Consider the following 51253-nt stretch of genomic DNA (forward strand, 5'->3'; position numbering starts at 1 on the left):
CGCCAAGGAAGGCGCTGAAGCGGCGGATGGCGCGGATGTAAGCATCCTGGGTGCGTGGGGCGAAATGGCGGATCGTCATGTCGTCGATCAGGCGCTGACGGAGAGGGCTGACGGACGCGTGGGTCATCGGAGGCTCCTGTCCTGAGGGTGGAGGAAACCTCTCCATTCTCAAGCCGGACACGTCCCGGCGTGACCTCTATGATCGTTCCAGACGCCGACAGAGCCGGCAGAGCCTACCGCGGTAGCGGTTTAGTCCTTTGGCACGAGGCGGAAGTACGCAAAATGACAGCTCTGGCAGGGAGCAGCGGACGTTCCTGAAGGGTAGGGGATCGTCGCTGCCTGACCCACTCCGGACCTTCCCGGATCAGTTCTCCCGTCCGAGTCCGTGTTCCATGGCGTACCGCTGCCCGAAAATGCAGTTGCAGGTTACAGTTCTGGATTAGGTTCAGAGGACCCATTAAACGGCTGCCATCCTGGTGCCTTGGTGCTCCCCAATGGTAGCCGATTCCGGGCAAGAGGAGATCTGTCATGTCGAGATTAGCAATCGCGGTTGTGCTGGCACTGGCCGCGACCACCGCCAGCGCTCAAAATGCTCCGTCCGGACAATCGCAGGCTCCGGCTGCGCCGAGCACGAATGGAACAATGCCATTCCTGTTTGATGGACGGATGAAAGGTGATGGTGACCGGCAGGAAAAGCAGGTGGAAAATCGACACCCCGACGCTGGTGCCACCATCGTGCCGCCGAAAGTGAGCCAGCCTGAGCGCAAATGATGCGTGAGATCCTGTCCACTCCTCGGCTCATTCTCAGAGAGATCACCCCGGCTGACCTCCCTGACCTCCATCGCATCTATGGTGACCGGGAGTGCATGCAGTTCTATCCCGCGCCAAAGTCATATCCTGAAACGGAGGCATGGTTTCAGGAGCTTGCCTTCGACAGCTATGCCAACCATCGGTTCGGCCTCTGGGCTGTCATCGGCAGGGATTCAGGCGATCTGATCGGCGATTGTGGGATTACCCTCCAGACTACGCCGGCCGTTCAGGAGCCAGAGGTAGGCTATCATCTCTGGCGCGAGTTCTGGCACCAGGGTCTGGCCACGGAAGCCGCCCGCGCATGTGTGCGCTACGGGCTAGATATGCTCCAGATGCCTCGGGTGGTGAGCATCACCAGTCCCGAAAACCTGTCTTCCCAAAGGATAGCCGAAAAGGTTCATCAGAGACGGGAGGTGTTCACCAGGGTCAGCCGAACCACTGGGCAAGAGGTTCTTCGGTATCTCTATATCACTGACGTTGAGACCTAATTCCATAAAGCGTCTTCTCGGAAATTCTCCTCGAGCTTGGTACAAGGTCGAGCCACTCAATGGGGAGCCTTATGCACATTGTCGGAATGGACCACGTCCAGTTAGCCATGCCTGCTGGCCGCGAGGATGATGCCCGAGCCTTCTATGACCACCTCCTGGGCATCCCGGAGGTCGCAAAGCCGCCGCACTTGGCCGCTCGCGGAGGCTGCTGGTTCGAAAGCGGGAGCGTGAAGGTTCACCTGGGAGTGGAAGAGCCCTTTGCCCCGGCGAAGAAGGCTCATCCAGCGTTCATCGTCCGGGACTTAGCCGCCCTATCGCGACGTCTCGAAGGTGCCGGGTACGAGTTGAAAGAGGATCAACCTCTGGAGGGGTTTGAACGCAGGTATGTGAGCGACCCGTTCGGCAACCGGATCGAGCTGATGCAGCCAACCCGCTGAACCCACCCAGGTTGGGCGGCTTTTAGGTGCATTTCACACAGGGCCTTATCGGAAAATCACTTCCTGCCCTTTGGGAGTGGTGCATGACCCTTGCACCGTGAACCGGAGCTGTTTGACATCACCATCCGAGGTTCATAGTTGAACCATGGTCATGTTCATCGATGGTGTCGGAGCCGCATCCTATGTCCTAGTTGCGGTGGTCGCATTCGTAGCATCGTTGCTCGGCGGTTTCACAGGCTACGGGACAGGCCTCCTGTTACCCCCCGTTCTCATCCCCATTGTCGGCCCGGAACTTGTGGTCCCGATCATCAGTCTGTCTGCTCTGATGACGAATGCGAGCAGGGTGACGGCCTTCCGCACGGAGTTTGACAGGCGGACGGCGATCCTGATTGCCGCTGTCGCCCTGCCGACATGCTTCATAGGGGCCTATTTCTACACCCGCCTGTCTGGACCAGCCGTGACCTTGCTGATCGGCATCATGCTGGTGCTTCTCGTGCCGCTGCGTCGGGTCCTCAAACGGGTGCAAGGGCACCTGAGCCGATCACAGGTTGCCGCTGCGGGAATAGGGTATGGGTTCATCACGGGGAGCACATCAGGTGCGGGGGTTTTGCTGCTGTCGATCCTTCTGGCGGCGGGGCTGCAAGGGGCATCGGTTATTGCAACGGATGCCGGCATATCGCTCGTCCTTGGCCTTGCAAAGGTCCTGGTCTTTCAATCAGCCGGATCGCTGCCACCCTCCGCATGGATTATGGCACTGCTGATCGGCGTGAGCGCGCTACCGGGAGCGTTTTTGGCAAAGCGCATTACCCGAGGGCTATCACATACAGCTCATGCAAGGATCCTAGATGGGGTGGTCGTCTTTGGCGGTCTGCTCTTGATTAGGCAGGGGAGCCAAGCCCTTCTCTAGCTCAGGTTCTGCCTCGTTCCATAAACGGCCTTACCCGAAATTTTCGTCGTAAGCCATTGATGGATAAAGCACGCAATGGTCTCCATTCTCGGAAGGTCTCGAAATGGTACGGGGGTGACCTTAGCCATATTTCCGCAATGGGACTGCGAACCGACCTTCAACGCAGCCAAGATATCATGTTCCTCAAGCAGACTGGGATCGACCGGGGCGCTTCCAGAAAGGGTGTTCTGCGCATTGCCTGAGCCGCTGTCTCACAGCAGATAGGTTCACGGTTTCTCGGCCGCGGCCACGATCGCCGGCATCGGCAATGCGAATGCACCGTTCTGTGCGTAAGTGGTGACGCCCTGGCGCACCGCATCCCGGATGGCCGCCAGTGCCTCTGGCGTCTGCGCCCGGAGCAGGGCGGCCGCCCGAACGGTGCCTTTGAGGATTATGTCGAGGGGCGCGTCCGGCGACACCACCCGCCAGATCTGCGGCACCTTGGCAATGGTCACGGACCCGAAGCCGGCCGCCTGGAGACTGCGCTCGCACTGGGCCGGATCGCCGAACAGGAAGAAGTCGGGGCCCGGCGGCAGGGGAACGTCCATCTGCCCGTGTGCTTGCACGGCGCTGTAGATCAAGCCGAAGCCGGTGCACTCCTGCGGGGAGGCCCAGGTACTGAAGGCCACTCGGCCGGTGTGGCGGAGGACGCGGAACGCCTCGCACAGAAAAGCGTCCGGATCGGGAAAATGCGGCATGCCAAAGTTGCTGATCACGGCATCGAAGCTGTCGTCGGGCAGCGGGAGGGCACCTGCATCGCCGTGGCGGAACTCGATGTCAGGATAGAGCTGCCGCGCTCGGGTGAGCTGGGTTGAGGAGAAGTCGACGCCCACGACCTCGGCCCGCGCTCGGCCGCCGCCGCTGCGACATAGCCGGGCCCCGTGGCGACGTCCGCGACCCACATCCCAGGTCTGACCCCGGTGGCATCGAGGAGTGCCTCAACGGCTTGCGTCGTGAGGGGTGAGAAGAAATCATGGTAGGCGGTGGCAACCTCCTGGTCCGACCAGCCCTGATGCTCGAAGTCACGAAACGAGGTCTTCGGCTCGGTCATCGCAGCCTCCCTCGGCTCAGGATTCTCGAGCGTCTATCTTACCCCAGTGCTGGCAGGTGTGACGAGGATGTCCCGTAGACCGTCTTCTCGGATTTACGCGCCGTACCCGGGCGTCAAGCCAGATCACGGCATTGGCACCGGGATCGGCAGAATGCTCGAGATCTTCCAGCCCTCGGGCGTCCTGACCAGGACCTGGTTCATGAGGAAGCGGGAGGGCTGCGCAGTCTGGCCGGCCGGAGCAATCATGAAGGTGGCAGGGACGTAGAGCTGGGCCACGCCTGGCTGGATCTCGATGACCTTGAGTTCGTCCGCCTTTGGATCGAGCGACCATGTGCCTTGATAGAGCGCCTCGAACCGCTTGAGAGCCGCCTCACGGCCCCAGATCGGGGCCCCTCGGGTGATCCAGAGAAACTGGGGACTGTCGAGCAGCATGTCGCCGACAGCCTTCAAGTCATGGGCATTCTGGGCGGCGACGAACTTGCTGAACTGCGCCTTCACCTCGTCCTCGGTTCCGGCCTGAGCCGAACCCGCGAAGATCATGAGAAATGTCGCGAGTGTGGCGCGTGAGCCTGTCCGCATGGGAGTTTTCTCCGGTGCCAGCCCCAGGACGCATTTTACACCCGATCGAAGACATGCATCAGACCATGACGGGGTACCTTGGCATCATACGCCAGAGACGCCCTGACCCGGACCAGTTGGGCTCTACAGATGGCCTTTCGCGAGAGCGGGAGGAAACCCGTTAGGTCCGAAACTGGCACATCTGAGAAGTTAGGCAGAAAGGAGCTAACTCAGCCAGAGCAGACGGTCGTGAAGGGCAGGGGATTGGCAGAAGATAACCGAGGCCGAGTGAAAATGCGGTTGCCGGCGTGCAGATGACGGGCGCTGTTTCGCGGCGGCCGCGATAGTGCGCATGGGCTGGTGTGTGGCGTCAGGCTTCGAGGGTCCGGCAGATACTTAGTTTGACATCAAATATTTTTAGGGCAGACTACCTATTTCTATAAGGCAGCGCATCGGAAAGCACCTCGGCCGCAATGGGGGCGCCGCACCTAGGGAGGATGAGCGATGCTCGAGAATACCCGCCTCGCAGGGTGGATGCCGGAGGACATCGTCTCTTCATGTCGCCATGAGTGGTCGATGCAGCTTGCTGGTGTGGCGTGAGGACTAAGTTCCACACGGTCGACCAGATGCGGGCAGAGGCCCAGCGCCGGCTGCCACGCTTGGCGTTCGATTTCATGGATGGCGGCTCCGGCGGCGAGCTTGCTCTCAGGCGCAACCGTGATGCCTTCGCGCGTGTCGAGCTTGTGCCGAGGGCCTTGATCGACTGCGAGCGGCGGGGCGCCTCCGTCACGATTCTAGGGCAGCGTTTCGAGTGGCCGTTCGGGATTGCGCCTATCGGCCTCGCGAACCTTGTCTGGCCGGGCGCCGACGAGGCGCTCGCCCGCTGCGCGGCGAAAGCCGGCATTCCTTACGTCCTGTCGACCGCCGGGACGACCTCCATCGAGACGATTGCGTCGATTGCTCCGCAATCCTGGTTCCAGCTCTATGTCGGCCGTGATCAACCCATCGTCGACAGTCTTGTGGCCCGTGCGGATGCAGCAGGCCTGCCCGTGCTGGTCGTGACCGTAGACGTGCCTGCGCCGGGCAAACGGGTTCGGGATCTCGCAAATCGATTTTCCCTCCCGCTCCGTCCCGACGCCAGAATGGCGCTTGATCTCGTTCGACATCCGTCCTGGGCCGTCGCGACCCTACGAGCCGGAGCACCTCGCTTCGCCAACTTGGAACGGTATGGCGACAGGAATGCCAGCCCGCAATCCCTAGCCGCGCTCATGGCCGGCCAGACGTCGGCGCGTCTCGATTGGCGGCTCCTCGGCGAGATCCGCGAACGCTGGCCACGAAAGCTCGTCGTGAAGGGGCTGATGCATCCGGATGATGCGCAGCGGGCTAAGACCCTCGGCATGGACGGCATCGTCGTCTCGAACCATGGCGGACGCCAACTCGAGAGCGCACCGGCACCGCTCGCCGCGCTGCGCGGGATCAGGGCTGCCGTCGGAGACGACATGCCCGTTCTTCTAGACGGCGGCATTCGCTGCGGCGAGGATGTCGCGAAGGCTCTCGCGACCGGTGCCGACCTCGTCCTTTTGGGCCGGGCCTTTCTCTATGGCATTGGGGCTCTCGGGCCGGATCGGGGAGCCGGAGAGATCATCCGGATCCTGAGTGACGAGCTCGACCGGGCTCAAGCCCAGCTGGGCTGTCGCAACCATTCGGAACTGAGACAAGTGCAGATCTGGCGGACCGACGGCAACGGGGCGCATTAGGAGGAAACGATGAACATTCAGACCAATACCCGGATGCTGATCAACGACCTGGATCGGGACGCGTCAGGTGGCCAGACCTTCGAGCGCCTTGACCCGATCACCGGCAAGGTCGCCACCCGCGCCGCAGCCGCGACGGTCGCGGATGCGCAAGCCGCCTGCGATGCCGCGCGCGACGCTTTTCCGGCCTGGTCGGAACTCGGCCCGAACGCCCGCCGTACCTTTCTGCTGAAGGCGGCCGATCTCATGGACCAGAAGGTCGGCGAGTTCACGCAGCTCATGATGAGCGAGACTGGCGCGACGGCCGGCTGGGCCGGGTTCAACGTGAAGCTCGCCGCCAGCATGCTCCGTGAGGCCGCAGCCATGACGACGCAGATCACCGGAGAGGTGATCCCCTCCGACAAGCCGGGCTGCATCGCCATGGCCGTGCGCCAGCCGGCCGGCGTCGTAGTCGGCATCGCGCCCTGGAATGCGCCAGTGATCCTCGGTGTGCGCGCGGTCGCGCTACCGCTCGCCTGCGGCAACACGGTGGTGCTGAAGGCCTCCGAGACCTGCCCCGGCACGCACCGCTTGATCGGCGACGTGCTGCGGGAGGCGGGCCTGCCGGCGGGCGTCGTGAACGTGGTCACCAATGCGCCCGCGGATGCCGCCAAGGTCGTGGAGGCGCTGATCGCGCACCCGGCTGTGAAGCGCGTCAACTTCACCGGCTCGACCCGCGTCGGGCGCATCATCGCGGAAGTGGCGGGTCGGCATCTCAAGCCTGTCCTGCTCGAGCTCGGCGGCAAGGCCCCGCTGATCGTTCTGGACGATGCGGACCTCGACGCCGCAGTGAGCGCAGCCGCGTTCGGAGCCTTCATGAACCAGGGCCAGATCTGCATGTCGACGGAGCGCATCATTGTTGATGAGAGCATCGCGGACGAGTTCGTCAGCCGCTTCGCCGCAAAGGCGAAATCTCTTCCTGCGGGCGATCCCCGGTCGGGCAACGTGGTGCTTGGCTCTGTGGTGAGCCGCGACGCCGTGCAGTGCATCCACGGTCTCGTCGAGAACGCCGTCGACAAGGGTGCCGTCCTGGTGGCGGGCGGGTCTGTCGAGGGGACCGTGATGACGGCGACCGTGCTCGACCGGGTCACGCCCGATCATCGGATCTACACGGAGGAGTCCTTCGGACCCGTCGTCTGCGTCATCCGCGTGAAGGGCGAGGAGGAGGCGATCCGGGTCGCCAACAACACCGAGTATGGCCTGTCCGCGGCCGTGTTCAGCCGCGACATCGCCCGCGCTCTCCGAGTGGCGAAGCGGATCGAGTCCGGCATCTGCCATGTCAACGGCCCGACCGTGCACGACGAGGCGCAGATGCCCTTCGGCGGTGTGAAGGGCAGCGGCTACGGCCGGTTCGGCGGCAGGGCCGGGGTCGCCGAATTCACGGATCTGCGCTGGATCACGATCGAGACCGGCCCGCAGCACTATCCGTTCTAACGACCTAAGCTGGATCGGAAGATGGTACGGGGCAGAACATCGCAGGCGGCGCTGGCGCAGGATGATGTGCCCGCGCAGGAAAACGAGCGCCATCCGCCGGCGGCGCTGACGGATGCCATCGCCTATCACCTGCGGCTTGCGCAGGAGGCATCCTTTCAGGCCTTCAAGCAGCGGGTCGGCAATGCCGACCTGCAGCCGGGGCGCTACACGATCCTGAGCATCATCGCGAACAATCCTGGGCTGACCCCGACCGAGCTCAGCCGCGCCTGCGGCCGGGACAAGTCGACCCTGACGCCGACCCTCAAGGACCTCGCGAAACGCGGCATGGTGGAGCGCCGGCGCCGGGAGACGGACGAGCGCAGCTACACGGTGCATCTCACGCCCGCGGGTGGAGAGTTGCTCAAGACCCTGCGCCGCCATGCCCTGGCTCACGACCGCGTTCTCGACCGCATCGTCGGTCCCGAGAAGCGCGAGGAATTCCTCGAGATCCTCCGCCGGATCACCGACGCATTGTCGGATCCGGAGGCGCCCCGGGTCCAGCGGCCGAGCCCCGTCGCCACCCGCAAGACAGGAGGAGATCAGGCTTCCTCGTGAGCCACGCAACAGGCACGCGTTCTGCTCGGAACGGCCATATCTACGACCGACAAGCTCCCGGCGAAGAGGGGCGGTCCGGGCCTTCCGGCCGTAAGACACGACAATCGAACAGGAGAGGAAACTTCCATGACGCCAACGACCGATCGCCGACGCTCTTCCCTCATCGCCAAGGCGGCGCACTGCGCCGCCTCGCTCAGCGCGCTCGCGCTGGCAGGTGTTTGGCTCGCCGGGGCTGCGGCTCAGGCCCAGGACAAGCCGGTCGACCTCAAGATCTCCCTGTGGGTTCCGCCGGCCCATCCCCTCGTCGCCGCTACCAAGGAATGGGCCGCCTCCATGGAGAAGGCCTCCGGCGGAACGATCAAGACGACGATCTTCCCGGCCGAGCAGCTCGGGAAGGCTTTCGACCACTATGACATGGCCCGCGACGGCATCGCCGACATCACGTATGTCAGCCCGGGGTATCAGCCGGGCCGCTTCCCGATCATCAATGCAGCGCAGCTTCCATTCATGATCGCGAACGGCCGCGAGGGCTCGGCGGCGGTCGACGAGTGGTACCGCAAATACGCTGCCCGCGAGATGAAAGACGTGAAGGTGTGCCTCGCCTTCGTGCACGATCCGGGCTCGCTCCACTCGCGCAAGAAGGTTGTCGCGCCGGAGGATGTGAAAGGCCTCAAGGTGCGTCCTGCCCAGGGGACGGTCGGCGAGATGGTGACGCTTCTCGGCGGCGCGAACGTGCAGGCTTCCGCACCGGAGTCGCGCGAGATCCTCGAGCGCGGCGTGGCCGACGCAATCACCTTCCCATGGAACTCGATCTTCCTGTTCGGCATCGATAAGGTCGTTCAGTACCACATCGATGCGCCGCTCTACACCACGGCCTATGTGTGGGCGATGAACAAGGACAAGTACGAGGACATGTCCACCGCGCAGAAGAAGGTGATCGACGACCACTGCACCACCGACTGGGCCGTGAAGCTCGCAGGGCCTTGGGCCGACTACGAGGCAGCCGGACGAGACAAGATGAGAAGTGCCTCAGGGCACGAGGTCTACCCCCTCACGCCGGATCAGCTCGCGCAGTGGAAGAAAGCCGTGGAGCCCATGACCAAGAGCTGGGCGGAGTCCGTGCGCAAGGCGGGCGCCAATCCGGATGAGGCCATGTCCGGACTCAAGGCGAGCCTCGAGAAGCACAAGGCCGGTCTTTGATCGGCTGAAGCCGGAGAAACAGCCATGCGCAGCCTCGACATCCTCGTCGACTGCATCGAGCGGGTGGCGGCGATCTTTCTCGCCGCCATCACCGCTCTGATGTTCGTCTCGGTCTTCCTGAGATATCTGTTCTCCTGGTCGATTCCGGACAGCTACGACTTCGTGCGCCTCGTGCTCGGCATCGTGATCCTCTGGGGGCTCGCGAGCGTGAGCTATCGCGGCGAGCACATCACGGTGGACCTCGTCTGGAGCTTCCTCCCGAGGAAGGCTCGGAAGGCCCTCGACCTGTTTGCGACCACGGTCACGCTGCTGGCCATGGGCTTCTTTGCCTGGATGATGGGTTCCAAGGTCCTGAGCACACGTGCCGACAACGTCCTCACCTACGATCTGCGGCTCCCAGTGTGGGTCTACTACTTCATCGCCTGGATCGGGCTCGCGGCGGCGGTGCTGCTGCTCGTGGTACGGGTCATCCGGATCGCCACACGGCAGGACGTCGACGAGGACATTCATCCAACCCGGACTGCGGAGTAGGGCAGCCAGCATGACGACCAACACCGTTGCCCTCCTTGGTTTTGCAGCCCTTTTCCTGATGATGTTCCTGCGCGTCCCCGTCGGCATCGCCATGGGCGTCGTCGGGATCACGGGCTTCGGTTACCTCAACGGCTTCACGCCGGCCATGCGGCTCCTGGCGCAGTCTCCGATCAGGACCGTCACGGATGCGAACTTCGCCGTGATCCCGCTGTTTTTGCTTATGGGCGCCTTCGCGTCCACCTCCGGCATGAGCCGTGAGCTATTCCGCGCCGCCAACACGTTTCTAGGACATCTCAGGGGCGGGCTTGGCATTGCGACGATTGCAGCCTGCGGCGGGTTCGCGGCGATCTGCGGCTCGTCCGTAGCCACCGCCGCGACATTCTCCTCCGTAGCCTATCCGGAGATGCGCCGCTACGGCTATCCCCAGAGCTTCGCCACAGGTGTGATCGCAGCCGGCGGCACCCTCGGAATCATGATCCCACCCTCGACCGTGCTGGCAGTCTACGGCCTCATCACCCAGCAGGATATCGGCAAGCTGTTCATCGCCGGCGTGATCCCCGGCATCCTTGCCGTCAGCATGTACATGGCGACGATCACCCTCATCGGATTGGCGCGTCCCGGCTTCCTGCCGGAGGGCCATCGAAGCTCCTGGTCCGACCGCCTGTCAGCCCTGAGGGACGTCTGGGCGGTCTCGCTGCTGTTCCTGTTCGTGATCTTGGGACTCTATGGTGGCCTGTTCACGGCTACCGAGGCCGCCGGCATGGGAGCAGGCGGCGCCTTTCTCATCGCCGTCTTCCGCCGCAAGCTGTCACGGGATGATTTCTGGCGCGGCCTCGTGGAATCCGTCCGGACAACAGCTTCCGTGTTCACGATCCTGATCGGCGCACTCCTCTTCGGCTACTTCCTCACGATCACGCAGACTCCCCAGAAGGTGACTGAATTTCTCACCGGGCTCGGCCTCGGTCCTTACGGCGTGCTGGTCATCATCCTGCTGATCTATCTGGTGCTCGGCTGCGTCATGGACGCCATGGCGATGATCATCCTGACGATCCCGATCGTCTTTCCGGTGATCACGGCACTCGGGTTCGATCCGATCTGGTTCGGCGTGATCATCGTGATGACGGTGGAGCTCGGCCTGATTCATCCGCCGGTCGGCATGAACGTCTTCGTCATCAAGAGCGTGGTGAAGGACGTGGACATCTCGACCATCTTCGTCGGCGTCCTACCCTTCGTCGTCACGGACCTAATCCGGCTCGCGATCCTGGTCGCCTTTCCGATCCTCGCCACGTGGCTGCCGAGCCTCATGTAGGTGTCGGCACCTGAACCCTACAAGCAAGCGGACACGTGGCATTGCCCGCAGCGCCGTCCGAACGACAAGGAAATACCAATGGCCGACCCCTTGAACAATCAAACCATCACGGCCGGTGGCGCACTTCTCACCCGCCTCAAGGCGATCGGGGTGGACTACATCTTCGCCAATTCGGGGACAGATTTCCCGCCCATCATCGAGGGACTCGCGGAAGCTGCCGCCAGGGACCTGCAACTCCCGAAGGCCATCGTGATTCCGCACGAGAACGCCGCGATGGGCATGGCCCACGGTTATTTTCTGGCGACCGGCCGCGCACAGGCTGTGATGGCCCACACCAATGTGGGCCTCGCGAACTGCGCCATCGGAGCCATCAACGCGGCGACGGAGCATGTGCCCGTTCTGCTGTTCTCCGGCCGGACGCCGGTGACGGAACACGGGCGTTTCGGAGCAAGGACGGTTCCCATCGGCTGGGGCCAGGAAATGCGCGATCAGGCTGCGCTCGTGCGGGAGGCCACCAAGTGGGAGTATGAGCTCAAGTTCCCGGAGCAGGCGCTCGAAATCGTTGACCGGGCCTATGCGGTCTCGATGTCCACTCCGAAGGGACCCGTATATCTCAGCCTGCCGCGCGAGGTGCTGTGCGAGCCATGCCCGTCCGAAGGGTTGAGCGACCCGCTCCGCATCAAGCCGGCCGAGGCCTCGCCGCCTGCCACGCGGCTCAAGGATGCAGCGGAGATCCTCGCACGGGCCGAGCGCCCACTCATCGTGGCGCAGCGTGGAGCAGGAGGCGAAGAGGGATTCCGGATCCTGTCCCAGCTCGCGGAGGAATGGGGTATCCCGGTCTGCCACTACTGGGCCATTCAGCTTGCAATCCCCACCGATCATCCGATGTGCATCGGTTCGGAGCCCATGCCGTGGATCCAGGAGGCCGACGCGATCCTCGTGCTCGACTCCTTGGCGCCATGGTCGCCGGCAATCCATGAGCATCCTGAGGATTGCCGCGTCATTCATGCGGGACAGGATCCTCTCTACAGCCGCTTTCCCATCCGCAACTTCCGCTCCGACGTTTCGCTGATGGGCGAGACAGGCGAGATCATCGCGGCGCTGGCGTCTGCAATGCAGCCGTTGCATCCTGGGCGGGCAGAGGCGTGTGCCCGCCGCCGCAAGGACGTAGCGAAGCGAAGCAGGCTCGTCCGGCAGAAAACTCTCGCCGCGGCGGAGGCGAGCGGAACGGAGCGGATGTCGAAGGCCTGGGTGAGCCTCTGCTTGTCGGAAGCCATCAGAGCACATCGCGCGACGGTTCTGAGTGAGCTCGGCTGCCCGCTCGATCCGCTGACCCTCGATGGGCATGGGACTTGGTACCAGGAGCCGCATTCGGGTGGCCTTGGCTGGTCGTTTCCGACCGCCCTTGGCATTCAGCTTGCGGATCCCGGCAGGCTCGTCATTGCAACCATGGGTGACGGCTCGTACATGTTCGCGAATCCGGTAGCCTGCCACCAGATCGCGGAGGCGCTTGAGCTTCCCGTGCTGGTTCTCATCCTCAACAATGCGGAATGGGGCGCCGTGAGGCAATCGGTACTGGGGGTCTACCCAAACGGCTATGCGGCACGCGCTAACGCCATGCCTTTGACCTCCCTGGCGCCATCGCCGGATTTCACCAAGGTGGCGGAGGCAAGCCGTGCATGGACCGCACGGGTGGAGCGGGCGGCCGACCTGATGGGCGTGCTCAAAGCTGCCATCGAGCACGTCACGACGAGGCGGACCCAGGCTCTCGTGGACATCAGCATTGCCCCGTGATTGCTGGTTCCCGACCGTTGGCCCTTCGAAACGGCGCCTGCAACCCGGACTACGCCCAGGGTTCCCATCGAGATCCCCAGCCAAGTTGGGATGAGCCAAGAGGGCGGGATCAATATTTTGCAGCGTCGGGGACGCGCCGATGAACAAGAGACATCCTGTTACGCCACTACCTTTCCGGTTCGAGAACCCCCGCAGCGACGAAGAGATGTTGACCCAGCTTGCGGCCTATCTGCCGGTGATGGTCATGCAGCATAAGACCGAGAAAAAGCGGTGGCGGGCCTTGAAGAAGCTCGAGGAAGAGGAACTACCTGCGGCTCTGGTTGCAATCCACAAGCCGGCCTTTCTCGCCAAGCCGATCCTGGGCCAAGCTATGAACCTTTTCGCTGCCTTCGCAACCGAGGAACTCGGCGCGGAGCCTCCTCCGTGGTGGGGCGAGCCGTAGGGTTCAAGAGCCGAGCGCGTAAAGGACGACCTCCGATCCCCGATCAAGCACCACCTGGTCCTGCACCGGATCGACCCTGAGCAGGGGATCCGGCGCTTCTACAGCCTCATGATCGAGCGGCATCTGTTCGGGACCATGCGCCTGGTTCTCAACTGGGGCCGGATTGGGACGAACGGGCAGGAGCTGGTCGAGATCTTCCTCGACGATCTCGCGGCCGGGGAGGCCCTGGAGGGTGCTGTCAAGTTGGCGTAGGTCCGTTCCTATGGCAGGGTCTCGGGCATGAGCACCACGTCCAACCCGTACCGCGGCTTCCGCTTTCCGGCTGAAATCATCAACCAGGCGGTGTGGTTGTATCACTGCTTCAGCTTGAGCCTCCGTGAGGTCGAGTTGATCCTGGCAGCGCGGGGGATTGTGGTCAGCTACGAGACTATCCGCGAGTGGAGCCTGCGCTTCGGACGGACCTTCGCCAACAGGCTCAAGCGGCGCCGTCCGCGGCCCGGCGACAAGTGGTTTTTAGATGAGGTGTTCGTCCGCATCCGGGGCAAACTGCACTACCTCTGGCGAGCCGTTGATCAGCACGGAAACGTGCTCGACGTCTTGGTCCAGAGCCGTCGCAACAAGAAGGCGGCCAAGCGCTTCTTTCGCAAGCTGCTGAAGGGTTTGTGCTACGTGCCCAGAGTGATCGTGACGGATAAACTCGGGTCCTATGGTGCCGCTAAACGCGAGATCCTGCCGGATGTGGAACATCGGCAGGGCCGATACCTGAACAATCGCTGCGAGGTGTCGCACCAACCGGCCCGACGACGGGAACACCACATGAGGCGGTTCAAGTCAGTCCGGCATGCGCAGCAGTTTCTCACGATCCACACCCCGATCCACAACCACTTCCAACTCCGCCGCCATCGCGTTTCCGCCAGTGAGTACCGAGCCGCCCGCGATCGCGCCTTCCTCAGCTGGCGCGATGTGACCGGTGCTGCCTTGGTTGACTGATTTGAACTGGCCTGGAGGATACGTAGCGACAACTTTGGCGATCCGGCATCAAGTTGACAGTACCCTTCAGTCGCCTGAAGCGAGTAATCGGCACGAGCTTGCGCTCGCGGACGGATCGGCGTCGCAGGACCGAGGTCGCTATCGCCGTTCCTGCCTTGAACTGGATGCTCGCGCTTGGACGCCCGAAGTCCGTCCGTATCGCCTGAATGCGGGCTCGTGGGCCTCAATGCGTGCAGAAGCTGATCCGTGCATCACGGTCGAGCGAGAGGGCTGACCTGCATCGCACCATGTAACATGGACGAATGTCACAGATCCCATTGTCGCTCTCATCCTCGTTTGTACGATGGCCGGCGTCCTGTCGGCCGTCGTCCTGGCCACGCGCATGCAGCGCGATGTTGATCAGATGGAAGCCATCTGGGCCTTGGCCCATCTCGACCCGAGGGTTGGCAGCATCATGGGCGTTGGCGGGGCCGTGCCGCAAGGCGGATCCGTTGCAGCGGCGATGAACGTGGCTTCGATAGCGCAGGCAAGGCGGGAGCCCTGATTGCCTCGGCGAAGTGCGTGCATGCGTTCGCGACATCTGGATGATCACGAGCATAGATTCCACAGGTTATTGCCCTCGACCCATCAGCACAATCGCACCCTGAAGCCTCCGGCGCTCAATCGGCTGCATGTCTTGGACCTTGAGGCGACGCCGAAACTCCTGGGGCTCGGACAGGGTGCAAACACCGTCGAGGGTGCGCCGGTGCGCATCAATGACTTGAGCCTCAGCTCGAAGGTTTCCCACACCACAACCAGTGCGGGCGCACGCGAGGCGATTAGCGACTCTTCAGCTCGGAAGATCGAATACCAGGATCCCGTCCAGCCCACCCTCGGCAGCCGCCACCAGCTTGGCGCCCATCCGGCGATGGTCCTCGTTGGCCTGGTAGGCCTCCAAGGCGGCTGGGCCATCAAACTCAACGATGAAGCCGTGCCGGAACCCTTTTTCGAGCCTCTCGAGTTCCAGGCTTCGCCCTGAGACCACCCGAAGCATTCCGGGGAGGCGCGGCTGGAGAGATTCGATCTCCGCGAACAGCGCCTCGATCTGCGGCTCATCGATTTCATCGCGGAAGCGGACAAGGACGATGTGCCGGATCATCAGATACCCTCCTGCTCAACGGTCTCTCCGATTTGGCTCATCGTAAGCCCGGTGATCGTCGCCCGGACCGCTTCGGTCACCAAACGGTGGTCCTCAAGTTGAGGAAGACCGCTGACAACGACGGCGCCCACACAACCCGTGTCCTTCACGAATATGGGGAAACCACCCCCGGCCGCCGCATAATCCTGCTCGGAAAGCCCGTAACGCTGCAGGAACGGGCGCCCCTTCTGCTCCGCCTCGACGGACATGTAGAGAGAGCTGTGGTGAAACCGTTGCACAAGGGCCCGCTTGCGGCGTATCCACTCGGCATTGTCAGGCGTGGCCCCGAGGAGCGCCGCGAAGAACAGCTGCTGTCCGCTCCTGGAGATCTCAATCGCGATCGGAGAGGAGGCGATCCTAGCGCGCTCGCGGATATGGTTGCCGAGCACCCAAGCAACGTCGGCGTTGAAGGATGGGAACTGGAGCTCCTGTTCCTCTGCCAGGAGCGCATCAAGACTTGGGTTGTCATTCATCGTAGGTCTCCAAGCGGCTGAACCCAATCGTGCTCGCCTTATCGTTCATTTACCTGATCAGGATGGCACGGAAGTCATTGACGTTGGTCAGCGTTGGTCCGGTCATGACAAGCTGGCCCAGTCTCGAAAAGTACCCGTAGGCATCGTTGTTCGCCAGATACGCCGAGGCGTCCAGGGCAGGGACAGCGGCAGGGCTGCCATGGCCGAACCAGGCGCCTGCGTTGTCCTCGATCCCGTCGATGCCATCCGTATCGCAGGCGATGGCGGCAACGTTAGGGAGATCCGACAGTGCGAGGTGCAGGGCCAGGAGAAACTCGGCATTCCGGCCGCCACGACCGTTTCCACGAACCGTGACCGTGGTTTCCCCGCCCGACAGCAGGACGCATGGTTTGATCGCTGGCATGTTGTAAACACTCACCGACCGCGCGATGCCGGCAAGCACTTTGGCTACTTCTCGGGCTTCGCCTTCGATCGCGTCGCCAAGGATCAGCGGATCGAGTCCCAGCTCCCGGGCCTTCGATCCCGCCGCCTTGAGGGCCATCATCGGCGTTGCCAGGACACGCACGTCGCTTGCAGCGACCTGGCGGGTCGCTGAGCAATTCTCAAGGATCACGCCCTTCAACGAGGAGGAGATCTCGATTCCATAGCGTCCAAGGATGGCGAGGACCTCGTCGGGATCCTGTGGCTCGGGGATGCTGGGGCCCGAACCGATACTGGCCGGATTGTCGCCGGGGACATCGGAGATGACGTAGGTCACGACCCGGGCAGGCGCGGCCGCCAAGGCCAACCGGCCCCCCTTGATGCGGGAGAGCGACTTGCGCACCTGGTTCATCTCGTGGATGGGTGCCCCTGACTTGAGGAGGGCCCTCGTGATGCTCTGCTTGTCCGCCAGCGTGATCCCCTCCGCCGGCAGTGAGAGCAGGGCCGATGCGCCGCCGGAGATCAGGCAGACAACCAAGTCGTCATTGCCCGCGTCTGAGGCCAGTTCCAGGATCCTTTCCGCAGCATCCATGCCCGCCTGATCCGGAACGGGGTGCGAGGCCTCGACGACCTCGATCCGCTGCGTGGGAGCCGAGTGACCGTACCGTGTCACCACGACGCCCTCGCACGGATGGGGCCAGGCAGCCTCAAACGCCTGGGCCATCCTGGCGGACGCCTTGCCCGCGCCGAGAACGATCGTGCGCCCCTTGGGGCAGTCCGGCAGGTTGGCGGCGAACTTGCCGTCGGGCAGGGCTGCCGCCAAGGCAGCCTCGAACAGGGAGCGAAGCATCCTGATATCATCAACCATCGGCATGGCCTTTCCGGTCCGGCATGCCGTCGGGATAGGGAGGCCGGCCTCCCGGCGACGCAAACGGCATCACGATTGTCGTTTCATCCCTGATGGTCGCACAGACGCTAGATGCCGTTAATGGCATTGAGCTGACGCATCCGCGTGACCGCGAGGTCAGGGTCGACGAGCAGGCGGGCCCGGTCCGCGAGCCGGAAGATCTCCGAGTAATGGAGGATGCCTCGGGCCGACTCCATGCCGCCGAGCATCCGGAAATGATCCTGGTAGCCGTTCAGCCAGGCGAGGAAAACCACCCCTGCCTTGTAGTGCTGTGTCGGCGCCTCGAAAATGCGGCGCGAGAGCGCCACGGTCGGATCGAGGATCGCATGGTAGCCGGCACTGTCGCCCTTCGCCAGGCAGTCCATCGCGGCGGCCGCAGCAGGCGCGATCGGGTCGAAGATGCCGAGAAGCGCGTGCGAATGGTGGGTGCCGTCACCCTCGATCAGGTCGGCGTAATTGAAGTCGTCACCCGTGTACATCTTGACGTCGGCCGGGAGGAGGGCGCGCATCTTCTCCTCGTAGGAGCGTTCGAGCAGGGAAATCTTAATTCCCTCGACCTTCCCCGGATGGGCATTGATGAGCTCGAGGCAGTTGCTCATGGCGACATCGACATCGCTGCTCGCCCAGTAGCCCTCGAGCTGTGGGTCGAACATCTCCCCGAGCCAGTGGAGGATGACCTTGTCGGAGGCCTGGCGAATGATCCGGTCGTAGACGTAGAGATAATCGTCCTTCGATCGTGCGACCTTGCAGAGAGCGCGGCTCGCCATGAGGATCGCGCGCCCGCCGTAGGCCTCGATGTGGGCCAACTGCTCCTCGTACGCCGCGACCACGTCGTCCAGCGTCCGCACGTCGGCGGGGCTCAGGTGATCGGTGCCCGCGCCGCAGGCCAGGTCGGCCCCGGGGGCCGTCTTGGCTTCTAGCAGTGAGCGCTTGATCAACTCCTTCGCCCCCGGCCAGTCGAGGCCCATGCCACGCTGGGAGGTGTCCATCGCCTCGGCGATCTTGAGACCAAGGCCCCACAGATGGTGGCGGAACTTGAGTGTGGTGTCCCAGTCGACGTCCGACGACTGCCAGGGATTCCTGAGGGCAAAGGGGTCGGCCACGACGTGGGCAGCCGCATACACCGTGCGGGGCGACTGGCCCGTGTGGGTGAGTGGATAAGGCGAAGCCTCACCGACCCGGTGCGATTCGACCGAGCCATCCAGACGAAGCAGATCAATCTGAGCCATCGCGTTCCAACCTCCCGTCCGGGCCGCCGTCACGGGCCCTTCTCCAGGGCCACGTTTTAGAACGTTCCAATACAAAAGCGCAAGTGCACATTGCCGCTTGGCCGCGGGATATTCGCAATTGTCTTCGGAGAAATAGATATTTACAGAAATCGAACTGGCGTGCTATGGAACGTTCCAATAGATTTAGGGATGGAAAGGCGGACCCAATGTCCGGCAAGCGACGGGCCTCGGCGAGCGTCACGATCATCGACATCGCCCGCGAGGCGGGTGTCTCCAAATCGACGGTGTCACTGGTACTCAAGGGCAGTTCCCTCGTGGCCGACGACACCCGCGACCGCGTCTCGAAGGCAATGGCCAAGCTCGGCTACGTCTACAACCGCGGAGCGGCCAACCTGCGCGGCGCACAGTCGAGCATTGTCGGCATGGTCATCAACGACCTGTCGAACCCATTTTTCGCCGAGCTCGCCATCGGGATCGAGCGCGTCCTGCGCACCTCGGGCTACATCCCCTTCATTTCCAACACGGCCGAGAGCGTCGTCCGCCAGGCTGAGGTCGTGCGTTCGATGCGCGAGCACGGCGCCTCGGGGATCATCCTCTGTCCGGCACTGGAAACAGAGGGACGGGAGGTCAACGACCTGCTCGATCTCGGCATGCCGCTCATCCTGGCGATCCGGCGCGTACCGGGTGCCCGGTCCTCGCTCGTGGCATCCGACAACACGACAGGAGCCGCCCGCATCACCGCTCACCTGATCTCCCTTGGGCACCGCAGGATCGCCTTCCTCGGCGGCATGGAGCCTATGGCCGTGCGCAAGGACCGGGTCGCCGGCTTCACCCGCGCGCTCGAGGAGGCGGGAATGCACCTGGATCCCGCTCTGATGCTGGAGTCGATGCCGAGCAAAGACGGCGGGTTCACCGCGATGTCCAACCTGCTGGCCCGTCGCGAGTGGCCGACCGCGGTCGTGTGCTTCAACGACGTCGTGGCGATCGGGGCCATGCTGGCGATGGGCCGCAAGGGCGTCGTCGCGGGGCGGGACATGGCCATCACCGGCTTCGACGACACGGCCGAAGCCCGACAGGTCTCTCCGCCTCTCACGACGATCGCGGTCGATGCGGGAGACCTCGGCGAGCGGGCCGCACAGATGCTCCTGCGCCAGATCGCCTCCGGCAGCCGGGCACAGGAAACTTATATCGGCGAGGCCCGCCTCGTCGTCCGCGAAAGCTGCTGCCCGCCGCCGAGGGAAAGGAAGATCTCATGAACACGACATTGCGCTGGGGACTGATCGGAGCGAGCACGATCGCACGGGAGTGGATGATCGACGCGATCCGCTCGATGGGCGGCGACGTTGTCTCGGTGATGAGCAGCGACCGGGATCGGGCCTCCGCCTACGCGGACGCCAACCGGATCCCGCACGCCACGACGAGCCTGGACGAGCTGCTGGAGAAGGTCGACGCGGTCTACGTCTCGACCACCAACGAACTCCACCACGACCAAGTCCTGCGCTCCGCCCGCGCCGGTCGGCATGTCCTGTGCGAAAAGCCGCTCGCCCTCACCGTCGGTGAGGCCCGCGGGATGGTCGAGGCCTGCCGCGCCCTGGGCGTTGTGCTGGGAACCAACCATCATCTCCGCAACGCCGGGACGCATCGGGCGATGCGCGAGGCCATCGCCGCAGGTCGCATCGGGCGGCCGCTCTTCGCCCGGGTCTTCCACGCCGTCTACCTGCCGGCCCACCTGCAAGGCTGGCGCCTCACGAACCCCGGCGCCGGCGCGGGCGTGATCCTGGACATCACCGTGCACGATGCCGACACCTTGCGCTTCGTCCTGGCCGACGACCCTGTCGAGGTCACGGCGATGTCCCAGTCCGCCGGCCTGTCCCAGGGCGAGGTCGAGGATGGCGCCATGGGCGCGATCCGTTTCAGCTCCGGCGTGCTGGCCCAGTTCCACGATGCCTTCACCACCGCTCACGCCAAGACGGGCTTCGAGGTCCACGGCACCGACGGATCGCTGATCGGGACCGATTGCATGACGCAGAAGGCGGTTGGTGATGTCCTGCTGCGGACGGCGTCCGGCGAGGAACTCCTGCCGATCGACCGCACCAATCTCTACGAGCGCAGCGTCGCGCGCTTCGCTGCGGCCGTCGCCGGCGACGGTGAACCCGCTGCGACCGGAGACGACGGTGTCTGGTCCCTGGCCGTGGCCGCGGCAGCCCTCGAATCCGCCAGGACCTCCCGGGCCGTCGCCATCGATCCCGCCCAGCCAACCACGAAGGTATCGCAATGAGCTTTCCCCGTATCCTCCAGGCCGACGAAGCGGCCGCCCTCATTCCGGACGGCGCCACCGTCACGGTATCCTCCGCCTCAGGGCTCGGCTGTCCCGATGCCGTCCTTGCCGCCATCGGCAAGCGGTTCGATGGAACGGGTCACCCGCGCGCGCTGACGACGGTCCATCCGATCGCTGCTGGCGACATGTCCGGGATCAAGGGCGTCGACCATCTCGCGAAACCGGGACTGCTGGCCCGCATCATCGCCGGATCGTATCCGTCGGGTCCGTCCTCGGCGGAGCCACCCGCCATCTGGAAGATGATCACCAGCAACGAGATTCCGGCCTACAACATCCCCTCGGGCATCCTGTTCGACATGCACCGCGAGGCCGCGGCGAAGCGCCCGGGCGTGCTCACCAAGGTCGGCAAGGACACCTTCGTCGACCCATCCCGCGAGGGCTGCGCGATGAACGAGCGGGCGTCCGCCGAGCCGATCGTGCAGACGCGGGAATTCGAGGGCGACGAGTGGCTCTTCTTCAAGAGCATCGTTCCGAACGTCGCCATCATCCGCGCGACGACGGCCGATGAGCGCGGGAACCTGTCGTACGAACATGAGGGGGCCTATCTCGGTCCCGTCGAGCAGGCGCTGAGCGTCCGCAACAATGGCGGCCTCGTCATCGCGCAGGTGAAGCGCGTGGTGGAGAGCGGGACGCTCAAGCCTCACGACGTCATGGTGCCCGGCATTCTCGTCGATGTCGTCGTCGTCGCGCCGGACCAGATGCAGACGACTCAGACCGTCTACGATCCGGCCATCTCGGGTGAGATCTTCCGGCCCCTCGCGAGCTTTTCCATTCCGGAATTCGACGTCTCGAAGGTCGTCGCGCGCCGCGTCGCGCAGGAGCTGAACTACGGCGATGCCATCAACATCGGTTTCGGCATCTCGGCCAACGTCCCCCGCATCCTCATTGAGGAGGGATGCCATGGCGACGTCACCTGGATGATCGAGCACGGCGCCGTGGGCGGCATCCCCTTGCTGGACTTCAAGTTCGGCTGCTCGTCGAACGCAGAGGCCATCATGCCGTCGCCGTATAACTTCACCTACTTCCAAGGCGGCGGGTTCGACCTCTCGCTCCTGTCGTTCCTCCAGATCGACCGCACCGGATCGGTGAACGTCTCCAAGTTGAGCGCCCGGCCGCATGTCACGGCCGGGGCCGGCGGGTTCGTCGACATCTCGAGCCATGCCAGGCGGATCGTCTTCTCGGGATTTTACACGGCTGGTGCCAAGTTCGAGATCGTCGACGGCGAGCTCAGGATCCTGAAGGAGGGCAAGGTCGACAAGCTCGTCGAGGCCGTCGAGCATGTTTCCTTCTCGGGCCGCCGTGCGATCGAGCAGGGCCAGGACATCACCTACGTGACCGAACGTTGCGTCCTCAAGCTGACGCCGGCCGGGATCGCGGTGGTCGAGATCGCGCCCGGCATCGACTTGGATCGGGACGTGCTCGCCCACGCCGCATTCCCTCTACTCGTGCCGGCCGCTCCCAAACTGATGGATGCTGCCCTCTTCCGGCCGGAGCCGTTCGGTCTGCGGGTTTCGACGCGGCAAGAGGCCCCGAAGACCAAGAGGAGGGCGGCATGACGACTCCTTACATCCGCTTCCAGGTCGACGGTGCGGTGGCGACGATCACCCTGGCCCGGTCCGAGAAGCTGAACGCCCTCGACATGCCCATGATCGAGGCACTTGTGGACGCCGCGAATGTCATCGAGGACAGCCGGGAGATCCGCTGCGCGATCATCACGGGCGAGGGCAAGGCCTTCTGTGCCGGCGGAGACATCGCCGGCTGGGGCGTCCTCGAGCCGCTGGACATGTGGCGGGTGTGGACGCGCCAGGGTCATCGGGCCTTCGACCGGCTGGCCCGCCTGAGGGTCCCGCTGATCGCCGCGCTCGGCGGTCATGCCCTAGGCGGTGGCCTGGAACTGGCCGCAGCCGCCGACATCCGGGTGGCCGAGAAGCAGATCATGATCGGACTGCCCGAAACGGGTCTCGGAATGGTGCCCGGCTGGTCCGGAACCCAGCGCCTGGTGCGCCGCTTCGGCTCGCAGACCGTGCGCCGCCTTTCGCTCACGGGCGCATTCCTGTCCGGCGAGGAGGCCGAGCGCCTGAGAATCGTCGACGAAGTCGTGCCGCAGGGGGGCGCGCTCGGGCGGGCCCGCGAGATTGCGGGGCTCGTCGCGGAGCGCGGACCGATCGCGGTCTCGATAGCCAAGGAACTCATCAACGCCGCAGAGGACGAGGAAACCGCCGCGGCCGTCGAGGGCATTGCGGGTGCTCTCGTGTCCTACACCGCAGACTTGAAAGAGGGCGTCGCCAGCTTCCGCGAGAAGCGGCCCCCGTCCTACTCGAACACTTGAGGGTTGATCCATGAACGCGCCTATCAAACTCGACACCTCGCGGCTGGACGCCGCCTTGGCGATGACCCCGCGCTCCTACGAGCTGCTGATCGACGGACGTTGGACCAAGGCACGCAGCGAGGAAACGGTCGAGCGCACGAGCCCCGCGCACGGCGTCACGGTCTCGACCTATTCAAGGGCTTCCGAACACGAAGCTGACCTCGCCATTGCGGCCGCCCGCGCCGCGTTCGACCGCGGGCCGTGGCCGCGCATGACGGCCTCCGAGCGCTCGAAGGTCCTGCTCGACGTTGCGTCCCTGATCGAGCGTGATGCCGAACTCCTTGCCATGCTGGACACGCTGGAATGCGGCAAGCCGATCGCCCAGGCCCGGGGCGAGATCGCGGGGGCCGCCGACATCTGGCGCTATGCGGCAGCCCTCGCAAGGGACCTGCACGGCGAAAGCTTTTCGACGATCGGTCCGCACAAGTTGGGCGTGGTCGTCAGGGATCCGATTGGCGTCGTGTCGATCATCACGCCATGGAACTTCCCATTCCTGATCGTCAGCCAGAAGCTACCGTTCGCCTTGGCCGCCGGTTGCACGGCCGTCGTCAAGCCGAGCGAGCTGACGTCCGCGTCGACACTCCATCTCGGGAAGCTCCTTCTCGAGGCAGGCCTTCCGTCCGGCGTCGCGAACATCATCTCCGGCCGGGGCGCGGACGTCGGCGCCAGGATGACGTCCGATCCCCGCGTGGACATGATCTCGTTTACCGGATCGACGCGCGTCGGAAAGGGCGCGATGGCCACGGCGGCCCAGACCTTGAAGAAGGTCTCGATGGAGTTGGGCGGCAAGAACCCTCAGCTCGTCTTCGCCGACGCCGATCTCGAGGCTGCCCTCGACGCCGCGGTGTTCGGCGCGTACTTCAATGCCGGCGAGTGCTGCAACGCCGGAAGCCGCCTGATCATCCAGCGGCCGATCGCCGAAAGCTTCGTGGCGGACCTCCAGCGCAAGGTCCGGGACGTCAAGGTCGGCGACCCGCTCGACGAGGACGTGCGGGTGGGCGCCATCGTGACCCCAGACCATCTCGCGAAGATCGAGGGATTTGTCGCCGAGGCGCGCGAGGCCGGCGCCGAGGTCAAGGTCGGCGGGACCCGGCTCGACCACGAGAGCGGGCAGTTCATGGCCCCGACCATCGTCGACGGGGTCAAGCCCCAGATGACCATTGCCCGGGAGGAGGTCTTCGGCCCGGTGCTGTCGATCCTCACGTTCGACACCGCCGATGAGGCCATCGCCATCGCCAACGGCACCGACTACGGGCTCTCGGCGGGTGTCTGGAGCCGCGACTTCAACACCTGCCTCAACGTCGGCCGCGGCATCCATGCCGGGACCGTTTGGATGAACACGTTCATGGACGGCGCGAGCGAACTTCCCTTCGGGGGGTACAAGCAGTCGGGCCTCGGCCGCGAGTTGGGCCGCAGGGCGGTCGACGACTACACCGAAGAGAAGACCCTGCACTTCCACTCGGGCCCGCGCACGGCCTGGTGGGTGCCACGACCTTCGGAAACCTGAAGCGTACGCCGGAACGGATCCGGCTCTAAGGGAGGAACAGAGATGAACGTCACGGAGTCATGCATTTTCTCGGCAGCGTTGCTCGCTTCGAGCGCGCTCGCCGGCTTGCCCGCTCTTGCCCAGGGAGCGCAGCGCGTCGATGTCCTGCACTGGTGGACATCGGGCGGCGAGGCCGCGGCCTTGAACGTCCTGAAGCAGAACCTGAACGGCGAGGGCGTCGTCTGGCAGGACGTGCCCGTCGCGGGCGGCGGCGGCGAGCAGGCCATGACCGTCCTCCGGGCACGCGTCACCTCCGGCAACCCGCCGACGGCCTCGCAGATGCTGGGTTTTGACATCCAGGACTGGGCCGAGCAAGGCGTCCTGGCCGACCTCAATGCCATCGCGACCAAGGAGAACTGGGACAAGAACATTCCAGCAGCCCTCCAGCAGTTCTCCAAGTACAAGGGGACCTGGGTGGCCGCCCCAGTGAACCTGCACTCCACGAACTGGATCTGGATCAACAAGAAGGTCTTCGACGACCTCGGCCTGAAGCCGCCGCAGAACTGGGATGAGTTCATCGCGGCGCTCGACAAGGTCAAGGCCTCGGGAAAGACGGCCCTGGCCCACGGGGGACAGCCTTGGCAGGACGCGACCATCTTCGACAGCGTCGTCATCGCGACCGGAGGCCCCGACTTCTACAAGAAGGCGCTGATCGATCTCGATCCGGAGGCACTCGGCTCGGATACCATGAAGAAGGTTTTCGAGCGGATGATCCAGCTCCGCAAGTACGTGGACAACAACTTCTCGGGTCGCGACTGGAACCTGGCCAGCGCCATGGTGATCCGGGGCGATGCCGCCGTGCAGATCATGGGTGACTGGGCAAAGGGCGAGTTCGTCAATGCCGGCAAGAAGCCCGGAACGGACTTCATCTGTACCCGCTTCCCCGGAACGCAGGGCGTGGTCACGTTCAACACCGACCAGTTCGCGATGTTCAAGGTCGGCGCCGACCGGCAGGCAGCGCAGCAGAAGATGGCCATGGCCATCGAGGATCCTGGCTTCCAGTCGTCCTTCAATGTGGTGAAGGGCTCGGCGCCCGCCCGCACTGACGTCTCGGATGCCGCCTTCGACGATTGCGGCAAGAAGGCGATTGCCGACGTCAAGGAGGCCGTGGCCAAGGGGACGCTGCTCGGATCGCTGGCCCACGGGCACGCGGCGCGCGCTGCCGTCAAGAACGCCATGTACGACGTCATCACGGCTGTCTTCAACGGGGACTACGCACCCGATCAGGGCGTGAAGGAACTCGTGACGGCCGTCGCCGGCGCGAAGCAATAGGGATCACCGCACCGTCCATCCTGGGTTCCACCTGTGTGGATGGGACCCAGGACCCGACCCAACCTGCTTTGAGATGAAAGGCACACGCCATGGCGGTCGCCGCGATCCCGAGTCATACCACGTCAATCGAGCCGGCCCGCACGTCGCGCGGGATTGAGGACTGGCTGCCTCGCTTGGTGCTCGCACCCAGCTTCGCGGCGCTCGTCGTCTTCGTCTACGGCTTCATCCTGTTCACGATCTACCTGTCGACGACCAGCTCGACGCTGCTGCCGGTCTTCGACTTCATCGGGTTCGGCACGTATTCGCGCCTGTTCTCGATCCCCAATTGGACCGTCGCGCTGAAGAACCTCGCGATCTTCGGCTCCCTGTACATCGTCCTGTGCACCGCGATGGGGCTCTTCCTGGCAATCCTCATCGACCAGAAAATTCGCGGTGAGGGCTTGCTGCGCCCGATCTTCCTCTACCCGATGGCGCTCTCCTTTATCGTCACGGGAACCGCCTGGAAGTGGTTCCTCGACCCGGGCATCGGCCTGGAGCAGACCATGCACGCGATCGGCTGGACCAGCTTTACCTTCAACTGGATCAAGGACAGCCAGATGGCGATCTATACCATCGTCATCGCCGCGGTGTGGCAGTCCTCCGGCTTCGTCATGGCGATGTTCCTCGCAGGCCTGCGGGGCATCGACAGCGAGATCATGAAGGCGGCCCAGATCGACGGCGCCTCGACCGTCCAGACCTACCGCCGCATCGTGATCCCGCAGCTCCGTCCGGCGTTCCTGTCCGCCTTCGTCGTTCTGGCCCATCTCGCCATCAAGTCGTTCGACCTCATTATCGCGATGACCAACGGCGGACCCGGCCGCGCCACCGAGATGCCGTCCACCTTCATGTACTCCTACACGTTCACGCGCAACCAGATGAACGTCGGTGCGGCATCCGCCGTGATCATGCTCATCATGATCTCGTCGATCATCGTTCCCTACCTTTACGCCGAGCTGCGGGGAGAGAAGAAATGACCGCGCACGTCTCCACCATTTCCGAGGATCGCAGCGCGACCTCGTCCCGTTCTCCGGCGAGAGCGCTCCTCTACCTCGTGCTGATCGCCTTCGCGATCTACTATCTCCTGCCGCTGTTCATCATGGTCGTGAACTCGGTCAAGCCGTTGGCGGAGATCCAGGGCGGCAACATGCTGTCCCTGCCGGCAGAAACGACCTTCGAGCCCTGGCGGAAGGCCTGGAACGAGGCTCAGATCGGCGTCGAGGCCACAGGTCTCGCGCCATACTTCCTGAACTCGATCCTTATGGTGGTTCCCGCAGTCGCGATTTCGACCATCGTGGGCGCGCTCAATGGCTACGTGCTCACGAAGTACCGGTTCCCGGGCCACAAGATCGTGTTCGGCCTGATGCTGTTCGCCTGCTTCATCCCGTTCCAGATCGTGCTCATCCCGATGGCGCGCATTCTCGGAATGCTCGGCATCGCCGGCACGATCTACGGGCTGATCCTCGTCCACGTCGTCTACGGACTCGGCTTCACCACGCTCTACTTCAGGAACTACTACGAGGCGTTCCCGACTGAGCTGGTGCGGGCGGCGCAGGTCGATGGGGCGAGCTTCTTCAAGATCTTCTACCGGATCCTTCTGCCGAGCTCCGGACCCATCATCGTCGTGACCGTGATCTGGCAGTTCACGAACGTCTGGAACGATTTCCTGTTCGGCGCCTCGTTCTCGGGCCCCACCGCGATGCCGATCACGGTTGCGCTGAACAACCTCGTGAACTCGTCGACGGGCGTCAAGGAATACAACGTCCACTTCGCCGGGGCGCTTTTGGCCGCCCTGCCCACGCTCATCGTCTACATCGTCGCCGGCCGGTTCTTCGTGCGCGGCCTGATGTCGGGCGCCGTGAAAGGATAATGGGAGGAATTACGATGGGCTTTCTCGAAATCAACCGCCTTGAAAAGTCCTATGGAGCCGTGTCGGTGCTGAAGGGCATCAACCTGGCCATGGAGGAGGGCGGCTTCCTCGTCCTTGTCGGACCGTCCGGATGCGGCAAGTCCACGTTGCTGAACACGATCGCTGGACTGGAAAGCATCACCAGTGGCGAGATCAGGATCGCCGGCCGCCGCGTCAACGACCTGCGTCCGTCCGAGCGGGACATCGCGATGGTGTTCCAGTCCTACGCGCTCTATCCCAACATGACCGTTGCCCAGAACATCGCGTTCGGCCTCGAAATGCGCAAGGTCCCCAAGCCCGAGCGCGACAAGGCCGTGGCGGAGGTGGCCGAGACGCTCCAGATCGGCCACCTGCTCAACCGGAAGCCGAGCCAGCTCTCCGGTGGCCAGCGCCAGCGTGTGGCCATGGGCCGGGCTCTGGTCCGCAAGCCGAAGCTCTTCCTCTTCGACGAGCCGCTGTCCAACCTTGATGCGAAGCTGCGCGTCGACATGCGCACCGAGATCAAGCGGCTGCACAACAGCCTCGGCACCACCATCGTGTACGTCACGCACGACCAGATCGAGGCCATGACCCTTGCGACCAAGATCGCCGTGCTGAAGGATGGTCATCTCCAGCAATTCGGCACGCCGGCCGAGATCTACAACGATCCGGTCAACACCTTCGTGGCCGATTTCATGGGCTCGCCCCCCATGAACCTCGTCCCCGGGGAACTCGTGAAGTCCGGAAACTCCTATGCCGTCTCGATCGAGCGCAACGGATCGGCGCCGGTCGTGCTGCCGATCGCCGAGGATCGCGCCCCCATCAGGAACACAGGAGGGAAGGTCGTCCTCGGGATCAGGCCCGAGGCCATCACGGACGTCGACGGGGCGGACCGCAATGCCCGCAACGTCATCCGCGTGAACTGCCGGACCGAGGTGGTTGAGCCCGCCGGATCCGACACGTTCGTCGTGACCCGGCTCGGTGGCAAGGACGTGGTCGCCCGCATGCGCTCGGATGCGGCGGTGAAGCTGCATTCCGCAATGGACTTCGCATACAACATGGACCGTGCCGTGCTCTTCGATCCCGCCTCGGGCGATCGGGTGGCGTGATGCGCGAGCAAACGGCCGACATCCTGATCATCGGGTCCGGGATCGGCGGGGCCTGCATGGCTGCGGGCCTCAGCGCAAGCGGCGCGTCCGTGGTCATCCTCGAACGCGGGGAGCAACTGCCGCACTCCGCGCATGCGCGCAATCCGCGATCGATCTTCGTCGACGAGCACTACCGTCCCAAGGAGATGTGGCGGGATGCGGCAGGGCTGGAGTTCAATCCCGGCAATTACTACTACGTCGGCGGGAACTCGAAGTTTTACGGGGCCGTGATGCTCCGGTACCGAGAGCGCGACTTCGAGGATCTCGAGCATGCCGACGGCATCTCGCCCGCATGGCCGATCAAATATCAGGACTTGGAGCCTTGGTACTGCGCCGCTGAGCGTCTGTTCCAGGTCCGGGGTGCGTTGGGGCAGGATCCGACGGAGCCTGCCCACTCCTCGGTGTATCCCCATCCGGCCGTCCCCGACGAGCCCGCGATCGCCGCCGCCCGGGAGCGCCTGCGCAAGGTCGGCCTGCGTCCGTTCTCGCTTCCGCTCGCCATCGATATCGAGCGATGGCTCGGTTATGCGAAGACCCCGTGGGATGCCTATCCGGACACGCGAACGGGCAAGTTCGATGCCGAGACGGCCGCGCTGGCGCTGGCGCTCGAGCAGCCGTCCGTCAGCCTGGTGACCGGTGCGACGGTCGAACGCCTTCTTCTGGACAGGGATGGCCGCCGCGTGGCCGGGGCGGAGTACGTCAAGGACGGCGAGCGTTTCGTGATACGGGCCGGCACCGTGGTTCTCTCGGCCGGCGCCATCAACTCGGCCGCGATCCTGCTCCGCTCGGCGACGGATCGGCACCCCGAGGGCCTTGCCAACCGCTCCGGGGTCGTCGGCCGCCATTTCATGAACCACAACGCGACCGCGATGCTGACGATTGATCCGCGCAAGCGAAACGACTCGGTCTACCAGAAGACCCTCGGGATCAACGATTTCTACTTCGACGACGGCCGCGGCGGTCCGCCGCTCGGGAACGTCCAACTCCTGGGCAGGATCTCGGCTCCTGTCCTCAAGGCGAGCCTGCGGTGGGTGCCGGACTTCGCGCTCGCGGGTCTCGCCCGCCACAGCGTCGACTGGTACCTGATGAGCGAGGACCTGCCCGATCCCGAAAGCCGGGTGCGGGTCGACGGGAAATCGATCGTGCTCGCCTGGAAGCGCACGAACATGACGGCGCATCGCGGCCTCATCCGCCGCATGAAGGAGGTCTTCCGCCAAGCCGGCTACTCGATCGTTCTCGCCCGCGCCTTCGACAAGCGGACGCCGTCGCACCAATGCGGCACCGTCCGGTTCGGGCATGATCCCGCGACATCCGCGCTCGATCCCTTCTGCCGCGCCCACGATCATCCCAACCTGTTCGTCGTCGATGCCGGCTTCATGCCCTCGTCGGCGGCCGTGAATCCGTCCCTGACCGTGGCGGCACAGGCCTTGCGGGTTGCCGACCACATCAAAACCACAAGGTTCGCCGCATGAATGCCCGTCCCGTCGCCCTGGTCACCGGCTCCAGCCGAGGCATCGGCCTCGCCATCGCGCGCAAGCTCGCCATGGATGGATTCGATCTCATCGTCACGGGTACCACCGCCACTAGCCCCGAGGACACACTCGGGGGGCTCCAGAAGTTTGGTGGTGAGGCCTTCTATCTTTCCGGAGACATCAGCGACCTCCAGGTCCACGACCGTTGGATCCACTGGATCCGTGACAACACGGGGCGGATCGACTGCCTGGTGAACAATGCCGGCATGGGGGCCGTTGTCCGCGGCGACGTCCTGGATCTGCTGCCGGAGAACTTCGATCGCGTCATGGGCGTCAATCTCCGCGGCACCATGTTCCTGACCCAGGCGATCCTCAGGGTGATGTTGGGGCAACCGCGTGAGGACGGCCCCCGGTCGATCATCAACGTGACTTCCGTCAGTGCGTCCCATGCCTCGCCGGAACGCCTTGACTACTGCGTCTCGAAGGCCGGGCTCGCGATGTGGAGCCAGGGGCTTGCCCTCAGGCTCGCGGCCGAAGGCATCGGTGTCTTCGATGTTCGCCCGGGCATCATCCGGACCGACATGACGGCCGGCGTGACCGGGAAATACGACCGGCTGATCGCCGATGGCCTCGTGCCCGCCCGCAGGTGGGGCGAGGGCGAGGACGTGGCGAACGTCGTGGCATCGCTCGCATCGGGCGCCTTTGCCTTCGCCACCGGCAGCGTAATCGACGTGGACGGCGGCTTGAGCATCGCGCGCCTTTGACCGGGCTGGCCGCGCAGATCCTCCCGGAATGCCGGAGGATGTGCAGGCGGCCAGCGCCACCATTGGGACAGTGGAATATTACGATGACATACGATTACATCATCGTTGGCGGGGGAGCGGCGGGATGCGTGCTCGCCAACCGGCTCTCGGCCGATCCGGGCGTCAAGGTGCTTTTGATAGAGGCTGGCAGCAAGGACCGGAACCCGCTGTTCCACATGCCGGCCGGCTTTGCCAAGATGACGAAGGGCATCGCCAGTTGGGGCTGGTCGACGGTTCCGCAGCGGCATCTCGGCGGGCGCGTGCTGCGGTATACGCAAGCCAAGGTAATCGGCGGCGGGTCATCGATCAACGCGCAGGTCTACACCCGAGGCAACCGGCTTGACTACGATCGCTGGGCCGAGCAGGGCAACTGCGCGGGCTGGGGCTATGCGGATGTCCTTCCGTACTTCAGGAGGGCGGAGGACAACCAGCGCTATTCCGACGAGTTTCACGGTACCGGAGGACCGCTCGGCGTTTCCGTTCCCGTGAACCCGCTTCCGATCAGCGAGGCATTCATCCGGGCGGCGCAGGAGTACGGCATCCCGTACAATGCGGATTTCAACGGCGCCATGCAGGACGGCATCGGGCACTACCAAGTCACCGTGCGGAACGCCCGGCGATCCTCGGCTTCCTCCGCCTACCTCAAGCCGATCCGGGATCGGTCGAATCTCTCCGTCTGGACAGGCGTGGCCGTCAAGCGGATCATCCTGGAGGGTCGACGGGCCACCGGAGTCGAGCTGGCCTCGGCGGACGGCGCCAGCTCGGTGGTCCGCTGCGAGCGCGAGCTCGTGCTCTCATCGGGCGCGATCGGATCGCCACGGCTCCTGATGCTGTCCGGCATCGGACCGGCCGATCACCTCAGGTCGGTCGGCATCGATGTGCTGCACGACCTGCCGGGCGTCGGCTCCAATCTCCAGGATCACCTCGACCTCTACGCGATCTGCGAATGCACTGGGGACTTCACGTACGATTCCTATGCGAAGCTGCACAAGACGGTCTGGGCAGGCCTGCAATACGTCCTCTTCGGGCGCGGGCCGGTGGCATCGACGCTCTTCGAGACCGGCGGCTTCTGGTATGCGGACAAGGCCGCCCCTTCGCCGGACATCCAGTTCCACCTCGGTCTGGGATCAGGGATCGAGGCCGGCGTGGAAAAGCTGCGCAACGCCGGCGTGACGCTGAATTCCGCCTTCCTGCGTCCCCGATCACGGGGGACCGTGCGCCTCAGGACGGCGGAGTTCGCGGAGATGCCCCTGATCGATCCCAATTACTGGGAGGATCCGTACGACCGCGCCATGTCCCTTGATGGCCTGCGCATGGCTAGGGAGATCATGCGCCAACCGGCGCTCAAGCCATTCATCTTGGCGGAACGGATGCCTGGGCCGGACAGAACCACCGAGGAGGACCTTGTCCAATACGCGTTTGCCACGTGCAAGACCGATCACCATCCCTGCGGCACCTGCAAGATGGGCACCGATGAGATGGCAGTCGTCGATCCCGACCTGAAGGTCCACGGCATTGAGGGACTGCGGGTCTGTGACGCCTCAATTATGCCGTACGTGACGTCGTCGAACACCAATGCGCCGACGATCATGATCGGCGAGAAGGCGGCGGACCAGATCCTGGGCAGGGTGCCACTCCCGCCGGCACTGGCACGCCCAGCCATGTCCCGAACTCTCGCGTAAAGGTGCAGGTGTGACATACGCCTTCCGGTCCGGTCCCGTGCTGGAAGTCTACGAGGACCTGCCGAGAGGAGCTTGGCTCACCTTGAAGCTCTCGGCGTCGGCAATGCTGCTCCGACTCGGAGAGCATGAGGTTCTGTGGGGCGGCCAGTGCGAGGGACGCTTTAGAAAGCTATGGCAAGCCCGACCAATGGCTGGACAAAATCGCGAGAGGCAATCGCTGCCCCACAATTCCCTATGCTCTCCTTCCCAGCGGAACACGGATTGTACCTGAACACACGGCAGCAAGAACGCGCTTCCAGGACTACCTGTGTCCCCGTCTCAATAGAACGTCCTTGGCCTGGTTGACGCGAGCCGCGAGATAGGTCGAACCGCCTTGGTCCGGGTGGAGCTTCTTCATCAAAGTCCGATGGGCTCGCCGGATGTCCTCGAGGCTGGCCCCCGGCTGGAGATCCAGGATCCGGTACGCTTCCTCCGGGGTCATCGCGGCCGAAGGGGAGGGAGTGTCGGCCTGTGGCGCCTCCCCGGTCTGGGCGTGTTCCCGCCAATGCGGAAAGCGGCGGTCAAGGTAGGCCTCGAGAAGGCGAACACCATCAGGATCGCCCGCATGGCACTCGGCCAGCAGATCCCGCAGGCAAGCCTCATTCAGGGCCTCGAGTTGCTGTCCCTCGAAGGCACCAGCAAGCACCGTGCCTGTCATCTCCCCGCTATCGTGATCCAGCGTCATCTCGATCCGCCGCGAGCGAACGCGTGAGGTGCGGCCGGAGGTCCGCTGTGCCCGCACACCAGCATGAGGCCAGGGGAGGCGGCTCCATCCGAGCAGCCAAGCTCCGAAGCTTCCGATCAGCAGGGCCATGTCGATCCGTCCCCGCACCGCAAGCAGGCCCGCGAGGCCCAGCGCCACAACCCCGCCGGTGATTTTGAGAAACCTCGCCAGAGTAGCAGGGTTCGCATGCGCAAAGTTGCTCAGGAACCACCACAGAACCGCGACGGCCGCAATGCCATACAGCAGCATCACGGCTTGCGCTCAGTAATGGCCGTGAGCAGGCCCCGGGCCTGCGCGCTGCCTGCCGTCAACCGGGCAAGCCCCGCGATGCCACCGGTCGCAAAGGCGGCTGCGGCGCGCAGGAGTTCGGACAGGGCCTGGGGGGCTCCGGCATCGAACCGGGCATAGGCGCCGCCGCTCAGGCGGGCGATCTCCCGAAACGCGCGGGCCGCATCAGGATCGTGCCCCTCGTGGAACATGAAGGCTTTGACCCCAAGGAGACCGAGTTCTCCCGCCACGGCACAGAGATCGTCAATCGGCTCCTCCATGGCATCGCCAACGTAGACGAGCACTTTCACCGGGGTTTGGCTTGCCTCGGCCCGGACATGACGGAGCACCCGCCCGATCTGGGTTTGACCACCCCGGCAGCTGATCTTGGTCATAAGACCGGTCAGAGTCCGCGGATCGGCGACCCAGCGGGACGCGCGGCACTCGCCGAACCCTCGGAAGTAGACCAGCTGCACCGAGAGACCACCGGCCTCACTGGTCGTAGCAAACATCTCGCCCTGAACACGGCAGGCGAGATCCCAGGTCGGCTGCCGGCTCATCGTGGCGTCGAGCGCGAACACAAGCCGCGCCCGGGGCGCATTGCCGGTTGGTGGACCAAGGCGTTTGGCCTGTGTCAGGAAGGAGTCGATCATCGAAGCCGGACTGGCGCCGGGGATGGGTGGTCGTGTGAGATCCTTCTTGGCAGCCATTGCATCTCCCTCGTCAGGAATGTGGGCCTTGAGAGAGTGCGTGTAAATCCGGGGTATAGGGTTCACGGGAGCATGCCCTTCCTGCGGGGATCTGCCAGGATGAGCAGACAGCCTGATCGTCGCGCCGACGATCTGGGTGCAGCCGAGGAGCGCATACAATGGTTGCGCCCTGCCAGCCGCGAGCACACCCATGCTGCCGCACGAACTTACCGGCCGCCCCAGAGCCTGGCGCGTCGTCCGACGCGAGCCGACCACACCGGTGACGCCTCTTTGTCGCCTTACTGCCGTGGTTCAGCGCTCTTGAACGAACCTTAACCGGAGAAGTCAGCTTGTTCGAGGATCTTGGGAGCACGCGAATCAACTTGGCCTGTCCTCGCTGCCAGCAGATGTTCAAGGTTCGGCTGCGGAAGCTTCGGTTTGGAGCAGATCTGACCTGCCGGTTGTGCCGTCATGAGTTCTCGGCCAGAGACGTGTCAAATCGGATCGAGGTGTCTGATGCCTTGGCCCGCCTGCAACAGATCGTCAAGCAACCCGTGCGGCTTACGAAGCCTTCCAGCCAAGGCGGAACCGTCGATGATGGCAGAGGTCACCAACAGGCTGAGATCTCAGCTGCCCCGTCGAAGCTGTAACCCAGCGGGTGCAGCATAGAAGCTTGACCGTAACAGCATACCAGTTTCAGCCATAATCCTCATGTTTGTTGAAGGTCCTGGCGCCGAATCGGTCGGCGCCCCATAGGGCCTCCAATGACCCGCGCTCTGGCTGTAGCCACTGCTCTTTCGCTTGCTCTCCTCTCCCACGCACCGACCGCACAAGCCGCAGACCCGGTTCACTTCTGGGACCTCCAGCCGCGATCGCTCCGCCTCCTCGTTTCCTCCCCACAGGTGATGGTCACCCGCACCAAGGCGGGGTGGGATGCCTATTGCCGCTGCCCGGTGGTTCTCGCTCCGTCGGAGATCCCCGAGGCGATGAAGAAGGCCATCGTGGCAGTCGAGGACAAGCGCTACTTCGAGCACAGTGGCGTGGATGTGATCTCGCTGCTGTCGGTACTCAAAGGAGGTCTCAGCCGGGGTGGCAGCACTATCCCGATGCAGCTCCTCAAGAACTTGGTCTTTCACGATCTCAGAGCGAGCGATGTGCTCAGCCGCCTCGAGCGCAAAGGGGCGGAGGTCTGGTACGCCGGCCTCTTCGATGAGGCCGTCGGCAAGGAGGAACTCCTGGCGGCCTACCTCAACCAGATCGAGTTCGGCGGGCGCGACATTGTCGGGCTGTACCGGGCGAGCCGGCACTACTTCCGCAAGGAACCCAGGGACCTGACGCTGTACGAGGCCGCGCTGCTGGCCGGCGTGGTCCAGGCGCCCGCCCGGCTCAATCCAATCCGTGAACAGACCCGGGAGCGGGCGCATGAGCGCGCGCTTCTCGTCCTGAAGCTCATGAGCGAGCAGGGCCTGATCAGCGACAAGGAACGCCGTCAGGCCGAGAAGGCAGGCATCCGCCTCGGCCTGCTGCCGGAGTTCAAGATCCGGCCGCAGGCTTTTACCGAATGGGTGGTGGAGACCTGGGGGGACAGGTACGTGCAGCCGGGAGAGACGGTCCGTTTCTTCGTCACCTTGAATCCCCGCATCCAGCACCTGGCGGAGCACCAGCTCAGCAGGCTGGTGAAGGACGGGGCTGTCCCGCCCGCGTATGACGCCGGTGCCGTCATGATGGCTCCGAACGGACGGGTGCAGGCAATGGTCGGCTCCGTCGATTGGTCCCAGCGGCAGTTCAACAATGCCGTGAAGGCCCGCGTGCAGACCGGTTCGACGGCGAAGTTGCCGCTGCTGATTGCCGCCTGCGAGGCCGGTAAGAGCCCTGAAAGCCGCGTCCTCGACCAGCCCGTCACAGGCGACTGGCCTTCGAACGGCGCACTGGGCTACCGCGGCTGGACGACGGTGAAGGAGGCGATGGCCTCGTCACGCAATGCCGCGGCGGTGCGGTTGGCGCGAGAGATCGGAGCCGACACCCTCGCGGGAGTCAGCCGACGCATCGGCATCGATCCTGGCCCGACGGATGATCCAAGCTTCATCCTCGGCTCTTACTCAAGCAATGTCATGACCATGACGGCAGCTTACGCGTCGGTGGCCAATGGCGGCTATCAGGTCACCCCGTCGGGAGTGCTCGCGGTGGTCGATGGGCGGGGCCAGGTCAGGGCTGACTTTCTGACGACCATGCGCAAGAGGGTCATCCCGGAGGAGTGTGTCGAGCCGACGCAGGCGGTTCTCCGCGAGGTGGTTCAGCATGGGACCGGACGCGCGGCTCGGTTGAAGCGCTGGGCCGCTTACGGCAAGACTGGAACCTCGACGGGCAATGCCGACGCCTGGTTCGTCGGCTGGAGCGAGCAGCGGGTGTTTGGGGTCTGGATGGGACGGCGTCGTGGCGGAACTGGACCCACTCTTGCGGGCGCCGGCGCCCCCGCGGCTTACTTCAAGCGTATCGCCAACGCGGTGAACGAATGGGCCGAGCGCCAGCAGAGGCTTGAGGAGCAGCGGGTTGCAAGCGCACGCCTCAAGAGCGGTTATGAGCCGGACGCGATTGTCGATTGGCTCTCGTCCCTGCCAGAGACCATGACCCTGCCTGGAACCTCGTCAAAGCGCGAGCCGCCTCATAGGGAAAAGAGGACCTAGAGCATCGGACGTGAAAAGTGGACCCACTTTTGGGATCGATCCGATGCTCAATTCCTGAAGCGGCGCATCGTTCGACGTGGACCCGCAGGGCCGCATCAGCGAAAACCGGGTCCACTTTTCCGCACGATGCGCTAGCCCGCCTCAATGGGATGTATTTTCACCACGATCCTCCCAGACTAGGGTGCCAGGCGCAGAGATCAGAAACGGGACAGTGTCTGGCCTGATGCCGCCTTGATCGCAATGATCCGCTCGGGTGCCTTCCTTATGACGCGCTTAGTGCTCCCATGACAGAGCCTCGTGCCTCTCACCCGGAGAGTGGCCTCAGTCTTACGCCCGACGAAAGAGCGGCTCTTTCGAGCCTCGAACCGCGTCTCGGCCACACCTATATCGTTCGGCGCCTCAGGCGGGAAATGGAGTATGAAGCTCTCGCACTGCGCCAGCGAATTCAACGCCTCAATCTCGAGCACTGGCTCTCCAATCCGGTCCTGATCCGAGCTTGTCTTCGGTTGCTTGGCTTGCATCGGAGAGCGCAGCGCAATGCCCTTGCCATTGAGGTCCAGCACCATGAGGCGCAGATACCCAATCTGCCGGTCGCCTTCGATGGGTTCGTTCTCCTGCATCTGGCGGATCTGCACTTCGGCATGAACGAACAATTCTTGGACACGCTCATTCGGCGTCTTGAGCCGCTGCGTTATGATATTTGTGTTCTGACAGGCGATTACCGCGCTCTCACCTACGGCCCATACAGCACGGCGCTGAATGGATTGGAGCGCCTTCGGGCGGCGATCAAGAGCCCTGCCTACGCGATCCTGGGCAACCACGATACGATCCGCATGGTACCCGCTATGGAAAGCATGGGATACCGGCTCCTGTTAAACGAAGCGACACGCGTTGTACGTGATGGCGAGGCCATCTACCTAGCCGGTGTTGATGATGCCAACTTCTATCACATGGCCAATGTCGAGCAGGCCGTGCGTGATATCCCGGCAGGGGCCGTATCGCTCCTGCTCTCTCATACCCCTGAAACATACTTCCGGGCAGGCGAAGCTGGGTTCGACATGATGCTGTGTGGACATACCCATGGCGGCCAGATCTGCCTACCGGGCGGCATCCCGATCCGCACCGAGGCGGCGAGCCCCCGCCGTTTGGTCCGGGGCTCATGGCGGTATGGCAAGATGATCGGCTATACCTCGGCCGGCGCCGGCACCTGCATCGTTGATGTGCGTCTCAACTGTCCGCCCGAGGTGACCCTGCATCGGCTTAAACGCAGCCCTGCTCCGCTCTGACGTCACCTGTTCAGTAGGGACGATCCCGGATCTTCAATCGAAATAGAAGTCGGGAGAGGACTAGCTCCAGCACAATGAACGCGGTGACCAAAACAGCAATGTCACCGCTTGTCAGGCTGAACGACGCCCTGACCGCCAGAAGAGGCAGCAGGGCTTCTGGAATTTGATCCAGCCCAAGAGCTTGGTCATGTGGCCGCAGATGGATACGGCGCTTGATAAAGCTTGAGAAGAGGTCCCCCAGCATGGACATGCCGGCCATGGTGGCTCCAATGCTCCAGTCCAGGTTCAGCAGGACGGCCGCTCCTGTTGTGCAGACAATCGACAGAATGATGCCACGGATGGTTTTGGAGGCCCCGAAGAGAGCTTCGCCATCAGGCAGGGTAAACCCGCCGTCGAGGGGGATACTGAAGCGATCCTGGAGCAGCTTCTTGGCCAAGATCGGGATTCCATTGGCGACCCCAAGGAGCGCCAGGAGGTGCAAGCTGAGCATCCAGTTCGCCATACTGGTCACCACATCAGAGCGTGTCTCCAAAAGAAGTAAAAGCAGTACAGGTTCCTTCTGGTGGATGTCGGCCTGGTGCCGTCGCATTAAGTTGCGTCAGGCGCACCGAGGCCAATTCGGTCAACTGGCGGGCTCACCCGGCAGCTCCAGCTGCATACCTCCGCGAGGCCATGGCCTGGAGGCGGTGAAAGTGGGGAGCGAGGGCAGAGCGGGGCGGAACGAACAGGTTTCTGACGGCTGAACAGACCGAGGTGAACCGCTGCAGGCCTCCCAGTGATCGAAATCCCTGCATCGCCCGCTCACGTTTTCGCAGTGGGAGATGCGAGTTCTCCGTCCGGTTGTTCAGACCCTTATGCAAGCGATGATCGACCGCGGGCATGATCTGGCGCCGGGCGTAGGAAGGCCCGACCTTCATCGCCCGGCGCCGGACGGTCTCGTAAGAGACAACAAGACCACGCTCAAGAAGCATTTCCTCGACGGGCCGCAGGCTCAAGGGGAAACTGAAATGGAGCATACTGCGATGGCGATGATCTCGGGTGGGAAGTGGTGGCGCTTGTAGCTGACGGGCTTGGTCATGGCGGCTCATCTACGCGGCCCGCTCTCATAGTCGTGTTAATGTGACGTCACTCATCGAACACTGACCCTAACCCCCCGCTGAGATTCCATTTTGTGTCACACTGGAGGAGATCAATGAGCTTCGAGATTGATCCGCTGATCGCCCCGGGGTGTCGTGCTGGCGACCACCACAACCGATGCGGCCTATGTCTTCTTCAATGCGGCTGTGGTCGCCCGGCATCGGGTTCGGGCGGCGAACTGGAGTGCCGTCTGGTATCTGCTCTCGGCCTTGGCGGTGATCAGCTACACGGAGCAGGCGGTCTATGTGGCCTTTGCAGCCCTTGGCTCCTGGATCGGCGCCTTCTCGTCGGTGACCTGGCTGGCGCGGATCCCCCGGCTGAAGGCCTGACCGGTTGAGCCAACCACTCGGCGATCTACGCCCTTGAGTGTGCCATCCGCGGCAGGTGCCCAAGCTGTCATAGCGCGAGCCGGAACCTGCCAGGTCTGAGCGGTGCCATCATGGCAAGCGATGCAATGATCGCGACTGGCAGGCGCGGCCTTGGTGAACTCCGATCAATGGAGCTTGTTCAAGCTGTATGGGCTCGCAGGGGCATCGTGGCGACGTAGATGGTCAGCATCAGCAGGACGCACACTCCTGCAGAACCGACCAGCCATGGGGCGAGCCGGTTGGTGTAATGCTCTTCCACGCGTCGTTGATGCTTGCGACGAGACATCGTCGGCCTCCTCCCGATGGAATGGCGCAGGGTGACGTGTCAGCCGGATCATACCCTGTTGCCGCCAGCGCTGCGACCGGAACATAGCCCAGCCGAAAGGCGCCTGAAACTGACAGAGGTTGCCGCTTTTCCGGACGGAACGCCGGTTCTAACACTACTTTGGCAGGCATGAGGAACCCCGCGAGGCCTGTCGACGTCTTCCTTGAAGGATCATCCGCGGGAGGTTGTCATGAGCACCTCAGTGGCGTGGGAGCACGAACTCCAGTCCTGGCTTGAACCCTTCCTCACCCCTCTTCGTCATCCGGCCCGCCGGCGCATGTGCCCGCTCTATGTGGCCGGCCTGATTGGGCCTGGTGAGCGCAAGAGCCTGCAGCCGATGGCCGCTCGCGTGGCGCCCGCCGACTATGACCAGCTGCATCACTTCGTGGCGGTCGGGCCCTGGGATGAGGCGCCGCTTGAGGCCGAACTCCTGGCCCAGGCCAACCGGCTCGTCGGCGGGCCAGACGCCATCCTGGTGATCGACGACACGGCGCTGCTCAAGAAGGGCTCCCATTCCGTCGGCGTCACCTCGCAATATGCCGGGGTGGTGGGCAAGCAGGCCAATTGTCAGAGCCTGGTCTCGCTCACGCTGGCCAAGGATGAGGTGCCGGTCCCGATCGTGCTGCGGCTGTTCCTGCCCGACACCTGGATCAAGGATCCCGAGCGCCTGCAGCAGGCCGGCGTGCCCGAGGCGTTCTGGACGCAGCGCACCAAGCCGGAGATCGCGCTGGAGGAACTCAAGCGTCTGCTGCAGGCCGGCGTGAGCTTCGGAGCCGTGCTGGCCGATGCCGGCTATGGCATCAGTGCGCCCTTCCGGCAGGCGCTCTCAGCCTTAGGGCTGCTCTGGGCGGTGGGCATTGCGCGCATTCAGAAGGTCTACACGGCGGACGTGCAGATGATCACGCCCCCGCCATCGCGCGGCCGTCCCCGCACGCGGCTCATCCCAGATCAGGAGGCGATCGCGGCCGAAGCCATGCTGGCCAAGGCCTCCTGGCGTCAGGTCACCTGGCGGCGCGGCACCAAGGGTCCGCTGAAGGCGAAGTTCGCAGCCGTGCGCGTGCGGGTGGCTGATGGGCCTGAGGTGCGCCTTCAGGGACGGACCGGTCAGCATCTGCCCGGCGACGAGGTGTGGCTCGTGGGCGAGCATCGCCCCTCAGGCGAGCGCAAGTACTATCTATCCAATCTGCCGCCCGACACGCCCCTGAAGCAGCTGGCCTCTCTCATCAAGGCGCGCTGGGTGTGCGAGCAGGCGCATCAGCAGCTCAAGGAAGAGCTCGGGCTCGATCACTTCGAGGGCCGCTCGTGGCGCGGGCTGCACCGACACGCGCTAATGACGCTGATCGCGTATTTGTTCTTGCAGCATCTGCGGCTGCAGGCCGCCACAGGGGGAAAAAAGAAAAGCCGGCGGACCACCGCCACAACCGACGCTGCCGGCCATTCGGCGCATGCTGCTTGATCATCTGGCGCATGCTATGCGTCTGCGATGTCCCTTCTGCCGCGCCCGCTTCACCCTGGGTTCACTGATAAAAATGCCAAAGTAGTGCTAGAGCATCGGACGGAAAAGTGGATCCGGTTTTCCGTTCTGACCGATGCTCTCATTCAAGAAGAAAGCATCGGATGGATCCCAAAAGTGCAAGTCCACTTTTGGGTCCGATGCTTTAGGCTCCAGCGCTGGTTGGGCCCGCCGGGCAGCAGGATGGGAGTGCGCGTCCCCAGGGCCCGCTTGCGGCCGCCCCGGCGTTTGACCTGCAGTCTCTCCTCGCGATAGATCGGCCGAAAACGGCTGACAAATTGCTGGGGACCGCTATTGTCCGTCCAAGGCCTCCGCGATGCGGAGCCGTTCACATGTCCTGGAGCCTGAATGACCGCAGGTCGTTCCGGCGAGGTAAGCCCGATCATGTCGACGACGTCGCGAGCGAGCATCAACGCAGTGCTCGAAACCGCTGTGCCCGTGGCTGCTGCCGAGGAAGTGAGGGCGATTGCACTTCGGCATTTCGGCATCCGCGGCGAGCCGACCCGGCTGCCGGGCGAGCGGGACAGCAACTTCCACATCAGGACGGAGGATGGCGATCACTTCCTCCTGAGGATCAGCAATCCTGTCGAAGACCGTCAGGTGACGGATTTCCAGACCAAGCTCCTGCTGCACATCGAGCAGACCGATCCCGGGCTGCCCGTGCCGCGCATTGTCCGATCCGTCGAAGGCGGGCCCGAAATCGTCCTCACGCTTCCGGGGCAACCGCCGAGCGTCGCGCGCCTCTATACTTTTCTCCAGGGGGATCCCCTGCATAAAACGCCGCCCAGCCGACGCCAGCGGTGGAACATGGGCGGAGTGCTCGCCCGGATCGATCTCGCCATGCGGGAGTTCCAGCATCCCGCTTCCAACCACGAGCTGATGTGGGACATGAAGCATGCCCACCGTCTGCGTCCCCTGCTGGTGCATGTCGAGGATCTGCGGCGGCGTGCTCTGGTAGAGCGGTTCCTCGACAGGTTCGAGCAATTCGTGCTGCCGGCCATGCCGAACCTGCGCACGCAGGTCATTCACAACGACCTGAACCCGCACAACGTGCTCGTGGCGGAACACGATCATGACCATGTGACCGGCGTGATCGACTTCGGCGATGCGGTGCTGGCCCCTCTCGTGAACGATCCTGCGGTCGCCGCAGCCTATCGGAATGCGGATGCCGGGCATCCGCTTGAAACAGTCTCCGAGTTCATTTGCGGATACCATGCCGTCCTTCCGCTCGACGACGCCGAGTTCGAGATCCTATTCGACCTCGTGGCGACCCGCATGATACTGACGGTGCTGATCACCAGCTGGCGCGCCGCCATCCAGCCGGAGAACCGCGAATACATCCTGCGCAACGCGCCGTCGGCCTGGGCCGGGTTGGAGCGCTTCGCCGGCCTGGACCGCGCGGAAGCGCACGCCTATCTTCGTCGAAACAGCCGTCCGGAGTGACCGATGTCCATGATCAACGCCTATGACCCCGCCAAGGCGGCCGATGTGGCCGTACGCGAGCAGGAGATGATCGCCCGTCGCCAGCGCTTGCTTGGGCCAGCCTACCGGCTGTTCTATGCTAACCCGGTCCATGTGGTGCGCGGGGAGGGCGTGTGGCTCTATGATCCCGATGGCCGGGCTTATCTCGACGTCTACAACAATGTGGCGTCCGTCGGCCATTGCCACCCACGCGTCGTGGCCGCGCTGTCCAGGCAGGCGTCTATCCTCAACACGCATACCCGCTACCTCCACGACATGGTTCTCGACTATGCCGAGAAGCTTCTCGGCTATTTTCCCATCAAAAACCCGCAGGTGATGTTCACGTGCACCGGCAGCGAGGCGAACGATCTGGCCTTGCGGGTGGCGAAGACTCACACGGGCGGCACTGGGGTCATCATCACCGACTTCGCCTATCACGGGGTCACGAGCGTTATCGCCGAGATGTCGCCCTCGCTCGGCGCCGGGATGCGCCTGGGAGATCACGTGCGCACCGTGCCGGCGCCGGACCATTATCGGTCGAAAGGGCAGGATGTGGGCGCGGCCTTTGCGCAGCATGTTCGCGCCGCGATCGACGACATGAGGGCTCATGGCATCAAGCCCGCCGCGCTGATCGTCGACACGATCTTCTCGAGCGACGGCGTGTTCTCGGATCCGGCAGGCTTCCTGAAGCCGGCGGTCGAGGAGATCCGCAAAGCCGGCGGAATTTTCATCGCGGACGAGGTCCAGCCCGGCTTCGGCCGCACGGGCGACGCCATGTGGGGGTTCCAGCGCCATGGGGTGGTGCCCGATATCGTGACCCTCGGAAAGCCCATGGGCAACGGTCATCCCGTGGCCGGCATGGTGGCGAAACCTGAGATACTCGCCGAGTTCGGAAAGCGCGTGCGCTATTTCAACACCTTCGGCGGCAACCCCGTCTCCTCGGCGGTCGGCATCGCCGTGCTGGAGGCCATCGAACAGGAGGGACTGGTGGAGAATGCCCGCAGCGTGGGCGCCTATCTCCGGCAGGGCCTTCAGGACCTGGCGAACCGCCACCTGATCATCGGCGACGTGCGCGGGGCTGGTCTGTTCGTCGGCGTGGAATTGGTGCGGGATCGCGCCACGAAGGAGCCCGCCACGCAGGAGACGGCGGCCCTGGTGAACGGCCTACGCGAGCGGCGGGTGCTCATCAGCGCGACGGGACGTGCCGCGAACGGCCTGAAGATCCGCCCGCCGCTGGTCTTCTCGAAGGCGAACGCCGACCACTTCCTCTCGGCCATGGAGCAGACGCTCGAGCAAATGGCACTCTAGAGCATCGGACGCAAAAGTGGAATCCACTTTTGCGTCCGATGCTCAACTCTTGGCTGGCGCATCGTTGACTGCGAAAAACCGGGTCCACTTTTTCGCACGATGCACTAGAGCGCGTTGACATTCACTTGGTCCAGATGAATGCGCTGACGAGGCAAAGGAGTGACATGAACGCCCGCGGGGTTTGTTCGTAGCGGGTGGCGATGCGCCTGAAGTGCTTGATTTTCAAGAAGAAGCGCTCGACGAGGTTGCGCTCACAATAAAGGGCGTAGTCGCAGGCAACTTGCGGCGAGGTTGTCCTGGGCGGGATGACCGGCACGGCCTCCTGGCTCTCGATGGCCTCGCGCAACGGCTTGGCGTCGTAGCCCTTGTCGCCCAAGACATGGTCGGCGGGAAGATCAGCGATCAAGGCTTCAGCCTGAGTGATATCGCTCGCCTGTCCCGGCGTCAGGATGAAGCGGAGCGGATTGCCCAAAGCATCGACGACGGCATGGATCTTGGTGGTCAGCCCGCCACGGGAACGTCCGATCGCACGAGCCTCAGGCCCCCCTTTTTGCCTGCCGCATGCTGGTGCGTCCGGACAATGGTTGAGTCGATCATGATGTATTCGAAGTCGGGCTCATCGGCCATGGCGGCAAAAAGCCGGTCCCAGACGCCGCTCTTGGACCAGCGCGAGAAGCGCACAAAGGCGCTGTTCCAGTTGCCGAAGAGGTCCGGCAGATCCCGCCACGGCGACCCTGTTCGGGCTAGCCAGAGCACGGCTTCCACGAACAACCGGCTATCGACCGCCGTTCGGCCGGGATCCATGCGCTTGCCTGGCAAATGCGGCTCCATCCGATCCCACTGGTGATCTTTCAAAATCAGACGCACTCCGCTCACCCGAATCTCCGCTCCCAAAAGGAGCTTGAATCAGACTTGCGAGCCCGCGGGAATCCTGAATGTCAACGCGCTCTAAAGCATCGGACCCAAAAGTGGACTTGCACTTTTGGGATCCATCCGATGCTTTCTTCTTGAATGAGAGCATCGGTCAGGACGGAAAACCGGGGCCACTTTTCGCTGACGCGGCCCTCTGGGTCCGTCCGATGCTCTAACGGAATCGATGGTGCAGCAGGCAGATAAACGATCGGCGACCGGCGGCAGGGCCGGTCGCCGCGTGTAAGATCAGACCGGTCCGTTCTTCAGGAGTTGTTCGCGGCCCAGGCGGAAGGCGGCCGCGCGGCGATGCCCTTCGAGGCCTTCGCTCTCGCTCTGGCGACAGGCAGGCGGCGCAACGGCCGCGACGCCGCGCTCGTCGAGCCATTGGTGGGTGCAAACCTTCACGTAGGAGCCGACCCAGAGGCCGCCCGTGTAGCGGCCGGCGCCCATGGTCGGCAGCGTGTGGTTGGTGCCGCAGCATTTGTCCGAATAAACGACACTGGAGAGTGGCCCGATGAACAGCGAGCCGTAGTTGCGCAGCTTTTTGGCGGTCGCATGCGGATCGCGCGTGTGCACCTGCAGGTGCTCGGCCGCGATAAAGTCCGAATAGGCGGTCATCGCCTCCTTGTCGGCGCATACGGCGATCTCGCCGTAGTCGCGCCAGGCAGGGCCGGCAACATTCGCGGTGGAAAGGTTCTGAAGCTGGCGCTCGACTTGTGCGAGAGTGGCCTCGGCCAGTTCCCGGCTCGTGGTGATGAGGCCCACGCGCGTGCGGATGTCGTGCTCGGCCTGCGCCAGAAGGTCCACGGCGATCATTTCCGGATCGCCTGTCTCGTCGGCCAAAACGAAGATTTCGCTCGGGCCGGCGAGCTGGTCGATGCCCACGGGGCCGAACACTTGGCGCTTGGCCTCGTTGACGAAGGCGTTGCCGGGGCCGACGATCTTGTCGACGGCTGGCACCGTCTCCGTGCCATAGGCCATCGCGGCAATCGCCTGCGCACCGCCGATGCGGAAGATCCGGTCGGCGCCCGAGAGATGGCAGCCGGCGATCATGGCCGGGTGGGCCGTCGGCGGAAGGCAGGCGATGACCTCCTCGCATCCGGCGACTTTGGCGGGCACGATCGTCATGATCGGAGCGGACAGGAGCGGATAACGCCCGCCGGGCACGTAGGCGCCGACGGTTTTGATCGGGATCACGCGGTGCCCCAGATTGAGGCCGGGCAGGGCTTCGATCTCCAGGGGCAGGATGGTGCCGAGCTGCGCCTGGGCGAAGGCGCGGACGCGCTCGATGGCGAACTCCGTGTCCTGCCGGGTCTGCGGATCGAGGTTGCGCACGGCCTCGGCGCGCTCCTCGTCGGCGACTTCGAAAGCGGCCACATCCACCTTGTCGAACGCGTTGCCGTATTCCCGCACGGCCGCGTCCCCGCGCGTCCGCACGGCGCCGATGATGTCACGCACGGTGGCTTCGATCGCGCGATTGTCCGTATCGGCGTCGCGCTTCGGGGCTTTGAGATGTGTGACCTTCCCGGTCGGACTCGACATCGATCGTAACATTGTTTGTTCCTTTTGACGGGTCTCGACTCTCGATGATGTCGTGGAGCTTCTCAATTGGCCCCGACCCTCTTGTTCAGTATTCTAACCATGCCTAAGATGGTGAGAATGCAGCCTGCGGCCACGCCGGACTCTCATCGGGTTTGGACGGGGCGAGGCCCTCAGACGAGGAAGGGGTAGGCATGCCGAAGATCGGGACCCGGCTCAGAGAGCTTCGCCGCCGGCGGAACCTCGGAGTTCGTGAGGTGGCCTTGAGATCCGGCATCTCGCATTCCTCGATCTCGCTCATCGAGCGGGACCGCATGAGCCCGTCGGTCGACACGCTCAGCGCCATTCTGGATGCTCTCGGCACCACCCTGACGGGCTTCTTCTCGGACCTGAACTCCGCCGTGCGTCACTCGCCGTTCTACGGGGCCGATGAATGGGTCGAGATTGGCAAGGCGCAGACGATCTCGTACCGCATGTTGGGCATGAACCATCCCAACCGGCAGATCCTGATGCTGCATGAGACCTATGCAGTCGGAGCCGATACGGGAGAGCCGTTCTCCCATTCGGCGCAGGAAGCCGGAACGGTGCTGCACGGTGCCGTCGAGGTCACGGTGGGCGACGAATGCCGCGTGCTCAAGGCGGGCGACGGCTATTATTTCGACAGCCGCATGCCCCACCGTTTCCGGAACGTGGCCAACGAGCCGAGCACCGTTCTCAGCGCCGTCACGCCACCAACCTACTGACCTTCAAACCGACAGAGGCCAACCGGGTCGACGTTCAATATTTTCACCGCGACGGAGCCAAGCCGCTTCCAACTTCGACCGCGGATGTGCTTGCCTGCCGGGGGCGCCAATAACCAGAGAGGGACCCAAACATGACACTCGCCAAGAAACTGACGCTCGCCGCCTGCCTCGCGGCTCTTGTCGCGGGCGCGGCCGTCACATCGGCTCAGGCTCGCGATCTCACCGTCGTGTCCTGGGGCGGCAACTACCAGGACGCGCAGAAGAAGATCTATTTCGAGCCCTTCGCCAAGAAGACCGGCAAGCCCGTTCTCGACGAGAGCTGGGACGGAGGCATCGGCGTGATCGCGGCCAAGATCAAGGCCGGCGTGCCGAACTGGGACGTGGTGCAGGTCGAGTCCGAGGAACTCGCGCTCGGGTGCGCGGACGGCTATTACGAGAAGCTCGACTGGAGCAAGCTCGGTGGCAAGGACGCCTACCTTCCGGCCGCTGTCAACGATTGCGGCGTGGGCGCCATCGTATGGTCGACCGCCCTCAGCTATGACGCGGACCGCCTGAAGCAAGCTCCGCAATCATGGGCCGACTTCTGGGACACCAAGAAGTTCCCCGGCAAGCGCGGCTTCCGCCGTGGCCCGAAATACGCGCTCGAGTTCGCCCTGATGGCCGACGGCGTGCCTCCCGCCGACGTCTATAAGGTGCTGGGCACGCCTGAGGGCATCGATCGCGCGTTCAAGAAGCTCGACGAGTTGAAGCCGAACATCGTCTGGTGGGAATCGGGCGCTCAGCCGCTGCAGCTCCTGGCCTCCGGCGAGGTGGTCATGACCACCGCCTATAACGGCCGCATCTCGGGCATCAACAAGACCGAAGGCAAGAACTTCAAGGTCGTGTGGCCGGGCAGCCTCTACGCCATCGACAGCTGGGTGATCATGAAGGGCAGCCCGAACAAGGACGCCGCGATGGACTTCATCGCCTTCGCGAACGTGCCGGAAAACCAGGTGAAGCTGCCGGAATACATCGCCTACGGCCTTCCGAACAAAGCGGCTGCAGCCGCCGTGCCGGCAAACCTGCAGAAGGACCTGCCGACCGCGCCTGAGAACCTGTCTGGCGCGGTGGCGCTCGACGCCGACTACTGGATCGACAACATTGAGGAGCTCAACAAGCGCTTCAACGCTTGGCTTGCAAAGTAACGGCGAGACAATCCATGCAGGCAGGAGCGGGCGACATGCGAGTTTCAGAGGCTCGATGCATCACTCCGCTCCTGGCGCGTCCAATCCGCCACCAAGTCAAGGCGCGGGCGAAAGCCCGCGCCTCGTCCGCGCGGAGACGGCCATTGCCATTTTGGCCGAGCCGAGCGCACAGGATGCAGTACCCTCCAAGGTTTCACCTGCGGCAACCACGATCCAGGGCATAGCGAAATGCGACCCTTCATTCAGTTCGAGTCGGTCTCGAAAGCCTTCGGCAGTCTCACCGTGGTGAACGCGCTCGATCTCGCCATCGAAAAGGGCGAGTTCGTCAGTCTTCTGGGCCCGTCCGGTTCCGGCAAAACCACGATCCTGATGATGCTGGCAGGATTCGAACGACCGACACAGGGCGCAATCTATCTCGACGGAAAGCGCATCGATCACCTGCCGCCCTATCGCCGGCAGATGGGCGTCGTGTTCCAGAACTATGCTCTTTTTCCGCACATGACGGTTTCCGAGAACGTTGCCTTCCCGCTCGAGATGCAGCGCGTGCCGCGCGCCGAGATCACCCAACGGGTCGAGCGCGCACTCGACATGGTGAAACTCAAGTCGTTGAAGGATCGGCGGCCCTCGCAGCTCTCGGGCGGTCAGCAGCAGCGCATCGCGCTCACGCGCGCCCTTGTGTTCGAGCCGAGCGTGATCCTCATGGACGAGCCGCTCGGCGCGCTCGACAAGCAGCTGCGCGAGCACATGCAGCTCGAGATCCGCGAACTGCACAAGCGCCTCGGTCTCACCATCGTCTTCGTGACCCACGACCAGTCAGAGGCGCTCACGATGTCGGACCGCATCGCGGTGTTCAACGCCGGGCGGATCGAGCAGATCGACAATCCTCAGGTGATCTATGACACGCCGCGCACGCGCTTCGTGGCGGAGTTCATCGGCGAGACCAACCTGATCGAGGCCAAGATCGCGAACATCGACAATCACGTCGCCCGCCTCTCCCTCGGCGCCGGCCTCAGCGCGCACGCGCATGCTGCGGATGGCCTCTCAGCCGGGCAGACCGCATCCTTCTCGCTGCGTCCCGAGCGGATCCGTCTCGGGGTGGCTCCGGAAGGGAGCAACACGCTCGACATGACGATCGCCGACTGCATCTATCACGGTGACCACATGCGGGTTCAACTCACCCGTGACGATTTCAGCCTGGTGGCGCGGTGCGAGCGGCTGGCAGGGCATTGGACCGTCGGCGCGCCCGTCGTCGCCTCGTTCGATCCCAGTGACTGCACGGTGCTCGCCCGATGAAATCGGCTGTTCTCCGCGAGCGCTCCGGCGCCCTGTTGCTGGTCATGCCGGTCCTCGCCTTCCTGGCGGTTTTCTTCCTGTGGCCCCTCTGGACGATGGTCACCGCCGCCTTCGTCGACGACGCGGTCAGCAAGGTTCTGCCGCGAACGGCGGCCAGCATCGTTTCCTGGAATGGCCAGGGTGTGCCTTCGGAAGCGACCCGCAAGGCGCTCGTGCAGGATCTTTCGGCTGCCTCGGACGAGCAGGCTCTGGGCGAGGCCGTGCGCCGGCTCAACAGCGCAGCATCGGGCTTCCGCACCCTGCTCGGGCGGACGATCCCCGCGGTCAAAGCCGCGCCCGATCCCGCGCAGGTGGATCTTCTTGCGGTCGATCCGCGCTGGAGCGACACGCGCTTCTGGGTGGCGCTCAAGGAGGCGATGCCGCCTTATACGGATCGCAACATCCTCGCGGCCGTCGACTTGAAGCGCGACACGTCGGGCAGCATCGTGGCCGAGGCTGCGGACGTCTCGGCACACCGCCTCATCATGCTGCGCACCCTTATGGTCGCCGCCATGGTGACGGTCGCCTGCGCGGTCATCGGGCTTCCCTACGCGATGCTTGCAGCCTCGCTGACCGGGTGGAAGCGGTCGGTTCTCCTGCTCGCGG

At 64.0% G+C, this 51253-nt stretch carries 49 protein-coding genes and 4 pseudogenes; 37 read left to right on the forward strand and 16 right to left on the reverse strand.

Features of this window, described 5'->3' with window-relative positions; genetic code table 11:
* Positions 1-166: phage integrase N-terminal SAM-like domain-containing protein (locus tag NF876_RS24395; RefSeq protein WP_315975071.1), on the reverse strand; the 166-nt coding region annotated here is incomplete at its 3' end.
* 362 nt (positions 167-528) lie between these two features.
* Here NF876_RS24395 and NF876_RS24400 point away from each other — a divergent pair.
* The 4 genes from NF876_RS24400 (at position 529) to NF876_RS24415 (ending at position 2642) form a co-directional block, all read left to right on the forward strand.
* Positions 529-771: a hypothetical protein gene (locus tag NF876_RS24400; RefSeq protein WP_262271053.1), complete on the forward strand. Its 243-nt coding sequence runs from the start codon at positions 529-531 to the stop codon at positions 769-771.
* Complete coding sequence (locus NF876_RS24405; RefSeq protein ID WP_373696714.1) at positions 771-1298, forward strand: GNAT family N-acetyltransferase; 528 nt, start codon at positions 771-773, stop codon at positions 1296-1298. Before NF876_RS24400 ends, NF876_RS24405 begins: the two co-directional genes overlap by 1 nt.
* Positions 1299-1369: 71 nt before the next feature.
* Positions 1370-1735 carry a VOC family protein gene (locus NF876_RS24410; protein ID WP_262271055.1) on the forward strand — a complete coding sequence of 122 codons (366 nt, stop codon included), beginning with the start codon at positions 1370-1372 and terminating at the stop codon, positions 1733-1735.
* 151 nt (positions 1736-1886) lie between these two features.
* Entirely contained in the window at positions 1887-2642 is a 756-nt protein-coding gene (locus tag NF876_RS24415) for a TSUP family transporter (protein ID WP_373696715.1), read from the forward strand.
* 266 nt (positions 2643-2908) lie between these two features.
* Here NF876_RS24415 and NF876_RS24420 read toward each other — a convergent pair whose 3' ends face one another.
* Both NF876_RS24420 and NF876_RS24425 read right to left on the reverse strand, forming a co-directional pair.
* Positions 2909-3583 carry a class I SAM-dependent methyltransferase gene (locus NF876_RS24420; protein ID WP_262271057.1) on the reverse strand — a complete coding sequence of 225 codons (675 nt, stop codon included), beginning with the start codon at positions 3581-3583 and terminating at the stop codon, positions 2909-2911.
* A 272-nt stretch (positions 3584-3855) separates the two neighbouring features.
* Complete coding sequence (locus NF876_RS24425) at positions 3856-4311, reverse strand: nuclear transport factor 2 family protein (RefSeq protein ID WP_262271058.1); 456 nt, start codon at positions 4309-4311, stop codon at positions 3856-3858.
* 575 nt (positions 4312-4886) lie between these two features.
* Between NF876_RS24425 and NF876_RS24430 the strand changes: the two genes are divergently transcribed.
* From NF876_RS24430 to NF876_RS24480, 11 genes are all read left to right on the forward strand, one after another.
* Positions 4887-6047, forward strand: coding sequence for an alpha-hydroxy acid oxidase (locus tag NF876_RS24430; RefSeq protein ID WP_262271059.1), 1161 nt, complete (start codon positions 4887-4889; stop codon positions 6045-6047).
* Positions 6048-6056: 9 nt separating this feature from the next.
* The gene (locus NF876_RS24435) at positions 6057-7517 is read left to right on the forward strand and encodes an aldehyde dehydrogenase (protein WP_262271060.1); all 1461 of its coding nucleotides are present in this window, start codon (positions 6057-6059) and stop codon (positions 7515-7517) included.
* 21 nt (positions 7518-7538) lie between these two features.
* Positions 7539-8111, forward strand: a complete 573-nt coding sequence (locus NF876_RS24440; RefSeq protein WP_262271061.1) for a MarR family winged helix-turn-helix transcriptional regulator — start codon at positions 7539-7541, stop codon at positions 8109-8111.
* A gap of 126 nt (positions 8112-8237) precedes the next feature.
* On the forward strand, positions 8238-9311 hold the full coding sequence (locus NF876_RS24445; protein ID WP_262271062.1) for a TRAP transporter substrate-binding protein: 1074 nt from the start codon (positions 8238-8240) through the stop codon (positions 9309-9311).
* Positions 9312-9335: 24 nt separating this feature from the next.
* The gene (locus tag NF876_RS24450) at positions 9336-9842 is read left to right on the forward strand and encodes a TRAP transporter small permease (protein ID WP_262271063.1); all 507 of its coding nucleotides are present in this window, start codon (positions 9336-9338) and stop codon (positions 9840-9842) included.
* 10 nt (positions 9843-9852) lie between these two features.
* Entirely contained in the window at positions 9853-11151 is a 1299-nt protein-coding gene (locus tag NF876_RS24455) for a TRAP transporter large permease (protein WP_262271064.1), read from the forward strand.
* Positions 11152-11229: 78 nt separating this feature from the next.
* On the forward strand, positions 11230-12945 hold the full coding sequence (locus NF876_RS24460) for a thiamine pyrophosphate-requiring protein (protein ID WP_262271065.1): 1716 nt from the start codon (positions 11230-11232) through the stop codon (positions 12943-12945).
* A 139-nt stretch (positions 12946-13084) separates the two neighbouring features.
* On the forward strand, positions 13085-13387 hold the full coding sequence (locus NF876_RS24465) for a hypothetical protein (RefSeq protein WP_262271066.1): 303 nt from the start codon (positions 13085-13087) through the stop codon (positions 13385-13387).
* A gap of 60 nt (positions 13388-13447) precedes the next feature.
* Positions 13448-13639: a WGR domain-containing protein gene (locus NF876_RS24470; protein ID WP_262271097.1), complete on the forward strand. Its 192-nt coding sequence runs from the start codon at positions 13448-13450 to the stop codon at positions 13637-13639.
* A gap of 27 nt (positions 13640-13666) precedes the next feature.
* Positions 13667-14377, forward strand: coding sequence for an IS6 family transposase (locus NF876_RS24475; protein ID WP_262271067.1), 711 nt, complete (start codon positions 13667-13669; stop codon positions 14375-14377).
* A gap of 343 nt (positions 14378-14720) precedes the next feature.
* Complete coding sequence (locus NF876_RS24480) at positions 14721-14921, forward strand: hypothetical protein (RefSeq protein WP_262271068.1); 201 nt, start codon at positions 14721-14723, stop codon at positions 14919-14921.
* Between the two features lie 285 nt (positions 14922-15206).
* Here the strand turns inward: NF876_RS24480 and NF876_RS24485 are convergent, their stop codons facing one another.
* The 4 genes from NF876_RS24485 to NF876_RS24500 all read right to left on the reverse strand — a co-directional run bounded on the left by NF876_RS24485 (position 15207) and on the right by NF876_RS24500 (position 18583).
* On the reverse strand, positions 15207-15515 hold the full coding sequence (locus tag NF876_RS24485) for a Dabb family protein (protein ID WP_262271069.1): 309 nt from the start codon (positions 15513-15515) through the stop codon (positions 15207-15209).
* Entirely contained in the window at positions 15515-16027 is a 513-nt protein-coding gene (locus tag NF876_RS24490; protein WP_262271070.1) for a heme-degrading domain-containing protein, read from the reverse strand. Before NF876_RS24490 ends, NF876_RS24485 begins: the two co-directional genes overlap by 1 nt.
* 49 nt (positions 16028-16076) lie before the next feature.
* Positions 16077-17297 (reverse strand): glycerate kinase type-2 family protein, encoded by a 1221-nt coding sequence (locus NF876_RS24495; RefSeq protein ID WP_262271071.1) that lies wholly within the window; start codon positions 17295-17297, stop codon positions 16077-16079.
* Positions 17298-17422: 125 nt separating this feature from the next.
* Positions 17423-18583, reverse strand: coding sequence for a dihydrodipicolinate synthase family protein (locus NF876_RS24500; protein ID WP_262271072.1), 1161 nt, complete (start codon positions 18581-18583; stop codon positions 17423-17425).
* 206 nt (positions 18584-18789) lie between these two features.
* Here NF876_RS24500 and NF876_RS24505 point away from each other — a divergent pair, with 206 nt between their 5' ends.
* The 12 genes from NF876_RS24505 (at position 18790) to NF876_RS24560 (ending at position 33136) form a co-directional block, all read left to right on the forward strand.
* Positions 18790-19839 (forward strand): LacI family DNA-binding transcriptional regulator, encoded by a 1050-nt coding sequence (locus NF876_RS24505; RefSeq protein ID WP_262271073.1) that lies wholly within the window; start codon positions 18790-18792, stop codon positions 19837-19839.
* Positions 19836-20861 (forward strand): Gfo/Idh/MocA family protein, encoded by a 1026-nt coding sequence (locus tag NF876_RS24510; RefSeq protein WP_262271074.1) that lies wholly within the window; start codon positions 19836-19838, stop codon positions 20859-20861. The genes NF876_RS24505 and NF876_RS24510 overlap by 4 nt, the downstream gene beginning before the upstream one ends.
* Entirely contained in the window at positions 20858-22477 is a 1620-nt protein-coding gene (locus tag NF876_RS24515; protein ID WP_262271075.1) for an acyl CoA:acetate/3-ketoacid CoA transferase, read from the forward strand. Before NF876_RS24510 ends, NF876_RS24515 begins: the two co-directional genes overlap by 4 nt.
* On the forward strand, positions 22474-23250 hold the full coding sequence (locus tag NF876_RS24520) for an enoyl-CoA hydratase/isomerase family protein (RefSeq protein WP_262271076.1): 777 nt from the start codon (positions 22474-22476) through the stop codon (positions 23248-23250). The genes NF876_RS24515 and NF876_RS24520 overlap by 4 nt, the downstream gene beginning before the upstream one ends.
* A gap of 10 nt (positions 23251-23260) precedes the next feature.
* Positions 23261-24796 (forward strand): aldehyde dehydrogenase family protein, encoded by a 1536-nt coding sequence (locus NF876_RS24525; protein WP_262271077.1) that lies wholly within the window; start codon positions 23261-23263, stop codon positions 24794-24796.
* A 42-nt stretch (positions 24797-24838) separates the two neighbouring features.
* Complete coding sequence (locus tag NF876_RS24530; protein ID WP_262271078.1) at positions 24839-26107, forward strand: ABC transporter substrate-binding protein; 1269 nt, start codon at positions 24839-24841, stop codon at positions 26105-26107.
* A gap of 89 nt (positions 26108-26196) precedes the next feature.
* Complete coding sequence (locus tag NF876_RS24535; protein ID WP_262271079.1) at positions 26197-27120, forward strand: carbohydrate ABC transporter permease; 924 nt, start codon at positions 26197-26199, stop codon at positions 27118-27120.
* Complete coding sequence (locus NF876_RS24540; protein WP_262271080.1) at positions 27117-28013, forward strand: carbohydrate ABC transporter permease; 897 nt, start codon at positions 27117-27119, stop codon at positions 28011-28013. Before NF876_RS24535 ends, NF876_RS24540 begins: the two co-directional genes overlap by 4 nt.
* A 14-nt stretch (positions 28014-28027) precedes the next feature.
* Complete coding sequence (locus NF876_RS24545) at positions 28028-29140, forward strand: ABC transporter ATP-binding protein (protein WP_262271081.1); 1113 nt, start codon at positions 28028-28030, stop codon at positions 29138-29140.
* Complete coding sequence (locus NF876_RS24550; RefSeq protein WP_262271082.1) at positions 29140-30651, forward strand: FAD-dependent oxidoreductase; 1512 nt, start codon at positions 29140-29142, stop codon at positions 30649-30651. Before NF876_RS24545 ends, NF876_RS24550 begins: the two co-directional genes overlap by 1 nt.
* The gene (locus NF876_RS24555) at positions 30648-31415 is read left to right on the forward strand and encodes a 3-ketoacyl-ACP reductase (protein WP_262271083.1); all 768 of its coding nucleotides are present in this window, start codon (positions 30648-30650) and stop codon (positions 31413-31415) included. The genes NF876_RS24550 and NF876_RS24555 overlap by 4 nt, the downstream gene beginning before the upstream one ends.
* A gap of 83 nt (positions 31416-31498) precedes the next feature.
* Positions 31499-33136 (forward strand): GMC family oxidoreductase, encoded by a 1638-nt coding sequence (locus NF876_RS24560; RefSeq protein WP_262271084.1) that lies wholly within the window; start codon positions 31499-31501, stop codon positions 33134-33136.
* A gap of 301 nt (positions 33137-33437) precedes the next feature.
* Here the strand turns inward: NF876_RS24560 and NF876_RS24565 are convergent, their stop codons facing one another.
* Positions 33438-34148 (reverse strand): DnaJ domain-containing protein, encoded by a 711-nt coding sequence (locus tag NF876_RS24565; RefSeq protein WP_373696716.1) that lies wholly within the window; start codon positions 34146-34148, stop codon positions 33438-33440.
* Positions 34148-34876 (reverse strand): vWA domain-containing protein, encoded by a 729-nt coding sequence (locus NF876_RS24570; RefSeq protein WP_262271086.1) that lies wholly within the window; start codon positions 34874-34876, stop codon positions 34148-34150. The genes NF876_RS24565 and NF876_RS24570 overlap by 1 nt, the downstream gene beginning before the upstream one ends.
* 743 nt (positions 34877-35619) lie before the next feature.
* On the opposite strand from NF876_RS24570, the gene NF876_RS24575 reads away from it, so the two are divergent.
* On the forward strand, positions 35620-37539 hold the full coding sequence (locus NF876_RS24575) for a transglycosylase domain-containing protein (RefSeq protein WP_262271087.1): 1920 nt from the start codon (positions 35620-35622) through the stop codon (positions 37537-37539).
* A 197-nt stretch (positions 37540-37736) separates the two neighbouring features.
* Here NF876_RS24575 and NF876_RS24580 read toward each other — a convergent pair whose 3' ends face one another.
* Positions 37737-38192 (reverse strand): hypothetical protein, encoded by a 456-nt coding sequence (locus NF876_RS24580; RefSeq protein WP_262271088.1) that lies wholly within the window; start codon positions 38190-38192, stop codon positions 37737-37739.
* Positions 38193-38195: 3 nt separating this feature from the next.
* On the opposite strand from NF876_RS24580, the gene NF876_RS24585 reads away from it, so the two are divergent.
* The gene (locus NF876_RS24585) at positions 38196-38825 is read left to right on the forward strand and encodes a metallophosphoesterase (RefSeq protein WP_262271089.1); all 630 of its coding nucleotides are present in this window, start codon (positions 38196-38198) and stop codon (positions 38823-38825) included.
* Between the two features lie 10 nt (positions 38826-38835).
* Here the strand turns inward: NF876_RS24585 and NF876_RS24590 are convergent, their stop codons facing one another.
* Both NF876_RS24590 and NF876_RS24595 read right to left on the reverse strand, forming a co-directional pair.
* The gene (locus tag NF876_RS24590) at positions 38836-39327 is read right to left on the reverse strand and encodes a CDP-archaeol synthase (protein ID WP_262271090.1); all 492 of its coding nucleotides are present in this window, start codon (positions 39325-39327) and stop codon (positions 38836-38838) included.
* A 133-nt stretch (positions 39328-39460) separates the two neighbouring features.
* Positions 39461-39903, reverse strand: a pseudogene (locus tag NF876_RS24595) (DDE-type integrase/transposase/recombinase).
* Between the two features lie 114 nt (positions 39904-40017).
* Here NF876_RS24595 and NF876_RS24600 point away from each other — a divergent pair.
* Positions 40018-40291: pseudogene (locus NF876_RS24600) on the forward strand (hypothetical protein).
* A 178-nt stretch (positions 40292-40469) separates the two neighbouring features.
* Here the strand turns inward: NF876_RS24600 and NF876_RS24605 are convergent.
* Positions 40470-40616 carry a hypothetical protein gene (locus NF876_RS24605; protein ID WP_262271091.1) on the reverse strand — a complete coding sequence of 49 codons (147 nt, stop codon included), beginning with the start codon at positions 40614-40616 and terminating at the stop codon, positions 40470-40472.
* Positions 40617-40845: 229 nt separating this feature from the next.
* Here NF876_RS24605 and NF876_RS24610 point away from each other — a divergent pair, with 229 nt between their 5' ends.
* Positions 40846-42111, forward strand: a complete 1266-nt coding sequence (locus NF876_RS24610; protein WP_262271092.1) for an IS701 family transposase — start codon at positions 40846-40848, stop codon at positions 42109-42111.
* 203 nt (positions 42112-42314) lie between these two features.
* On the opposite strand, the pseudogene NF876_RS24615 reads toward NF876_RS24610, so the two are convergent.
* Positions 42315-42425: pseudogene (locus tag NF876_RS24615) on the reverse strand (IS3 family transposase); the annotation flags it as partial.
* A gap of 91 nt (positions 42426-42516) precedes the next feature.
* Between NF876_RS24615 and NF876_RS24620 the strand changes: the two are divergent.
* Together NF876_RS24620 and NF876_RS24625 are read left to right on the forward strand one after the other, a co-directional pair.
* Positions 42517-43611 (forward strand): phosphotransferase, encoded by a 1095-nt coding sequence (locus NF876_RS24620; protein ID WP_262271093.1) that lies wholly within the window; start codon positions 42517-42519, stop codon positions 43609-43611.
* A gap of 3 nt (positions 43612-43614) precedes the next feature.
* Positions 43615-44937: an aspartate aminotransferase family protein gene (locus NF876_RS24625; RefSeq protein WP_262271094.1), complete on the forward strand. Its 1323-nt coding sequence runs from the start codon at positions 43615-43617 to the stop codon at positions 44935-44937.
* A 121-nt stretch (positions 44938-45058) separates the two neighbouring features.
* Here NF876_RS24625 and NF876_RS24630 read toward each other — a convergent pair.
* A protein-coding gene (locus NF876_RS24630; protein ID WP_262271098.1) for an IS5 family transposase occupies positions 45059-45768 on the reverse strand; the annotation gives its coding sequence in 2 pieces (ribosomal slippage) (positions 45059-45489 and positions 45489-45768; 711 coding nt in all).
* Between the two features lie 327 nt (positions 45769-46095).
* Entirely contained in the window at positions 46096-47403 is a 1308-nt protein-coding gene (hisD, locus tag NF876_RS24635; protein ID WP_262271095.1) for a histidinol dehydrogenase, read from the reverse strand.
* Positions 47404-47582: 179 nt separating this feature from the next.
* Between hisD and NF876_RS24640 the strand changes: the two genes are divergently transcribed.
* The 4 genes and pseudogenes from NF876_RS24640 to NF876_RS24655 all read left to right on the forward strand — a co-directional run.
* Complete coding sequence (locus NF876_RS24640; RefSeq protein ID WP_204241287.1) at positions 47583-48131, forward strand: cupin domain-containing protein; 549 nt, start codon at positions 47583-47585, stop codon at positions 48129-48131.
* 131 nt (positions 48132-48262) lie between these two features.
* Positions 48263-49315, forward strand: a complete 1053-nt coding sequence (locus NF876_RS24645; RefSeq protein WP_262271096.1) for an ABC transporter substrate-binding protein — start codon at positions 48263-48265, stop codon at positions 49313-49315.
* Positions 49316-49543: 228 nt separating this feature from the next.
* On the forward strand, positions 49544-50608 hold the full coding sequence (locus tag NF876_RS24650; protein WP_262266361.1) for an ABC transporter ATP-binding protein: 1065 nt from the start codon (positions 49544-49546) through the stop codon (positions 50606-50608).
* A pseudogene (locus tag NF876_RS24655) lies at positions 50605-51253 on the forward strand (ABC transporter permease); the annotation flags it as partial. The gene NF876_RS24650 and the pseudogene NF876_RS24655, both read left to right, overlap by 4 nt.

This window comes from Microvirga yunnanensis, assembly GCF_025460875.1.

Coding starts and splice junctions, on each gene's coding strand:
- NF876_RS24400 (WP_262271053.1), top strand. CDS start 529: ATGTCGAGATTAGCAATCGCGGTTGTGCTGGCACTGGCCGCGACCACC.
- NF876_RS24405 (WP_373696714.1), top strand. CDS start 771: ATGCGTGAGATCCTGTCCACTCCTCGGCTCATTCTCAGAGAGATCACC.
- NF876_RS24410 (WP_262271055.1), top strand. CDS start 1,370: ATGCACATTGTCGGAATGGACCACGTCCAGTTAGCCATGCCTGCTGGC.
- NF876_RS24415 (WP_373696715.1), top strand. CDS start 1,887: ATGTTCATCGATGGTGTCGGAGCCGCATCCTATGTCCTAGTTGCGGTG.
- NF876_RS24425 (WP_262271058.1), bottom strand. CDS start 4,311: ATGCGGACAGGCTCACGCGCCACACTCGCGACATTTCTCATGATCTTC.
- NF876_RS24435 (WP_262271060.1), top strand. CDS start 6,057: ATGAACATTCAGACCAATACCCGGATGCTGATCAACGACCTGGATCGG.
- NF876_RS24440 (WP_262271061.1), top strand. CDS start 7,539: ATGGTACGGGGCAGAACATCGCAGGCGGCGCTGGCGCAGGATGATGTG.
- NF876_RS24445 (WP_262271062.1), top strand. CDS start 8,238: ATGACGCCAACGACCGATCGCCGACGCTCTTCCCTCATCGCCAAGGCG.
- NF876_RS24450 (WP_262271063.1), top strand. CDS start 9,336: ATGCGCAGCCTCGACATCCTCGTCGACTGCATCGAGCGGGTGGCGGCG.
- NF876_RS24455 (WP_262271064.1), top strand. CDS start 9,853: ATGACGACCAACACCGTTGCCCTCCTTGGTTTTGCAGCCCTTTTCCTG.
- NF876_RS24460 (WP_262271065.1), top strand. CDS start 11,230: ATGGCCGACCCCTTGAACAATCAAACCATCACGGCCGGTGGCGCACTT.
- NF876_RS24465 (WP_262271066.1), top strand. CDS start 13,085: ATGAACAAGAGACATCCTGTTACGCCACTACCTTTCCGGTTCGAGAAC.
- NF876_RS24475 (WP_262271067.1), top strand. CDS start 13,667: ATGAGCACCACGTCCAACCCGTACCGCGGCTTCCGCTTTCCGGCTGAA.
- NF876_RS24480 (WP_262271068.1), top strand. CDS start 14,721: ATGGCCGGCGTCCTGTCGGCCGTCGTCCTGGCCACGCGCATGCAGCGC.
- NF876_RS24485 (WP_262271069.1), bottom strand. CDS start 15,515: ATGATCCGGCACATCGTCCTTGTCCGCTTCCGCGATGAAATCGATGAG.
- NF876_RS24490 (WP_262271070.1), bottom strand. CDS start 16,027: ATGAATGACAACCCAAGTCTTGATGCGCTCCTGGCAGAGGAACAGGAG.
- NF876_RS24495 (WP_262271071.1), bottom strand. CDS start 17,297: ATGCTTCGCTCCCTGTTCGAGGCTGCCTTGGCGGCAGCCCTGCCCGAC.
- NF876_RS24500 (WP_262271072.1), bottom strand. CDS start 18,583: ATGGCTCAGATTGATCTGCTTCGTCTGGATGGCTCGGTCGAATCGCAC.
- NF876_RS24505 (WP_262271073.1), top strand. CDS start 18,790: ATGTCCGGCAAGCGACGGGCCTCGGCGAGCGTCACGATCATCGACATC.
- NF876_RS24510 (WP_262271074.1), top strand. CDS start 19,836: ATGAACACGACATTGCGCTGGGGACTGATCGGAGCGAGCACGATCGCA.
- NF876_RS24515 (WP_262271075.1), top strand. CDS start 20,858: ATGAGCTTTCCCCGTATCCTCCAGGCCGACGAAGCGGCCGCCCTCATT.
- NF876_RS24520 (WP_262271076.1), top strand. CDS start 22,474: ATGACGACTCCTTACATCCGCTTCCAGGTCGACGGTGCGGTGGCGACG.
- NF876_RS24525 (WP_262271077.1), top strand. CDS start 23,261: ATGAACGCGCCTATCAAACTCGACACCTCGCGGCTGGACGCCGCCTTG.
- NF876_RS24530 (WP_262271078.1), top strand. CDS start 24,839: ATGAACGTCACGGAGTCATGCATTTTCTCGGCAGCGTTGCTCGCTTCG.
- NF876_RS24535 (WP_262271079.1), top strand. CDS start 26,197: ATGGCGGTCGCCGCGATCCCGAGTCATACCACGTCAATCGAGCCGGCC.
- NF876_RS24540 (WP_262271080.1), top strand. CDS start 27,117: ATGACCGCGCACGTCTCCACCATTTCCGAGGATCGCAGCGCGACCTCG.
- NF876_RS24545 (WP_262271081.1), top strand. CDS start 28,028: ATGGGCTTTCTCGAAATCAACCGCCTTGAAAAGTCCTATGGAGCCGTG.
- NF876_RS24550 (WP_262271082.1), top strand. CDS start 29,140: ATGCGCGAGCAAACGGCCGACATCCTGATCATCGGGTCCGGGATCGGC.
- NF876_RS24555 (WP_262271083.1), top strand. CDS start 30,648: ATGAATGCCCGTCCCGTCGCCCTGGTCACCGGCTCCAGCCGAGGCATC.
- NF876_RS24560 (WP_262271084.1), top strand. CDS start 31,499: ATGACATACGATTACATCATCGTTGGCGGGGGAGCGGCGGGATGCGTG.
- NF876_RS24565 (WP_373696716.1), bottom strand. CDS start 34,148: ATGCTGCTGTATGGCATTGCGGCCGTCGCGGTTCTGTGGTGGTTCCTG.
- NF876_RS24570 (WP_262271086.1), bottom strand. CDS start 34,876: ATGGCTGCCAAGAAGGATCTCACACGACCACCCATCCCCGGCGCCAGT.
- NF876_RS24575 (WP_262271087.1), top strand. CDS start 35,620: ATGACCCGCGCTCTGGCTGTAGCCACTGCTCTTTCGCTTGCTCTCCTC.
- NF876_RS24590 (WP_262271090.1), bottom strand. CDS start 39,327: ATGGCGAACTGGATGCTCAGCTTGCACCTCCTGGCGCTCCTTGGGGTC.
- NF876_RS24605 (WP_262271091.1), bottom strand. CDS start 40,616: ATGTCTCGTCGCAAGCATCAACGACGCGTGGAAGAGCATTACACCAAC.
- NF876_RS24610 (WP_262271092.1), top strand. CDS start 40,846: ATGAGCACCTCAGTGGCGTGGGAGCACGAACTCCAGTCCTGGCTTGAA.
- NF876_RS24620 (WP_262271093.1), top strand. CDS start 42,517: ATGACCGCAGGTCGTTCCGGCGAGGTAAGCCCGATCATGTCGACGACG.
- NF876_RS24625 (WP_262271094.1), top strand. CDS start 43,615: ATGTCCATGATCAACGCCTATGACCCCGCCAAGGCGGCCGATGTGGCC.
- hisD (WP_262271095.1), bottom strand. CDS start 47,403: ATGTTACGATCGATGTCGAGTCCGACCGGGAAGGTCACACATCTCAAA.
- NF876_RS24640 (WP_204241287.1), top strand. CDS start 47,583: ATGCCGAAGATCGGGACCCGGCTCAGAGAGCTTCGCCGCCGGCGGAAC.
- NF876_RS24645 (WP_262271096.1), top strand. CDS start 48,263: ATGACACTCGCCAAGAAACTGACGCTCGCCGCCTGCCTCGCGGCTCTT.
- NF876_RS24650 (WP_262266361.1), top strand. CDS start 49,544: ATGCGACCCTTCATTCAGTTCGAGTCGGTCTCGAAAGCCTTCGGCAGT.